The organism is Acinetobacter sp. WC-743, from assembly GCF_000335555.1.
In the GTDB taxonomy this organism is placed as follows: domain Bacteria; phylum Pseudomonadota; class Gammaproteobacteria; order Pseudomonadales; family Moraxellaceae; genus Acinetobacter; species Acinetobacter bereziniae.
Genome location: NZ_AMFQ01000151.1, coordinates 1 through 57,671, shown reverse-complemented (window position 1 = coordinate 57,671; position 57,671 = coordinate 1). Strand labels below are relative to the sequence as shown.

The following is a 57,671-nucleotide window of genomic DNA, read 5'->3' as shown; positions in this document are numbered from 1 at the left end:
TTGCTCGCAGCATTTTCTCCGCTTGGTCTTGTCCGAGTGCAATGTATTGAATCACCAGTGCCATTGAGGTAATTAACCCCGCAATAAAGCCACCCCCTGGATAATTATGTCCACGTAGAAAAATATACAAACTGACCACCAATGCAACAGGAAGTACCCATGAAGCGGTCATACGGAACATTAAAGGCGAAGGGTTAAAACGATAGCTTAATCCTTTTGTCATGGTTGTACCGTGTGTACGCATCCCATCCATCATGCAGAGTGCACCAATCGCTGCGATACCTAATACGGCAATTTCTCCAAAGGTATCGAAACCACGGAAATCGACCAAAATGACATTGACGATATTTGAACCACCACCCAATGGAAGCGACTGTTGTACAAAGAACCATGAAATTGAATTGTGATCACGTGTCATGATCAACCATGCGATCCAACCGATTCCAATACCTCCACCAATGGCAAGCACAGCATCACGCCAACGACGTGTACGGCTTGATTCATAAGGTGTCAATTGAGGAAGAAGGGACAAACTCATCAACAACAGTACGGTGGTGACCACATCTACAGTAATTTGTGTCAGTGCAAGATCAGGTGCTGAGAGTGTCACAAAAATCATGGTGACGACCAGACCAATTGCACCACTAATTAAAACTGCCTTGATCCGTTCATGATGGAACCACAACATCATCCAACATGCAGAGAACAGCAACAACCAAAGGACGATTGCTGTGAATGGTGCATGTGTCAGTTCCCGTGTTCCTGTAGTGAGGTTTTGATTGAGTAGCGGGGCAGCAACTAAAGCAATACTTAAGGCTAGAATCAGCAACAAATAATTTTGTAATGAACCTGTTTCAGTATTTTTCTTTACTTTGCGGGATAGCGATAACAGATTTTTCAGGAAGTCTTCAAATAATAATTTCCCTTGTAAACGCCCTAAACTTGGGTCAAGGTCAATTTCACGAATTCGTCCACCTTTGGCTAAAGCAAAGTAGAAAATCACACCACCGATGAGGGCAATCGCACTCATCAGTAAAGGCAGATTAAAACCATGCCAAATGGCTAAATGAACACCTTCAAAGTTTGACAACTGTGTAGAGGCACGTGTTCCTGCATTGACGATATTTTCCACCAAAAGTGCAGGAAGAATACCGACAAGAATACATAACGTTGCCAAGATAATTGCCGGTAAGCGCATGCCAAGCGGAGGTTCATGCGCATTTTTGTTGGGCACATCACGTCCTACATCACCATCAAAAAATACACCATGTACAAGACGTACCGAATAGGCTACTGCAAAGAGACCTGCCAATGTTGCAACGATTGCAGCTAAAACAACATAGCCACCAGATAAGTTCGCCAGTAATTCTGTAAAGAACATTTCTTTAGAAATAAAACCATTGGTGAGTGGTACACCTGCCATACTGGCAGCAGTAATCATGGTCAATGTTGCAGTAAAAGGAAGCAGTTGCCACAGTCCACTGAGCTTTCTTAAGTCACGTGTACCTGATTCATGATCAATGATGCCTGCAATCATGAACAAAGCAGCTTTAAACGTTGCATGGTTAATAATATGGAAAATTGCAGCTGCAACAGCTAATGGTGAGCCAATACCCAATAGGCACATGATCAGACCTAAATGACTAATCGTTGAGTAGGCCAGTAACCCTTTTAAATCTTCTTTAAAAATGGCAAAAAATGCTGCCATACATAAGGTAAATAATCCAATAGTGGTCACGAGATTATGAAACAACGCTGAACCCACAAAAATTGGAAGCAAGCGAGCAACAAGGAAAATCCCTGCTTTGACCATAGTTGCTGAATGTAAATACGCCGATACAGGCGTTGGGGCTGCCATTGCATTTGGAAGCCAAAAGTGAAACGGAAATTGTGCACTTTTGGTAAATGCACCCAATAAAATCAATAATAAGGCAGGAACAAATAAACCACTATTTTGAATTGTTGTTGTCATTGTGGTGAGTTGGTCAATTTGATAGGTTCCTGCAATATGACCAATTAAAATAAAACCACCCAGCATGGCTAAGCCACCCATCCCGGTGATGGTCATTGCCATACGTGCGCCACGTTGCGCTGCTTCGTAATTACTCCAATAACCCACAAGCAAGAATGATGAAATACTGGTCAGCTCCCAGAACACCAATAATATGATGAGGTTGTTTGATAGAGAAATACCCAGCATCGCTGCCATGAATAGCATCAATAATGAATAAAGTTTGCTGAGAGAGTTTTTAGGATTTAAATAATAGTAAGCATAGATATAAATCAGGGTGCCAATACCCGTGATCAGCAAAGAAAAAATTAAACTTAATGCATCTAAACGAAAGCTAAAATCAATCCCAATTTGGGGTAACCATTGCCATTGTTCTAAAATGGCATTGCCGCTCAATACTGTTTTTGCCTGAGTCAGTAGCAGTACGAAACTGCTTAAACTGACCCCGATTGCCCCTAAAGCTGTTACCCCTCGAGAGAATTGCTTCAGCCACAGGACAAGGGTAGTGCCAAGTATTAACGGTAATAGAATAATAATCGGAAGCACACGCGTATCCATTATCGTGAATAGGTCGTGAAACCTATGTGAATCTTATCTTTCAAGGATTTGAGGAATGCAAGGAACAGTCCAATAACTTAAATCTTGAAAGCCGAGTTAAATTAATGAGTAAAAATCAGTTGTGTTGCGCAACATGAGAAAACGATTAGAAAATCAATTAAGATTGAAAAATCTAATTTGAATTGATTTTTTCATAGTATTACATGCGCAGAATAACATCAATTTATTTTGTCAGTTTTTGCGCAAACATTTGTAATTATACGCTTATGATCGCATTTGGCTGTCTAATCTTTAAGCCATGCGTCACAATCTATAGGTTTTATCGTCCTTGCTAAAAAATCAGTTAAAAGTAAAGAACGTCATGATTTGAGAATGATGAAAAAAATAGAGATTGAAAATTTCTCAACATTCATTCATGTCTGTAAGTTAACGCTCAGATCAAACCCAGTTTAGAGCAATGATTTATGTGAAGACTGATCATCACCTGATTGGATTAAACGTTTCAATTCGGCTTGCTGTTGTTCATTGAGTTGTTGAAATTGTTGAAACAATTGTTGAGCATTTAGGCTCTGCATACTGGGTTCAAGTAAAGGTTGTTCGGTATCTTTGGGAATTTCTTTTAATAAATTTTCATAGATGTGTTGATATTCATCCCATACATCATTGCTTTTAATTTCATGAAGTTGTTTGTTTTCAAGCTTAAAGCACTGATATTCATCCGCTTGCTCTAACAAGGCTTCATGACTTGCGGTTGCAATAATTTGGAGGCGTGGAAATGCCATATTTAAGCGATCCAGAATGAACTGTAATCCGAGTTGATCTAAGTCAACATCAATTTGATCGATCAGCAAGATTCCTTCGCCTTCTTCACATGGATAAAGGCTCAGTGGGTTAAGTAAACACAGTCGACGTACAATATCACCCACCAACGCCAGCCAATTTTTAACGGTATTGGATAATTGCTGATAACTAAAATTCTGGTCTTTATAGGTGACCATAAGTTGTAGTTTTGGTTGGTACTCAAGATAGATATCGGTGATATCCGGAATAATCGTATTTAGGCTCTTTTTTAATGCCTGTAAGCTAGGCGCGTGTAACTGTGAATGCGCTTGAAATAAAAGATGTTGAAAGTCTTGATCAGAGTGATCAGCAGGCTGTTTTTTTTCTAAAATATTTTGAAATAATTGTGCGAGTTGAGCATTTTCAATATCGCTCATTTCCCTGAACCATTCAAAAAAACGTGCAAATGTGGTGTAAGGAATTGGCACCAGTTCATAGGCGTTATGTGCCTGTAAAACGATTGGATTGTTTTTATTGAGAATATTAACTTCATTGACAAAACGTTCAGCAGGGTAATACGCAAGCATGGGTAATCCTTGTACGGGATCATTTTTAATGACTTGGTTATAACGTTCGACCAACTGTTCGAGTTGCTGTAAATCAACTTTGCTAATGCCTATCCCTGCGCTATTTATAGTTTTATAAAGTTGCCAACGACAGCTTTGAGGATCATTTTCAGTCGTTGCACTACTTTCTGCCAATTGTCCCATTTCGGCTGGAAAGTGGATATTCACATCGATTTTAGATTGAACACGATCTTGCATAATATCCTGATCAAGCATCACGATCCCAGGTGTTCTTAAATCTTTCAGGCGAGCGGGAAACCAGCTCAGCGCTTGATAAATATTCTTAATAATGGCGGTTTTACCGCTGGCTTGATCGCCTACAATGAGCGTAGTCGATTTATTATTTTTATCATTAAAATTTATTTTTAAATCAGCAAAATGGTATGTATGCCGAAAATGAATTGATTCTAGTTTCATAAGATACCTGACATTTAACGGGCAGCGTGAAAATCTATGACGATTCATCTTTTGACTATATGATTTTACATCTTGATGAAAGGACCAAAACCTTATGCTGTCGCCTTATTTTTAAATGGAGTTTTTACTTTCAGTTGTTGAACCAGATCATAAATGTGATGAATATTTAAACTGACTTTTGCTCGGGTACAAGCGACATATAAAAGTCTCAGTTCTTCATCACTGATTTTATGTTCCAAACCGTTTATTTTAAATTGGTAATCATCTTCGATATGAACGCGATTCCACTCAAGTCCCTTGGCTTTATGTGCGGTAGAAATCACATAATCAGCTTGCTCTATTGGGGTAATTTTAGCAAGTGCTTTTTTGAGTGGATCTGTACCATGATCATCAACCAATTTAACTAAAGGCTTGATATCGCTGCCATCATTGGTTTCACAATATTCATGTACATCATGCCAAGAATTAAACCATGCCAATTCAGGAACATCGATCACACGTTTGCCTTGTTTTAATAAACTTGCTGCATCGACAAAACGGTTTAGTTTGGCATGATCGGCTTGTAAGCTGACTTTATCTCCCTGAACCAAGCCTGAAAGAAGTAATTCCATTGCACGCGCGTTAGTACGACATAAAATTGCATCACGCATTTTGGTATGTGGTTTATTGACCACAGCGGATTTCATTTCTGAATTCCCCAAGAGAGGAACCGTTTCGTCCAAGGCACCAAGCAGATGATTTGCGACATCTGCGATTGCATCACCAAAACGAAATGAAGTGGTTAAACGTGATTCAGGAAGTGGCATTTGTTGCATGGCATTAACGGCACCACGCCAAGCGTAAATTTGTTGATGTGCATCACCCACATATATAACTTGGGTGTTGCGTTGGCGCAACAGGATGCCCAGCATCAAGGGGTCAGCATCTTGTGCCTCATCAAATAGCACATAATCTGCGGGAATAAATGGATCTGACAGTGCCCAGAGTTTGAGATAAATATCATGACCAATCCCTGCTTGATGGTTTGGATCAATAGACTCTAACCAACGACGCTCTACGGCTTTATAGAGGTGGGTTTGTAAAGATTCAACATCATCAGGATGTAACCAGCTGGGTGCTTGTATATGACGTGGTGCAGGATATTGAGAACTTGTTGAGCAGAAATAACTGACTGCGTTGGCAACCAGACTGGCTAAACGGCTCGGCATCAACACATATTTTTCATAACGACCGCCCATCAAGCGTCTCAATGTAATCGGCTCAAGTCGATATTCTTTTGCAATAAAACTTGGACTTAGGCGAGGTAGACGTAATTTATCGGTTATTCCACGAGGCACACTACGAAATGCAAGTGAATGGAAGGTTCTGCAGTCTACATTTTGATGAAATTTATTTTGTGCTTCAGTTGCGATGGCTTTATTAAACGCCAAATACATCCCACGTCGATCAGTCATCGCATCGCTGATTAACTGTAAAGTCGTGGTTTTACCTGTGCCAGCATAGGCAATCACTTTAAAGGATTGTCCTTTTTTTGCTTCTGCAATTGCAAAACTTTGCTCGGAGGTTGGGCTAAAAGAATAAGGCACAGTCGTTATGAAATCTTATTGGGTTGAAATTCAGTATGCATTGAGTATAGCAAAGAATAATCCGGGCTAGGGTGAAATCTATTGTCTTGTTGTTCAATGAGGATGAACAGAAGAATGAAGATAGATATAAAAAAACTCAAAACAACAAACCTGATCATTTTTATCATCATACGAATTTTTATATATGTTTGTCTTTAAAATGACTTAAAAGTGAAACTAGATTGTCATAACTGATTCTTAAACTGGGCTCGGGAAAATTCTATAACATATTCGGATAAAGTTATGACAAATTCAGCCAACCAACACACACGCCGTGAAGTGCTTACATGGTTAGCCAGCATTCCGTTTCTTCCACTTGGGGCAATGGCAACTTCTGCTACTCTTGCAGGTTGTAATGATGATGACAAAGATACAGTTCAACCCATCAACCCAGCTAAATTAAAAACTGCAACATTTACACCAATGGATGCACCAACGTTGGCAAACCCAGCAGCGATGGCGACAACAACAGTTGCTTCTAGCCTAGCCGTAACATGGGATGACAATACTAAAACTGACTACAAACTTGCTTATAAAACCTTCTTCCAAACAGGTGATTTGGTCAGTGATGGAAAGGGTAGCAAAATCTTGGCAGGTGGCTATTATGATATTAACAATAAGCCAATCATGGATAACTCTACAGGTTCACCACGTCAATTCTTCTCAGATTGTCCAGATGGAACATCTTTGCTCACTGTTAAAGATGCCAAAATTGATGGTGTAAAAGGCAATCCGGTATTTGCTGTGGTGCAATTTGAATATACCACACGTGATTTGGCGGGTAATGACATGTATGGCAAGTTGCCATCGCCAATTGGGGTGATTTCACTTGACCAAGATCCTAAAACGGGTCATTTGTCTTTTGTGAAATATCACAATGTAGATATGTCAAAAGCGCATGGCTTATGGATTACTTGTGGTGCAAGTTTGTCACCATGGGGCACACATCTTTCAAGTGAAGAGTATGAGCCAGATGCATTTGGTCAAGGCTTAGGTACAGATATGACTACCATGAAAGCTTATAGTAAAAATGTCTATGGTGATGAAACCTCTGCAAAACCTTATAACTACGGTCACTTACCTGAAGTCACTGTAAATAAAGATGGTACAGGCACAGTGAAAAAACACTATTGCTTGGGTCGTATCTCACATGAGTTGATTCAAGTGATGCCTGATAATCGCACTGCATTGATGGGTGATGATTATACCAATGGCGGTTTGTTTATGTTCGTTGCGGATAAAGAGAAAGATTTATCTGCTGGAACATTATATGTGGCGAAGTATTTAAATGAGTTGAATGAAACCTCAACTGCACAAATCCAGTGGATTAACTTGGGTCATGCAACCAGTCAAGAAATTGAAGATTTGGTGAATGTTCAAAATATTCAACCAAGTCAAATCATGGAAAGCTTAGATAAAGATCCACAAGATGCAAGCTATACCAAGATCATTCTGCAAAAGAAAACAGTTTGGGTAAAAGTTAAACCAGGTATGGAAAAAGCAGCTGCATTCTTGGAAACGCATCGCTACGCAGCGTTGATGGGCGGTAGTATGGCGTTTACCAAAATGGAAGGAACAACAGTCAATGCTAAAGACAAAGTCGCTTATTCAGCCCTTGCTAATATTCAAGATTCAATGATTAAAGGCAATGCTGCTTGGTTAGAGTCACATAATGTAGCATTTGCGAAAAAGATTTCTGCTGGTGGTATTGTTGCACATGATATGGCAGGCTCTAAGAGTGATAAATCTGGAAAAGCTATTCAAAGTGACTGGGTACCCTACCAATCACACATGCTTTTAATTGGAAAGGATATTGATGCTTCTGCTGACCCGTTAAATATCGGCAATACTTCTGATCCAAATACGATTGCAAGTGCGGATAACTTAAAATTCTCTGAAGCGTTACGTACATTATTCATCGGTGAAGACAGTGGTAATCATGTGAATAACTACTTATGGGCATATAATGTGGATACAAAGAAATTAGACCGCATTCTTTCATGCCCAGCAGGCGCAGAGTCCACAGGTTTGCATGCCGTAGACTCAATTAATGGCTGGACCTACATCATGAGCAACTTCCAGCATGCTGGAGACTGGGGCTCTTTGCACAGTAAAGTTCAAGCAACTTTAGATCCATTGATTCGTAGTAACTATAAAGATCGTTACGCGGCTGCAGTGGGTTATTTGACTGCTGATCCAATCGCGCCTTCTGTTGAGAAGAAATCTTCTTAATTTAAGATTTGAATAAAAAAGCAGCGAATATTCGCTGCTTTTTTATGACTCAATTTTATTGCAGCAAGATTGAAACACAGACATCAAAAACGCGCTTAAAATTGCGCGTTTTTCTGAATTAAAATGCCGATATTACATCTGCCAATTAATGCTCACGATTGGCTTTTTCAACTAAACCCGAAAGCCCTTGACGACGTGCAAGCTCGTTTAAGACCAGTTGTACATCCAAATCAAAATAACCCAGCATCACAATGGTATGGAACCATAGGTCTGCAACTTCATAGATTAAATCATTTTTATGATTTTCATTGGCTTCGGCTTTAAAGTCTTTTGCCGCAATGATGGTTTCAATGCTTTCTTCACCGATTTTTTCTAAGATTTTATTCAAACCTTTATGATAAAGCTTGGCAACATAAGATGATTCAGGATCAGTCGCTTTACGCTCAGCCATCATTTTGCCTAGATAACCTAAGACTTCAACTTGTTCAGCTTGAGCATTCGATGCATTCATCACAATTGTATGTGCATTCGCTGAAGTATTTTCACCATAAATTGCTTGTGGATCTTTGAGTTGTGCGTCAACAATTTCCCAGCCATGTGCTGTCAATTTGCGATAAAAACAAGACTCACGACCTGTATGGCAGGCAATACCACCATGCTGTTCGATTTGTAAAACAATGACGTCAGCATCACAGTCTAAACGAATTTCATAAACAGTTTGGAAATGCCCTGATTCCTCGCCTTTGAACCACAATTTATTGCGTGAGCGTGAGAAGTACACACCACGCATTTTTTCAGCGGTCAGTTGCAGTGCTTCACGGTTCATCCATGCCACCATCAAAATACGCCCAGTTTGATGATGTTGTGCAATAGCAGGAATAAGTCCTTGTTCGTTAAATTTTACTTCATCGAGCCATTGCAGATTGTTCATAGGATTTCACCAGATTAATCAATATAAGATAATTACTTTAAACGCACGTGATAGATAGCGTAGCGCTTGTATAGTGTACGTTATTTCCAACATTTTAGGAAAATATTGATCATGGATTTCGTTGAGATCAAAAATCTTGCTCGCACATTTAAAGCCGAAGATGAAGGCATTGATTCAGCAAGTATTTAAATTAAAACAGCAGGGTGTGGGTTTATTGGGGCTCATTCATTTTGTGCAGATGAATCAACGATTGCCATTAAGCGAAGCAAAAACAAAGACTCTCAATTTTAGCTTTTGGCGAGCAGAAGAACGATTGGGCGTCGAAGAAAGTTATCAGACCATAATGTACGATTTTAAAGGGCATAGTTTTAACGAGCGTGGTTTTAATGAGCATAATTTCATCGAGCACAATTTTATCAAACAAGATGAGTTACAGCACTATCGCACTGTTTTGTATTACAGTGAGCATCATTTTTTTCGGTTCAGTGACGAGTGTGCAATGTCTTGATACTTCATTTGACTGAACATACCTGATTTTAAACCTGTCACGGTGATTGCCATCTCCTTTCGAAAATAGGGTATTCGATACATCCATGAAAAACTAATATCTCGCAAAGTACCTGCCCACCATAGATCAGATTGATAAAGAGGGGTAAGCAAGCGACTTAAAAATTGATAAAAATCAGTCGAGCTTTTCCGATGCTGATGGTAATTTTGCCAAAGCTTTACATGATCAATAGTTTGATTGTCTTTTGCATGCCGAACAGCTTGACCTAAAGCCCACGCATCTAACAACGCCATATTTGCACCTTGACCCAGTTGTGGGCTCATTGCATGTGCAGCATCACCTATAATTCCAATACGCCCTTCACCAAATTTGGAGAGCACCACATCACGATAATTGGCTGAAAGCCATTGTTGTTTTTCCTCTGGATTGGCGATGACCTGCTCTAACCAATCTGCTGCAGGCTTCCAACGTTGAGAAATTTCTTTGAGCCATTCGGAACGCGCGTGCTGATCGGGTAAAAAACCTCCTAGTTGGTTGCTGGGAAGGCTCCAAAAAATACTAGAAAGTCGTTGTTGTGGTTGGTTTGGAATAGCACCTGTGGGTAGAATGCCCATCATTATTTTAGCGCGGTCATAAAATTGATGCAGGATCTGCGTATCCAGTGTTAAACATTCAGGCACTATGGTCCATTTGGCTCCCCATGGGTAAGCTTGATCAACTTTAACCCATTGACGAGGTCTCAGCTGACTTCGTGCACCATTGGCAATAATCACATGATCAAATACGTCTTCAAAATATTCTTGATGTTGTGTACCGATGACTCGGATTTCATGTGAGGATTCATCAAGTCTTTCAATATCAGTATTCATGTGCCATGTGATCAATTCAGCATATTCATGACATTTTTTTTCTAATACATGGCATAAGGTCGCTCGATGGATTCCTAGACCATAAAAATCTGGGTGGGCTTGTACGTAATGACTGTCGACCAACTTAAATCCATTGGCGAGTTGACCTTCTAAACCTGTCACCAATGCACCCAGTTTCAAGGCATCTTCTAAAACTCCTAGATGCTCAAAAACAGCCAAACCAGAGGGTTGTAGTAATAAACCCGCACCAACAGGTTCAAGTGCATGCGCTTTTTCAAAAATGGTGACATGAATATGTTGTTGTGCAAGTAAAATTGCAGCGGCAAGCCCAGCTGTTCCTGCCCCAACGATGGCAAATTTTGGGGTGTTATTTTGATTCATTATTGGCATAAGCATTTTGAATGGTTTAAATTTAGCAAAAAAAATCAGTGATCAACACACTTTATTTTGTGCAACATCCTTGTTGTTTTGACTTTATATCAATCAATATTATTAACTGAATAAAAATGAAATAGTCTTTGCTTTTTTCATCAGCGAATTTTACCTAATGTCGCTATCACAGTTGACGGCATGGATGCCGCCGTCGGTCAAGGGCGATATGAGCAAAAACAAAGCACTGCTTTTTTTTTTGCAGCGCAAGATCCCTGTTAAACGCAAGATTTTTGTTATTTTTTCATCTCTGAAAAGTAAGGTATCGCTTACGCAAATCTATTTAAACTTTAGAGGAAAAGTGTGGCATTGCAAGCTTTATATCATCAAACAATATATCTATCGCCTTGATTTTATTTACTGTATGCGTTTTTAACAAATTGGCTATACTATGCGAGTTCTCTTGAATAGCATTAAATAAAAATCAGTGGCTATAAGTCCTGTATATGTTCAGCCCAGTTCTGCTTTTCGATCAATTCTAAAAACTCATCTCCCAGTCGCTGGCTTTCTGCGACGGATTGTTTCCACAGTGTGATCCGTTTTTGATCATCTAAACCTTTCATCACAAAGTCTTTACGGTCAGGTAAACGCCCTAGAGCTAATGATTCTAAATAGGCTTGAGAGGGCGAGATCAGTAATGTTCTCGCTTGGTTTTGAGGATTTGCAGTTCGAGATTTAAACATTTTATCAAACCAACCTGGAATAATTCGGTCGGTAAAATGTGGGTATAAAACAATGCCGTTACTTTCAAAAGGCAAGTCGATGTGATAGTCAATCAAACCACCATCACGATATGCACCTTGAGGTGCATTGGTGATATTTTTGACTGCTGGCGTAACTGCCGGAATTGAACCTGAAGCCATGAGCCAATCGGCAACATTGTCTTGGTCAAAATTTAGATAATGTGTTTTAAAAGCATCATCTTGAATTTTAAATTGTGGAAATTGTGCTGGCTGACAAATTACGCGTTGCATAAACTTACTGAGATGTTGTCTAGAAACAGCATTACTGCCGATAATGCCCAATAAAGAACCATAAAGTGCAAGCTTCTGATCACTTTGAAATAAATGTTCTGCTTTGGCTGAAATAATGGTGAGGTGATAATCAGGATGCTCGACCAGTTTTTGGGTTTGGTGGTCTAAAATACTGTACAACATCTCCCGAGATATTTTTTCAATCTCTGCGATCTTCATCTTTTTATGAAAAGGTAAATGGATATATAACTCAGCCAAGCGCTCAGGTCCGAGTTGTTCTCCTTGTGCCAAAATTCCTGCAAAACGCCATGCACCAACGGATGAACCGATGAGAAAGCGGCGTTGCTTGGCACGTTGTAGAAAATCACCAAAAATCGCTTGATCAAGACCCATCAGCCCAATGCCTTTTGGACCTCCTGCTGCGCCGGGGATCATATCCACGTGTTGTGACTGCAATCCTTCTTTTGCGATGAGTTGTTTGGCGAGTGAGCCTGCACGAAGGGTTAAAGCAAAAGGGCGTTTCTGTAAAATCTGAATCATTGCGACACTCACTCAAACGAATTTTTTCATTTTAAGTTGAGCGGCATTTTCAACAATGGCGAGAGGTGTCAGTAGATGACTTTGCAGTCACTCAAATAAAAAAGCCTATTCATTGAATAGGCTTACTCATATTATTTGGCAATCCGCCAAATGGCTAAGATACTGGTCAAAATAATTAAAATAATCGAAATATACCAAGGCGCAATGATGGCTATTGATAGCAAAATCGCCATGAGGCTGCCAAAAATCCAACTTCGTTTTTGTTGATGCTCGACTTCTAAGCGCATCATTTGCAATTCATGTAGTTGTTTGGCGTGCCAAGCAGATTGGTTTTTTAAACCATTTAAACTATCAACCATTAATGTTGGAAAATCCTGAGCACCTAAAAGTAAATCAGGAATTTTTTGCCCTAATTCTTTTAAGTTTTTCTGCGGATTCATTTGCGCTTTAACCCATTCAGTCAGAATAGGCTTCGCCAATTTCCAAATATCTAACTCAGGATATAAGTCCGTCCCTAAACCTTCAACATGTACCAAGGTTTTCAATAACAACATCAATTGGGGAGGGATTTCTAAATGAAAACGGCGAGCAATATCCATGACCTGAATTAAAATCCCGGCAAAGTCTAATTCATGCATCGGTTTGGACACCATCGGTCCAACAGTGCGACGCATTTCACGAGCCAGCGCATCTTGATCCGTGCCTGGTGGAATCCAACCCGCTTGATGCACAATTTGAATTAACTGCATAAAGTCGCTGTTCATGACCGCCAATAGCATGCGGGCAACAGTCATTTGGTCTTGCTTAGACAACTCGCCCATAATTGCACAATCCAGCGCGATATAGCGAGGATGACTTGGGTTTAAAGTCTCAACAAAGACATTTCCAGGGTGCATATCTGCATGGAAAAAATTATCTCGGAACACCTGAGTAAAAAAGATGGTTAAACCTTTTTCGGCAAGATCCTTACGATCCATACCCAAGCGTTCAAATGTTTCTATATCTGAAATCGGAACACCAGTGATGCGTTCAGCCACCATAACATCTTTGCTGTCCATATAGACTTCAGGCACGTACATCATGCTTGAGCCTGTGAAGTAATGGCGCATACGGCGAGTGTTGTCTGCTTCGAGTGTCAGATCGAGCTCATTTAAGATGACTTGACGATAATTTTGAATAATTTCAGATAAATGTACTGCCCGTGCCGCTTCAAGGCGTTTTTCCAAGCTTGCACCGAGCCATTGTAAAATCTCAAAGTCTTGTAAAATCTGACTGCGAATATCTGGACGAGTCACTTTTACCACGACTTCACGACCATCATGTAAAGCAGCCGTATGGACTTGTGCAATTGAAGCCGCAGCTAATGGCTGTTCATCAAAACATGCAAAAATGCTTGAAATATTGGCTTTCAGCGATTGCTCAATACGTGTCTTAGCCACATCCGAGCCAAATGGTTTTACCCGGTCTTGTAATAAAACCAATTGCTGCAATATTTCAGGTGGAATTAAATCCCGTCGAGTTGACAACAACTGTCCCAATTTAATTGCAAGCGGTCCCATTTCCTCTAAAGCTTCTTTGAGTTTAAGCGGATTTTTACGTTCTTTACTTGACCATGCAGCAGGGTGTAAGCGAATTAAAGACAATGCATGACGGGCTTTTTCAGGTAACTCTTCCGCAGGAACCAGTGTGTCGAGTCTATAGTGCGCTGCGATACGCCAAAGTTCGAATAAACGGGCAATGTGCGGAATCATAAATTAAATTACCTGATCTTGGTGGGAATTAAGTAAAGCTTGGAGTTGTTGGATTTTTGCTTCAATGCGATCAATATTTTGATTAAGCAGACGCGTATCGTGTTGCAGATCATCCATTTGCCAACGTGGAGCAAAAATGCCACTGTCTTCTTTTAAAAAATCTTCAGCAAAAAATAAATGGCTTTGTAAAGAGCGCTTTAGATGTTGAGGCGCAAATTGAATCTTTGCAATTTCATGGGCAAGTGCAGGACCAATCCATGGGCTTAATTGTGATGCTAAATCAGGTTCAGCCTGTTGGATAATCTTTTGAATATCCTGCAAAAGATGATAATCGCCCTGTAGAGGAATATTGCCAATCTCATCGGCAATAAATAACTTGACCAGTTCAACCACATTTTTAACGTGTAATGTCGCCGTCGCTTCTGAAATAGTACGGCTTTGATCAAAAGGACGCTGTTCAAAAACAGAAGGCGTTTCACTTTTGCCCGTTACGGTCGGTTCAAGACGAACTTTATGTTCATCAAAAAAAACATCGACAGAAAGCTGAGGCGCATCCATCACGACACGTAACAGTTTACCTTGTAACTGATTGAATTGAATGCGAGTAATCGCATCCAAATTAATCCCATGATTGATGAACCGTTCAACTGCACCGAGTGCCAGAATTGACCACATAACCCAACCTTGCTTGTGCTATCTTGGAAAATTACAGTTTGAAACCACGGTGTACCGCAACGATACCACCCGTTAAATTGTGATAATCACAGTTTTGGAAGCCCGCATTTTCCATCATACCTTTTAATGTACGTTGATCTGGATGCATACGGATTGATTCTGCTAAATATTTATAGCTTTCAGAATCATTCGCCACAATTTTACCCATGATCGGCAATGCGGTAAATGAATAGAGGTCGTATAGTTTTGAAAATGGTTCAAACACAGGTTTAGAAAACTCAAGGATCAGTAAGCGACCACCTGGTTTTAAAACACGATACATAGCTTGTAATGCAGCATCTTTATCGGTGACATTACGTAAGCCAAAGCTGATGGTAAGCAAGTCAAAACTGTTGTCAGCAAAAGGTTCCAATGTTTCAGCATTTGCCAAAACAAAGTCAACATTGGTACAGCCAGCATCGATCAAACGATCACGACCAACATTCAACATTGACTCATTAATATCTGACAAGACCACATGACCCGTAGGACCGACCTCACGACTGAAAACTTTGGCTAAGTCACCCGTTCCACCTGCAATATCAAGTACATGTTGCCCACGGCGCACGCCAGACATGTTAATTGCAAAGCGTTTCCATAAACGATGAATACCAAATGACATCAGGTCGTTCATGATGTCATATTTGCTTGCCACAGAATGGAATACTTCGGCAACTTTTTGTGCCTTTTCTTCACTGTTTACAGTGGAATAACCGAAGTGGGTTGTTGCACCGACATTGCCTGTATTTGCACCACGTGGCAGATTATATTTAGGCACTTGACCTGACACAGGTGTATCCGTCATCTGCTGTTGTAATGATTGCTGTTGCCCCTGAGGCGCACCTTGCGGTAATGGTTCACTTAGAAATGGACTCACTTTGTCTGTATTTGTTGCCGTTTCAGCTGATGCTGTTGGCTTTTGGTTTTCATTCGACATTTGAGTCACTCCTGAACACAAAAATAAGAAATTTTATATTGCACTGCATAATGACAGATTCTGCAAAATTTTGCAGTCCTCATGATGCAATTGTTATGAATAATATACAAAAACCGATCTGAAAGATCGGTTTGATGATGGCGTAAATCCGATTAGATTTGGAAAGGATTGGGATCGCCACGATGGACTTTTTCAACAATCTCTCGTTCTTTGAGCGTAAATTCATGGATAAATTGAGCAGCAGATTTCATGGGTTTCATGGCAACAAAGCCTTCACCAATAAAGTCATACATCAATTCAAATTTATATTTTGTTGCCGCACCTTTACACATTTTAAAAGCGGTATGCATAATAAATGAACGCATATACTTATCGAGTGCACTCCCTAAATCATCCAGTAAGCTCAACTGTTGTTGGCGAGCTTCAGCTTGATCGAGTTTTAACAAAGTCAGTCGCATCATTTCATCATCAATGATTTGATGTGCAGGATAGTCTTTGAGTAATTGAGCTGCGACTTGCTCATCCAGCTGCATGGCAAGTACAGCCAAACCAACAGATTTTAGTCCGGTTTTGATGGCATTTTCAGGAATGATTTTTTCAGCCTTATGAGCATATTTCAGCAAACGTTCAATCTGTATCGCCAAATCATCAAATTCAGGTCCACCGTATAAACGATTGATGAAATACTTCGCCATCAATTGATTCTCTTTTTGATTAAACAAATCATGATGAGTATTTTGGATACGGGCTTTTAACCAATCCTGTGCTTCATGCAGACGTTGTTTTAAAACCGGGTCAGTGTGATAGCTGAATTGTTGGTATTGTTCTAAAAGCTGATCAAGCGCAGCAAGTTTTGACATACAAAAACTCTAAATTTCGTTTATTTACAGGATAAAGCTAGTTTAGGGATAGCACTATGACAAAAGTGAAAAAACAATAGAGAAATATGGTCAGTGGATTTTTAAATCGGCAAAAATGCAATGTTTTGTACAGAAAATATATAACTCTGTTTTTTGCGAATGGGTATACTCGATAAAACCTTCAGATAAGTAGAGAAGCAGATGATTGAAGAACAATTACCGTTTGCGTTGCGTGATGAAGAAGAATTATCCGTTGATTTGATTGAGGCGCAATATGCGTTAAAGAATTCCAAAGACAAAAACAATGCCAAAAGTTTAGTCATTTTAGTCAGTGGAATTGAGCTGGCAGGTAAAGGGGAAGCCGTTAAACAGTTACGTGAATGGGTTGATCCACGTTATTTACGTGTCAAAGCAGATCCACCGAGCTTATTTAGCAACAAACAAAGTTTTTGGCAGCCTTATGCACGGCATATTCCATCTGAAGGTCAAATTCAGATTTTTTTTGGGAATTGGTACAGTGATTTGTTGTCAACCGCCATGCATGTTTCTAAGCCCTTAGATGAAACCATGTTCGATGCTTATATCGAAAACATGCGTGCTTTTGAACAAGACCTTAAAAATAACCATGTCGATGTAATTAAAGTGTGGTTTGACTTACCATGGAAAAGTTTGCAAAAACGTTTAGATTCAATGGATTCATCTGAACAACGTTGGCATAAGCTCATGGGGCTGGATTGGCGCAATAAGAAACAATACGACACCGTACAAAAGTTGCGACAACGTTTTACTGATGATTGGTATGTGATTGACTGTGATGATTGTATTTCAAGAGATCAGCAATTTGCGCAGTATATTTTACAAGCATTGAAAAAGTTACCCAAGCATAAAACCACGGTCAGAACCAAATGGAAACAAACGGCTGTTCCAGAAGCATTATTACAACCAGCGACGGATGAATTAGATAAAGATCAGTATAAGGATGAATTAAAAAAGCTCACTAAAAAAGTTTCAGAAGCGTTGCGAAACGATTCTCGAAATGTTGTGGTGACATTTGAAGGTATGGATGCGGCAGGCAAAGGTGGAGCAATCAAACGTATTGTCAAAAATCTTGACCCTCGCGAATACGAAATTTATACCATCGCAGCACCTGAACAATATGAGTTGCGTCGACCTTATTTATGGCGTTTTTGGACCAAGATTCAACCAGAGGAAAAAATCAGTATTTTTGATCGAACTTGGTATGGACGGGTCTTGGTTGAACGTATAGAAGGCTTTGCCAAACCTGCTGAGTGGCAACGTGCTTATGATGAAATCAATCGTTTTGAAAAGGACTTGGTAGACAACCAAACGGTATTGGTTAAATTCTGGCTAGCGATCAGTAAAGAAGAGCAAGAAGCCCGTTTTAAAGCCCGTGAACAAACACCGCATAAACGCTTTAAGATTACACCTGAAGATTGGCGTAATCGTGGACATTGGGATGAGTATTTAAATGCAGCGGCGGATATGTTTGAACGAACCAATACTGAATACGCGCCTTGGCATATAGTGGCAACCAACGACAAATATTCAGCGCGTATTCAAGTGTTGAAAGCCATTCTCAAACAGCTAAAAGCAGATTGAAAATTCTTAGGCGTTGGTAGGTATGAGAACATTACAAAAGATTTTGCTTGATCATAAACAGCATTTAACTCTGCCGAGTGAAAAATTAATTCAGCAGTTGCTTCGAAAACTAGATAATGATTCATACTTACCTGATCGTAAAAATGCACAGAAATTGCACCTGCTTTCTACGAATGAGGTCGATAATTTTTTACTCAATTGTTTGGCTAAATATCAACTGTGCAATGAGCTCTATGATTTAAGCAATCATGATATCGGCAGTTTAAGAGCGGTCTGGGTTGTATTGAGTTTCTCGAAAAATCCTGAGGTCATTCAATATTTTGATGATCTAAAGCTTGCACTGCCACGCTTTAGTGCTAAAGTTTAAATTGTTTTGCGTAGGCGATGCCTCACTTTTCAGAGATGAAAAGTGACAAAAATCTTTCGTTGAGCGAGGGGTACATCCTATATACCCCCGCTCAACATGGCGACATCCATGTCGCTTCACGATAGCAAGACCATCTATAGATTCAAAAGGGCGAAATAAATGAATCATCTAAATCACTTGTATGAATAATCAGGCGGTTTGCCTATATAATTCAACGTAAAAAAGTTGAGGCGTGGATCAAAAATCGGTTTGTGCTTGAATGACAAATTTTCTTTTTCTATGTTCATTTTTTTATGTTGATTTTGTCTCATAAAGCGGACTAAGTCGCGCTTTATGAGTGTATAAATAGAGATTATGAATATTTAACAACGCTGGCTTGTTGTTTTTGCTGAATGCCTTTGGCAAGCTTATAACATTCATCTACATGCGTTTCAGCCACTTTTTTCATGACAATATAGCCTAAACTTGCAGCAATAATTGAACCACCAAGCGGAATGAATTTGGTCACTTGTTTGGTGATGATTTTTGCAGCCATATTGTTAAAGGATGCTTTAACAGCAGTACGTGCCACCACTAAACCTGAAAATTCGAAACCACGTTTGCGCAGTTCATTCCAGTGGATTTTTTTGGTGGCAGGATCATAAACACTGATTTGATCTGGTGCTAAACCAAAGCGAGCATTGATTTCAGGAATCAGGAAAGACAACATACCAACATCAATGACCACATCAAAAAATGGCACTGGTACAACTGCTGCACCCGCAGAGACATAGGAACGCTTTTTGACAAGTTCTAAGCATTCTTCACGAACCTGTTCTAGATTCAAGGTGGGATCAATCGAGTCTGGAATTTTATCAATTTTCATAAATCAAATACCTATGTTTCAAGCTTTTTGTCATATTTCTGGAAACTCATGTTTGAGCTTGAAATTGTGAAGTTATTTCCAAATAATGTTTTAAAAATGCCATAGTATATTGTTGTTGTATAGTGGCGAATGTTTATGTTTTGTGCATGAACATAGACAATAGAATATTGAAAGTTGAGGAATTATGGCAATACATGTGATTCAAAGCCAACGCATTGATGTCTTGGTGCAAGGGCTTTTGCAAAATACCATTCGGCCATCCAAAAATCCTTTTGCAGTTTTGCAAACGCAACATTTTATTGTACCTAGTCCTGCAGTGCAGGAGTGGTTAAGTCAACGTATCGCAGAACAACAGGGCATTAGCGCCAATAGCCAATTTCATCAGCGTATCCGTGGATTTCAATGGTTTGCTTATCAACAAGTACTTGATGATAAAGACAAAGTACGTAAAGCCAATATTCCACGTCTGATTATGAAGTGGCGGATTTATCAGACTTTAAAAAGCTTTATTGAACATGATGAAAATAGTCTGGCTGAAGACCATCCGTTGCATTCTATTATTCAACGGATCTATGACGCCGCTTCACAGTTACAACAAGGTTTAGATAAACAACTGAAAAAGCAAAGTATGTTGTATTGGGTGTCTGAGCAGGTTTCAAAACTGTTTAGTCACTATATGTTGTACCGTGCTGATTGTGTACGTGGCTGTCCGCAGAATCAAGCTTGTCAGTGCCCAAGTAATTGGTTGGCGCAATGGGGGCGTGGAGAAGCACTGAATTTAGAACAGCAATTTTTTAAGACCAATCAGCAGATTTCAGCATTTACGCTGAATCAGGCACAAGAACTGGAAAACTGGCAACGTTGGTTATGGCAACATACATTTCATGATGATTTTATTGAAATGCAGAGTATTGATGCTGATTTTTGGCATGTGATGGAGGATGTTCAACAACGACCACAGGCTCTAAAAAAATTACCAAGTCAACTGATTGTCTTTACCTTGTTGGATTTGCCACCCAGTCAATTACAGTTTTTGAGACGACTAGGACAGTACTTGGATGTGGTGATTTTACATTACAATCCATCACAAGAATACTGGGCAGACAGTGTCGATCCCAATTGGAAAAAACAATACGATTTAAGGGTTAAAGAACGCTTTATTGGCAAAAATCCCAATGCAACAGATGCGGATATTCAAAAATTTTTCGATGAATTTACCTTAAATTTTAATGCTGAAATTCGAGAATCTCGTCATCCTTTATTGACACGTTTTGGCAAACAAGCGCGTGATCATTTTTCGATTCTTTCCAATCTATCTTCTGGAGAAGAAGGACAGTGGGTAGATGCTTTTGTCGATGAAGAACCGATTAATTTATTGACTAAACTCCAGTCCGATATTCTTTATTTAGTTGAGCCAGAGGCACATGCTTATCCAATCGCAAAAGAGGATGATTCGATTCAGATTCATGTATGTCATTCTGCATTAAGACAACTTGAAGTACTGAGAGATCAATTGATTGCTTGGTTAGCCAAAAGCTCGTTAGATCAGCCTCGCCGTCCAAATGATATTTTAGTTTTAGTGCCAGACTTAAAACAGATTGAGCCTCTGATTCGCAGTGTATTCCCTCATACACCGAATCAGGACAGTGTTTATTTGCCTGTGAAAATTGCAGGAGTGACGGCATTGGATGCTCATAATGCTTGGCGTGCTGTGCTAGGACGTATTCAATTGATTGAAAGTCGTTTTAGCATTGAGGATTTTGCAGATTGGTTAAGTTTAACTGCGACTCAATTACGTTATGATTTAGATATTGCTAATACAGAACGCATGATTGAATTGCTGATCAACGCTGGATTTAAACGTGGTTTAGATGCGCAACACTTAAAGCGCTCGTTGAGTCAAGATGACGATGATTTTCGTTTTAGTTTTAAATTTGCATTGGATCGTCTGGTATTGGGCATTGCAATTCCAGAACATCGATTATTTGAAAATGTGTTGAGTTATGCACAAGTCTTTACAGCTGATTTTGAGCTGATCACGACCTTGGTACAGATTTATCAAGACTTTGATCATCGTAGAGATTGGATGATTGCACATGAGCTCGGCAAGCAAACCACATTAAAATGTAATGTGGAAGCGTGGTTAAAATTGCTAATGCAGGATATTGTTGAATTTGAACAAGCAGGTGTCGAATCTTTAAAAACGGTACGTGAGATCGTAAAAAAACAAGAACGTATGCTGACTTTGGCGAGTTTCTATGACGAGCAAGAACAGTCTATTCTCCAAGATATTGATTTGCCTTTGGCATATTTACTCAATGAAATTCAAAACTTATTAGAGGGGCAAATTGATCAGGCTTTACCGACAGGGCAGATTACGTTTAGTCAGATCGGACAAATTCGCCCGCTGCCTTATAAGCTGATCGTACTGTTAAATTTGGATGGCGGTAAATTCCCAGATCGTGATGTTCATGTCCCTTTCGACTTAATGCAAATCCTTAAACCACAGTTGGGTGATCGTTCACGTTTGGATGATGATCAAGGTGCATTTTTAGATGCTTTACTGTTGGCACAAGAAAATCTATGGTTATTTTACAATGGCTTTGATGTCAGTGATGGTGAGGTTCGAGATCCATCGAGTGTCTTACAAGAGTTGATCAATCATATTGCATTTATTAGTCAAGCCGATCATTTGCAATCAACATCCACATCAAATACATGCCCTGAGAATTTGACTGCTGTAGCACAAATCGTGTCCTTAGATGGAATTGAAGTACCAGAACAGATTCAAACTTTATACCATGTCCATACTTTACAGCCCTTTGAGCCTTCTGGTTTTGAATCCCAACAGTCCATCCGTTATCAGGACCAATGGTTCCAAGTCGCACAACAGATTCGTCAAACAGAGGCATTGGCTCAACGTGATGCTTGGGTGAATACCCCTTATCCATCAGCTCAAGACGATATTATGGTATTGGATGCAGGGCAGTGGATTCAAGATATGACCTTCCCTGCACGATTATATTTAAAAACCTTGGGTGTTGAAAATCTAAGCGCAGATGATATGCCTGCATTGAATGAACCTTTGATTTTGGATGGCTTGGCACGTTATCAAATCCGAGATTTTTTACAAAAGGCGACGCTTCATTCTGTAGATGATGCGACGGTAAATGATATGCGGTTATTGCAGAATCAACTTCCAATAGGCAAGGTCCAGCTCAGCGCTTGGCAAATCGGCTTGGCTGAACAAGACAGTTTAAAAGCACGCTTAAAGCATTATGCGCCTGAAGTGACATTGACCACACAGCGTCAGTGGCGGATTGAATCTGGTTTGGTTATGAACATTACCTTGCCTCAACAGCAGCGCGCAGATTGGGTCAGTTTAGATGCCTCAAGTGGTCGTGCTAAACGTCGTACTAAAGTTTGGTTAGAGTATTTGTTGTGGCTGAGTTATTTAAATCTGGATGCCGAACAGTCGAAAGGTCTACAACGGATTGCGGTATTTAGTGATGTGACGATCATCAATACAGGATTAAGTTCAGCACAAGCAAAACAATATTTATTGGCATGGTTTAAAGCCTTTGCTTATGGACAGTCTGAGCCTTTGGTATTGCCCGCTGCATTGTTATTGAAGCTCAGTGAAAATAATAAAACATTGACCTGGATAGCTGAAGACTCTGGTCGTTCAGTGATTGAGGATTTCACAGTAATACTCAATGAGTGGAATAAAAGTGATGCATTTTTACCTTATGATTTGACGGAAATGGAGTGGAGTAAAAAGCATCGGGATTGGCAATTTATTTTGCAGGAACAAGATGCGACTGCACTGCTCAAGCATGCTTGTGATCAATTTGCGTATGATCTTTACCAACCTATTTATCAGTATCAAACTGTTGCGGAGGAATCATGATGACTTCCGTAAATTTATCGCTTAGTAACACAGCCAGTAGCAAAAAAAAGCAGGTTTCGATTCAACCGATTGAAGATATGCACTTTGCAGGTTTACATTGGATTGAAGCTTCCGCAGGCACAGGGAAAACATATACCTTGTCCAGTTTGATGGTGCGGATTTTTTTAGAAAAATACTTACCAAGCCAAGTGATTGCAACTACATTTACTCGAAAAGCTGCTGCAGAGTTGAAAAGTCGGATTCGTTCACGTTTACAAGATACGTTTCACTATTTTGAATCCTGTCGAGAGTTGACTGAATCACAGGTTTTAAACAAAGCCCAGCAGGAAACCGATCCTTTATTTTCTAAGTTGTTGAAAACATTTGCATCACAAGTGGCTTATGCCTGTGAACGTCTAAAACTGGTGATTGATCAACTTGATGAATTGTTTGTGGGGACCTTAGATAGCTTTAGTCAAAAACTATTACGTGAATTTGCTTTTGAAAGTGGCAAGATTGAGCGTGCAGAAATTACTGATGATGAAAAAAGCTATACTTATCAATTGATTCACGATGTTTTAAGGGCATGGATTCAAAAACAACCGCAAGATATTGTCGATAGTTTGATGTTTGCAGGAGAGTTACATGGCGTCGACTACTATGCATCGACAGTTGAGCAAAGTTTAAATTTCGCATCGGCAAAATTTGTTGAGCCACAATTTTCTACTGTGGATGCTCAATCATTTCAACAGGCAATAGAACAATTGTCGCAAATCCAATTGCAACAGTTACAAACACTTGAAGCTTATTATTTATTGGACGGTGATTATTATAAGTTTTGTAATGGGACAAAATTTAGGAGTGATCGTTTTCATCGTATTTTTACCAAGAGTCTGCCGCAAATTATTCAAACCATCCAACAACAGGGCTATAAACATTATTTGAGTTCTGGGTTGGCAGTGGAAAAGTCTGATTTTTCCACTTTGATCAAAGTGCTTCGTGAACAACAGATCTTTAAGAAAGCAGCCCCTGAACATGTACAGCTGGGATTTTATCAACATCCGATTGTTCAACAGCTGTTGAGTATCTATGCGCAAATCGAAGTATTTGAAAATCAGTTGCTCGGAACCAATACTTTTCTTAAATATTATTTGGCGCAAGAAGTGAAACAGCGCTTGCCACAAGTATTACAACAAAAGGGCGAAACCACCTTTGCCCAGCAAATTCGAACGCTTGCGGAAGCTTTACAAGGTGAACAAGGACAACGGTTTGCTACTTTTGTCCATGCACGTTATCCCTTAATTTTGGTTGATGAGTTTCAGGATACCAACCAAGATCAAGACGATATGTTAGCGCAAATTTGGCGTCATCCAAGTCGAGTTAAGAATGGCTGTATGATCATGGTGGGTGATCGTAAACAAGCGATTTATGGTTTCCGTGGTGGGGACATGCTGACTTTTTTAAAAGCACATCAGGATGTGTTTGGTAAAGATGGCAACGAATATAACTTGATCTATAACCATCGTTCAGTAAAACCCTTGGTTGAGGTGGTCGATGCCTTATTTCAAAGACAAATGGATTTTGGCGAGCAGGTGATCTATACCCCTGTGCAAGCAGGTAGTCGCCCCCATCCAGATCTGTTGGATCAGGGACAGATAAATCCTCAACCTTTAAGATGGCTCAAATTAGCAGATAAACAGCTTGAAGCAGAACAAGTGGCATGGAAAATCCGTGATTTGCTCAATCAAGGTATTCAAGGCAGTTTATTGTTTAAGGAGAAATCCGCGCAGCGTCCGTTAGATGAAAATGACATTGCTATTTTATCGAAAAACCACGATGGGCTGGACAAGGCACAAGCTGCGTTAGAGTTTCTGGGGATTCGCACCAATCGACCTTCGAAAAAAAGTGTTTTTGAAAGTCAGATTGCCCATGATGTTGGTGCTGTACTGACAGCAATTTTGCACCCTTACCATGAAGCGAAAGTAAAACGTGCTGTATTAAGTCGTATGATGGGTTTGAGCTTAAAAGATTTGATTGCCTTAGAACAGCATGCAGATGGCTTAAGTGAATACATCGAGTTGTTTGATCAGGTCCGTGAAATATGGCTGAATCAAGGTTTCTTAACTGCTTGGCAATATCTACTCAATCAGTGTGCGGTCTGGAAAAAACTGGTGGAAAAGCGTAGTCGTGATAATGAGCGTGTGGTGGTGAATTTACGTCATTTAACTGAACTGCTCAGCCAACACAGTGAAACATATCAAGGTGCGCAAAATCTTTATCATTGGTATTTAAAACAGCTGACTGCACCAATGGAACGAGAGTGGGAAATGGAGCGTAAACTGTCCAATGAGGCAGGGGTCCAGTTGATGACCATTCACCAATCGAAGGGTTTAGAGTTTAAATTTGTTTTTTTACTGGGTGCAGACAAAGACTTTAAAGAAATCAATAAGACCTTGAACTTTTCGACAGCAGTCCAATTAAATAGCCAGACAGGGCAGACTGAACAACAGCGTGTGGTGGCTATTAATGACAGTAATTTACTGGATAAAAAAGATATCGAACAACATAATGAGCGTGCTTTAGCAGAACATCATCGTTTGTGGTATGTGGCGTTGACCCGTGCCAGTTATCGTGTTTATGCCATGTTGAGTGATACCAAAGAAAAGTCGACAACAGGTTTGGCATTTTGGCGGGGTCAAGGTGCTGATGTTTTTCAGCATATCGGTAGCTGTATGGAAGACTTACTGACTGAGCGTCCTAAAGCACTGGAAAAACCTAACTCTGAAGATCCTTTACCATTAATTGCGCAAGCATTTCCAACACAGCGTTTTTATCCGCGGGGAAAAACCAGTTTTAGTGCTTTGGCCCAACATTTAACACGACAACAAATTCAAGATGCCTTGGCAGTTTCTGAACAAAAGCAAGACCGTGCAGAAGATGAAATTCAACAGCCGATGATTGAAATTATTCAGCAAACACAGCCTGAGCAACCGATTGCATGGATCAAAGCCAATTTTCCAATGGGCACCATTGCAGGAAATTTCTTGCATGAAATCTTCGAACATATTGATTTTCAGGATACACGATATTGGCATCTTGAAATTCGTCGACGTTTTAAAAATGACTACTCCAGTTTGTGGACAGAATTGCTTGAAAAATACCGACTGGCTTTTTTAAACCAAACTGTCGAGGAGAATGCTTTAGCTCAATCCAATGCTGAAGAAACTTTGCTGACTTGGGTTGCTGAGTGGCTGGCTGAGGTCTTATCCACACCAATTCTCAAAAATTTCCAATTAAAACAGCTTGAACCTCATCAACATTTGGCTGAGTTCCCATTCTATTTATCGCTTTCAGATCGAGTTTTGGCAATTCAACGGATTTATCAGTTATTTGATGAGTACGGAATAAAAATGCCTGAGTTTAATGATGCTCGTTCAGCCCGTTATCTCAACGGCTCAATTGATTTGGTTTTCTTTGATGGGCAGCAATATCATATTGCCGATTATAAAAGTAATTTTCTGGGTGCGGATCAACACAACTATACCTCTGAAGCCGTTCAAGAGAGTATGTCACATGCCAGTTATTGGTTGCAGGCAGCGTTATATTTGGTGGCTTTACATCGCTATTTAAAAATCCAACTTGAAGACTACCAAATTGAACGGGATTTAGGTGGTGCAACTTATTTGTATTTACGTGGTATGAATGCTCAAGTCGGTCAAGGCTATTATTTCTGGCGCCCCACCACAGAGTTTATTTTGAGATTAGATGCGATACTGGGCTATTTTGTTGAGGATAAATCTAGTGAAATTGTGTGAATAGTTGTTTGAAAAACTGTATAAACAATAGGTTATCATGTGGATAACTGTGTTGAAAACCTTGTAGATAACTCTGAGGATAACTGTGTGGAAAATCAACAGGATTTAGAAAGTCAAGTCCCACAATGGATTGAGACATGGAGTAAATATGTTTTAACACAGTATTCCACAAGCCCTAAATTAGATGAACATGCACTTGAACTGGCACAAGAAATACTTTTGGCAAGCACTCAGGGTGATAGTTGTATTCCCGTAAAGGATAAAAATACAACAGGGTTAAAGTCCTTGATGATTCACGCAGACAATCCAGAAAGCGCAGTTGCGCCGTTTGTACAAGATCATGAATATCTTTATCTCTATCGTTATTGGCAACTTGAGAGACGCTTGGCACAACAAATTAAACGTCTGAGTGTGCAATCTACTACTCAGGTGGATGTTTCGGAATTTGATGAACTATTGACTGATGCTTATCAAAAAGCGGCTTTGGCTATGGTCGCGAAATCGGCTTTGAGCATGATTACGGGGGGACCGGGTACAGGTAAAACCTATACTTTGGCAAGAATCATTGCCGTATTATATCAAGCAACTCCAGATATTCGAATCGCGATGGCAGCACCTACAGGAAAAGCTGCACAACGTATGGGGGAAGCTTTGCAGAAGTCCTTGTCTGATCCTAAATTACAACATTTTGGTTTAAGTCAAAATCTATTTAATCCGATGACCTTGCATCGTTTGTTGGGATTAGGTCATCAACAGACCCCGCGCTTTAACCAACGCCAACCACTGCCTTATGACGTTGTGGTTGTAGATGAAGCTTCAATGCTGGATTTAAATTTAGCAACCATGCTGTTTGAGGCGATTCCTGAACATGGACGTTTAATCCTGTTGGGCGATGCAAATCAATTGGCTTCAGTGGATGTCGGTGCAGTCCTTGCTGATCTGCAACAGATGGAAACTTTGTCTGATCATCGGGTCAATTTAATGACCAGTCAACGCTTTAAAGAAGGTGCATTGATTGGGAAAATGGCAAAGTTTATTCAAATGCAAAAAACGCTGGATACTGCTCCATCGCAACTTTTAGCACACTTTGAACAAGAGGTGGTTGTTGCAGGAGAACTTAAACCAGTTGATTTATTATCAGACATGCAAGATGTCATTCAACTTGAGTATCTTCCTGAAAAAATTGCGCAAACTGATTTAGCGGGCTACTACAAGAAATTAAGTTTAGGTTTCCATACTTATTTTGAAAGCCTTCAGGTTTATTTGAATACCGACACAGCACATGATCAAGCCAAGATGGTCGTACACGCGTTTGACAGTTACCGGATTCTCACCGCGATACGTCATGGGGTAATGGGTTTAAACAGTTTAAATACAGAAATGGAAAAAGCTTTATTTGAATATATTCCGACCCTATCCAAACGAGGAGATTGGTATGTGGGGCGTCCTGTGATGATGATCTACAATGATTACCAATTAGGACTCTCTAACGGAGATATTGGGATTTGTCTGAAACACCGTCAACAGCAGGGACAATTCGAAGTCTATTTCCCTAGCTTGGATAAATGGTTTCCTGCAACTCGTTTGCCTAAAGCAATGCAGACGGCTTTTGCACTGACGATTCATAAATCACAAGGCTCAGAATTTACTCATACCGCAGTAGTTTTAGATTCGGCAGCAACTCGGCTATTAAGTCAAGAGTTGATTTATACCGCAATTACACGAGCCAAATCTGTGGTCAGTCTCTTGGTGGATCAAAGCGCATTTGTACAATCTCTGAATATAGCAACCACACGTACTAGTGGATTGGTTAGGATGGTTAATGCGGTATAATTATTTTGAAGTTTAAATTGATAATTTGAACATTGTACGAAATTGCTTACATGAATTCGAGAGATTTGCGCATAGAGCTTCATGTTAGTTTTTGAGATGATGAAGCCATAAAGAGCTCGGCAAGGATCGTTGAGTAAAATCGCAAAATAAGAACAACTTGAAGTCGTGAGACTGCGAACTTACAAGAAAGTAAGTAATAAAGAGGAAACTTACAGCCGCTAAGCCTTGTAGTTTTGGGAGAGACTACAGGGCTTTTTTATTGCCAAGGGATTGTCACTCTAGTTTTCAAATTATGATAGGTTCATCTTTTATTTTTGTTAGTTTAGATTAAAAATTATACTTGAAATCTACATTTATTATGTCATCTATCACATTTTAAAAGGCTTTTTATGAAACTCACCACGGTCATTTTTCTGTACGCAATTTCTCACATAAAGATGAGTTAAATACGACTTTTGTCTTACATATTTGACATGCATAATAAGTCATATATGGACATAATTGGTCACATGGTCGTGAAAATGAATGTCAGTGATAAAACAATAAGTGTCGAGAGCACAATAAAGATAATAAATAAGATACCGACAATAACTAAACAAGAAACTACAGCGCAACGGAAAAGCCCTAAGAGTAATCTTAGGGCTTTTTCATATCTTACTTTCTGATTTAAACCAACTCTGTTTCAGTACGATCTGTACCAAATACAGCACGACGTTGTGCTTTCGGGATTTTAGGGCAGTTATTGGAAATTTGATAAAGTGTTTGTGCCAATGCAGGAATATGTGTACCCATGACGGCTTTTCCTGTATTTAAAATACTGACACTAATATCACGTTGAGGATCAGCCCAGCATAAGATATTGGAAAATCCAAGATGACCAAACGCTTGTCCTGTCATTGGACCAAAAATACCCAAAGGATTGCTGCCTAACATTGGACCTAATGCATAGCGCATAGGGGCAAGTAGTGTTCGATCAATATTGGTGGTGGATGTTGGTAGCGTTGCACGGAAAACCGTTTCTGGGCTCATAATACGTTTGCCCTGATATTCTCCACCATTCAACAACATTTCAAAAAAACGGTTGGCTTGTTCTGCACTGGTATAAATGTTGCCAGCAGGGCAGACAGTATCCATAAAGCGTGGATCATTGGTTACATCTACCGCAAGTTGTAATCCCCCACCTAAAACATGATTTAAATATAAATCAGTTCCAAGTTTTGGATGTACACCAGTCGGATAATTCAGCGCGACTTGATCGCGATATTCAGGTTTTAAACCATAATTGAAAAACGGCATATTCATGGGTTTTTCAATTTTTTCATGGAGGAATTGACGGAGATCTTGTCCAGTCACGCGCTCGATCAATTCACCTAGAATATAACCTGCTGTGACTGCATGGTAAGCTAAATGTGAGCCTGCAGGGGAAATCGGCTGTGCAGCATAGAGATATTGTAAAATTTGATCTTTATCAAATAATAGCTCGGGGGTGACTTGCATTTCTATACGTGGAATGCCACCACGATGCGACAGTAAATGAAAGATTGTGGCACGGCGTTTGCCATTTTGTGCATATTCAGGAATGTAATGACTGATCGGGTCCAATAAGTTGATTTCACCTGTTTCATCTAACATGTGAATCAAGATGGCGGTAATCATTTTGGATGCTGAAAATAAGCAAATGGGGGTATCTGGATTTGCAATCACGGCATTTTTGGCTAAACCATCCGCAGAGTTTCCTGAGGCATGCCCCAAACTGCGGTTCAATATGATTTGACCTTTACGTCTTAAACACACACTGATCAGGGGGTGATTACCTGTTTGATAAAGGTGCTCAATACTCTGCCAGATTTTATCTACTTGTTTTACGGTCATTCCCCCGAGTTCAGGATGAACTTCATTTTTATTACTGGTGATGCTGCCCAAATCCTTGGGTACAAAACAGGTGTTGGTCGAAAATAACTTCACAATCGTTGTCCATGCTTATTTTTATTCAGAACAAGTGTGAACTGAGTCGAGATAAATGTCTGTGTCCGAATTGCCATGCACTGTGTAAAAAAAGTGCAATATTGATGTGCTTTTATCATCAAGTGAAACTTGCTAGAACTGAGATGTACAATATTTTTGCAATCTCAACATACTTCCTTTAAAATAAGCCTCTGCTGTAGTGATGCACGGCAGTTAAATTGGTTTTGAAGAATCAATTTGATTTGTATCAAGTATTTAAATTAAGCATCTCGGAGAAATCGAATGGCTTTAACAAACGCAGATCGCGCAGAGATCGTTGCAAAATTCGCTCGTGCTGAAAATGACACTGGTTCACCAGAAGTACAAGTTGCTTTATTGACTGCTCAAATCAATGATTTGCAAGGTCACTTCAAAGAACACAAACACGACCATCATAGCCGTCGTGGTTTGATCCGTATGGTTAACCAACGTCGTAAGCTTCTTGACTACCTTAAAGGTAAAGATGCTACTCGTTATAGCGATTTGATTGCTGCTTTAGGTTTACGTCGTTAATTCGATTTAAACTTTTATTTTCGGATTATTGCATGCAGAATGCTGTATTGATGAAAACTAAAGTCTATCCAGTATTTACTGGATAAAAGGGAAGGGGCGAATATTCGCTCCTTCTTCGTGTTTAAAATTAGTCTAAATAAAGATTTATTGTCTAGTGAGGTCGGCTTCTAAGCTTTGTCATTTATGTAACAGATATGAATGCCAAACCTTAGGGGTCTCCACTAGAATAAAATTAGGAAACAAAAATACATGTCAATGTTTAATGTTATTCGTAAAGAATTTCAATATGGTCAACATCAAGTTGTATTAGAAACAGGTCGCGTTGCTCGTCAAGCAAACACTGTATTGATCACTATGGGTGGTGTAACTGTTCTTGTAGCTGTCGTTGCACAACCTACTGCTAAAGCAGGACAAGACTTTTTCCCACTTACAGTAAACTATCAAGAAAAACAATATGCTGCAGGTCGTATCCCAGGTGGATATGGTAAGCGTGAAGGTCGTGCTTCAGAGTCAGAAACTTTAATTTCTCGTCTTATTGACCGCCCAATTCGTCCATTGTTCCCTGAAGGTTACTATAACGAAATCCAAGTGACTGCTACAGTTGTTTCTTCTGATAAAACAATGGAAGCGGATATCGCTGCAATGTTGGGTACTTCAGCAGCTTTAGCTATCGCTGGCACACCTTTCCGTGGTCCAATCGGTGGTGCGCGTGTTGGTTTAATCAACGGTGAATATGTTCTTAACCCAAATTTAGAACAGCTTGCTCAATCTGATCTTGATCTTGTTGTTGCAGGTACAGAATCTGCGGTATTGATGGTTGAGTCTGAAGCGAAAGAGCTTTCAGAAGACCAAATGTTGGGTGCTGTGCTTTTCGGTCATGATGAAATGCAAATTGCGATCCAAGCGATTAAAGAATTTGCTGCTGCCGCTGGTGCAACAGAATCTACTTGGACTGCTCCAGTTAAAAACGAAGACCTTCGTGCAAAATTAAAAGACGCATTTGAAGCGAAAATCTCTGAAGCATATACCATTGCGGTTAAGCATGACCGTTATGCTGCATTAGATGCTTTACAAGCTGAGGCTGTTGCGCAGTTTGTTCCAGAAGAAGATGTTGATGGTATCGCTGACGACTTAAATGAACTCTTTGAAGATTTAAAATACCGTACAGTGCGTGACAATATCCTTTCAGGTAAACCACGTATTGACGGTCGTGATACCAAAACTGTTCGCGCATTAGACGTACAAGTGGGTGTATTGGATCGTGCTCATGGTTCAGCATTGTTTACGCGTGGTGAAACTCAGGCGTTGGTTACAACGACTTTAGGTAATACACGTGATGCGTTGATGGTTGATACTTTAGCGGGTACAAAAACCGACAACTTCATGTTGCACTATAACTTCCCAGCATACTCTGTGGGTGAGACAGGTCGTGAATCTGGTCCTAAACGCCGTGAAATTGGTCATGGTCGTTTGGCTCGCCGTGGTGTTCAAGCGGTACTTCCACCAGCTGATCGCTTCCCGTATGTGATTCGTATCGTGTCTGACATTACTGAATCAAATGGTTCATCTTCAATGGCTTCTGTATGTGGTGCATCATTGTCACTTATGGATGCAGGTGTTCCACTTAAAGCGCCAGTTGCAGGTATTGCAATGGGTCTCGTAAAAGAAGGTGAGCGTTTTGCTGTGCTTTCTGACATCTTAGGTGATGAAGACCACTTAGGTGATATGGACTTTAAAGTCGCAGGTTCTGCAAACGGTATTACTGCACTTCAAATGGACATCAAAATCGAAGGAATCACAGAAGAAATTATGGAAGTTGCGTTGAATCAAGCATATGCAGGTCGTATGCATATTCTTAACGCAATGAACCAAGTGATTTCACGTGCTCGCCCTGAAATTTCAATGCATGCGCCAACATTCCAAGTGATCAACATCAACCCTGATAAGATCCGTGATGTGATTGGTAAAGGTGGTGCGACAATTCGTCAAATCACTGAAGAAACTAAAGCGGCAATTGATATCGAAGACAACGGCACAGTACGTGTATTTGGTGAAACTAAAGCAGCAGCTCAAGCAGCGATTGCAAAAATCCAAGCACTTACAGCAGAAGTTGAACCAGGTAAAATCTACCCAGGTAAAGTGATTCGTATTGTTGAATTCGGTGCATTTGTAAACATTATGCCGGGTACAGATGGTTTACTTCACATCTCACAAATTTCAAATGAACGTGTTGCAAACGTGACAGATATTTTGGCTGAAGGTCAAGATGTTAAAGTTCAAGTTGCTGATGTAGACAACCGTGGTCGTATTAAATTAACGATGAAAGATGTAGACCAAGCATAAGCTTGCTAGGCTTTAGACCCTTTTAGTTTGTTTAAAGTCTAATAAAAAAAGCCCGCCTTGAGTTTTGCCAAAGTAACAACTTTGGCTTGCTCAGGGCTTTTTTTATGGCATGATGCATAGCAAGAAAGATCAATAATTACTGTGAATATGCAAAGTTTCTATTTTTTTCAGCATCCTGATGAACCTTATACTTGTATACAGAAACAACCTGTGCTCGATGCAGAACAACAGTTTGTTTGGGTGGATTGTACGCGTGAAGATGTAGTTAATCGTGCGGAGCAATGGCAAAAAGAAATTCATAATGATACGGACGTTCATCTCAATGAATATCATATTCGAGATATTTTAAACATCGAACACCCATGTGCCTTTGATACGATGGAAGATTATGATTTATTAATTTTTCGGAAACTGATTACTCCAGATGATCAGATCAGTAGTGGTGACACGGCATTAGAACAACATGATCGTGTTTTTGGTTTAGCGACATCTCCAGTCAGTTTTATTATTACCCCTCAAGCTTTAATCACCGTACGTGAGCAGGGCAACCATGCCTTTGAAAGCTATTTAGCTCGTATCCTGAATATCATGAATAAGGATTTAGAAGAGCAAAACAAACCACGCAAGCTCCCGAGAACACCCTTAGATTTAGCATTACGTTTATTAAATAGCATGATTGATGGCTATCTGGATTTGCGCAATCCGCTTTCACGCCGTGTCGAGTTTTGGCAACAAGAACTTTTGCAAGGCAATCGTCGCTTTTCAAAATGGCATCAACTATTCCAAGAGAATATGGTGTTTCAGCAAATTGAAAACCTATGTGAAGAACAAATTGATTCTTTACAGGAACTTCGAGATGAAATTGTTGAAAACTATGCCCATTTAAAAGGTAAAAAGCATAGTGAAAAGCAAGATATTATTTTGGTTCGAGTCGATGATTTGGTGAGCCATGTCGAACGTATCCAAAAGTATACGGTGAGATTGAGCACAGCCATCCAAACAGCAATTGATTTACATTTTTCAGCGATCGCCAATCAAACCAATGAAAACATGCGAATACTTGCCATTATTACTGCGGTATTTGCACCACTCACCTTATTAACGGGTGTTTATGGAATGAATTTTGAATTTATTCCCGGTTTGCGTAGTCCAATGGGATTCTGGATTATGATTGGGGTGATGCTGGCATGTACGATCGGCTTATTAATCTACTTTTACCGCCGTCATTTGGTTGGACGTGGTGAAAGAAGTGTGATTGATATGTTGGCACAACAACATAAAAATCAGCACGTGAATTTATTATGGTTTTTGGATTATGAGCCGATCAAACAAACCATGAAAGAAGTTGAAAAAATCACAAAACTGAAATAATTAAATATTATTCTGGTTGAGGATTGATATGAGCTGTTTTTTGTAAAATCAAATAGAGTTGATCTTTTAATCTCAATTTTTTACGTTTAAGTTGCTCAATATTTTCATGAATATGATTGAGGGGATCAAGTTCAAGATGACTGATTTCACGATCCAGTTCATCATGATCAATTAAAAGCTTGGCAAAATGTGGATCTTCTTGTTTTAGCATACACATGAGATCACGATATTCTGGGAACATGTGTTTCAACTTTTTATTCATTACTTTCGAATTCATTAGCGCCTATAACCTCTTGCATAAAAATTCTAACAATCAAACAAAAACGGAAAGACAAGTTCTGCATCATGACAGGTTAAATATTAACCTGTCACTAGGCATTAACATTTTGAAATGAATTAATGAGCATGGAGGTGAAGGTGTTTGACTTGTTTGCGTAATTGTTGAACCTCGTCAAGTAAATCCATCATCATCGCGACAGCAGATAGACTGGCTTCAAAGTCACGTTGCAAGCGGTAGGCTCGACGTGCTCGTGAAATATCTTCTCCAAAAAATTGATGGATACGATTTTCTGGGCGTGCAGGTAAAATCTCATATTCCAATAATTGCAAAATCCATTCAGGGCTTTGACCGCATGCTTCAGCAAAATGTTTGAGATCTAAATTTATGTTTTCATCTACGATTTCCGCATCATGGAAACCGTCATAGACAATTTCACGATATTGAATGGTTGTCATGATTGCTCTCCTTTAGCATCGTTATATGCATCTATAAAAATTATGAACGTGGGTGAAAGTCATTAAAAGCATCTGCAAAATCTTGATATGCTTTTTGCTGTTGGTCTGTGGTGACTTTGGGATAAACAATATTGATCACCAAATAAAGATGCCCGGGTGTCTTATTGGGTATGCCTTTGTCTTTTAGGCGTAACTGTTGATCATTTTTGGCATTTTTTGGAACAGTGACTTTGACTTTACCAGCAGGGGTGTCGATTTCAATACTTTGACCAAGCGCTGCTTCCCAAGGTGTGACATCAACTGTGTAGTAAACGTCAGCGCCTTCAACGCGAATGCGGTCAGTGTCTTGATATTGGATTTCAATATACAGATCACCATTTTCACCCCCATTGATACCCGCTTGACCTTGTTTGGACAGACGAATTTGCTGTCCTTCTTTCATGCCTTTTGGGATTTTAACTTGCAAGGTTTTTCGCTGTACTTCAGGCTCACCATAAGCATTGTAAGTTGGAATTTGCAAGGTAATGCTTTGTGTTGCACCTTCATAACCAATATTTACAGGAATTTGAATACTGGCATGTTGATCCTCACCTCGATAACTACGTTGCTGTTGAGAGCCTCTTTGTCCAAAATCTTGTGAGCGCCCACCACCAAAACCACTGCCAAAGCGACCAAATAGGTCTTCAAAGCCACTAAAGTCTTCGCCACCACCTTGACTATAACTGCGATGGAACTGACTACCATCAAAACCACCTTGCCCTGAAGATTGCCCACCGAAGCCACTTGCATTTGCGTAAGGATTGTCTAACTCAAAATCATATTGTTTTTTCTTTTCTTCATTGCTTAATGTGTCGTAAGCCACATTGATTGCTTGCATTTTGGCTTCGGCATCTGCCTCTTTACTCACGTCAGGGTGGTATTTGCGCGCTAATTTTCGATATGCCTTTTTTATCTCATCTGGTGTCGCAGTTCGAGAAACACCTAAATCTTCGTAATAGTTTTTTGCCATAGTTCAGGTCATTATTTTGTTTAACTTTATTCTATTTTTATGCCTTTTTTTAGGCAGATGGAAGAGTAACTTAGTGTGGTTATTGTTTCAAAACTTATTTTTGAGTCATATTGGCATCATCGTGAGTCAAAATGCATTAATATAAAAAAGGGTATAAGCCATGATGACAGCTTTGTATCATGTAATATTCATTGAAAAATAAATGTATCCAAAAAGATTAATCCTGTGAACTCACATCAAAAATATTATAAAAAAAGCGCCGAAGCGCTTTTTTTATAATTAACCACAATTATTCAATTCTGACCCAAGTTTGAGATCGACCCAATAAGGAAATTCCAATATATCCACGGAGTGTTAATCGGTTGCCTTTAGGATTAATTTTAATTTTACCCGAATAGACATTGCCAGATAATGGGTCTAAAACATGTCCTGCAACATATTCACTAGGATTATCTGGACTTTGTTTAAAGTCATCAATAATTTTCAAGCCAACGATTGGGGCGTCTTTTAGATTGCCTTTGCATTTATGGCAATATCCCACTAAAGGGCTATTGGGCAGGGGGCGGGTATTATAAATTTTACCGCTATAAGTCCCATTTGGATTTTTACTGATTTCAACATCTGCTCTGGAATAGCCAGTTTTGTCATCAATCGCCTTCCATTTACCTGCAAGATCTGCTGCTTGTGTCAAGCCTGTAAACAACAGGCAACTGAACATAACAAGTGCTTTTATTTTCATTGGATATCCTTGTGATGAATTGAAATAGAATAAAAAAAGAGCAAATTAGTTTGCTCTTTTTTAAATTAAAATCAATATGTTAAAGGGTTGGAAACTTAAATATAAATCACTAAAATGTCGATCAATTAACTTAAATGTTCGCCAAAGAGATTTAATGCTTCTTTTGCTGTGAACTGGTATTTCTTATTGCAGAATTGGCAATCCATTTCGATTGGATTTTGGATTTCCAAAGTTTCCTTCACTGCATCTAAGCCAATTTGAATCAATGCATTTTTACATTTATCACGTGAACAAGTGCAGTTAAATTGAAGTTGTTCAACATCAGGCAAGCGAACTTCTTCTTCGTTGTATAAACGATACAGAATTTCTTGCGCAGTCAAGTCAGTTAACTCTTCAGGTTTGAGAGTTTGGGTCAACATAATTAAACGTGGCCACAAATCTTCATCTACACGCTGTTGTTCTTCTTCATTATTACGTGGTAATAACTGAATCAGTAGTCCCCCCGCATTGTGGTGGGTGCTCGCTAAAACAATGCGTGTTGGAATTTGTGCAGAAAGGTCATAGTACTGCATTAAGCAACCCGCAAGGGTAGGTTGATCAAGTGGTACAATTCCTTGATAACGTTCACCCATTTCAGGTTCAATGTTAATAAATAAAACAGGTTGTTGTAGCGTGCTGAGTACAGTGCTGCTGTCTTCACTCAACATGAAGTGTGGATCTTCTTCATAATCTGCAAGCGCACGTACATCACCTAAATGATTGCACTCAGCCATCGCCCACTTAAATGTACCTTGGGCTTGAATTTGTAAGCTAATACGTCCTTTTATTTTTAATGTACTTGCCAATAATGCGGTAGCACTCAACATTTCACCAAGTAAGATACGCACAGCAGGCGCATAATTACGTTGTGACAAAATAGTTTGTAGTGCCGTATCTAAATGCACAATCTCACCACGCACAGGGTTATCTTCAATATAAAAACGTTGACGTAAATCAGACATAAAATTCTCCAAATCCCTGTTTAGATGGTGACGATATTATAAATCACAAGTTCATTTCACCCTAAAAACGATGCTTCTTAAAGTTAATTTTCGTCATCACGGGCAATATTGATACGATCATATTGGATAGATGCATTTTCGGGTTGAGCTACAGGACGTTCTAGACCTGATTCATCCAGATCTGGCATGTCTTTGTATTTCTCCAGATTTTGATGTTCTACTTGGGCATCACTTTCAAATAGATGCTCAAGTTCAGAAATAAAATCACGGTAACTTTCAAAAACTTTTTGCTCATCCGTATAAATACGCTGTTGGCGTGCTAACAATTCTTCATCATAGTTTCTAAACAACTCGACACTTTTATAAGCTTCTTCTTTGCTCATGCCCAGTTCACAGAGTGTTCGATAACCCATACCCAATGAGGTTAAGTAGGTTTCGCGCCATATATGTTTTACCCCCACATCACGTAGTAAATGCATATGATAGCGATCACGAGCACGTACCAATAATGTCAGGTTGGGGTAATTAAGTAAAATATGGCGAGAAACATTCATGGAGTCCTCAACATCGTCAATCGCCAAAACAAAAACTTTGGCTTGTTCTATTCCTGCTGAACGTAATAAATCGGGTTGTGTGACATCACCATAATATAAAGTACCGCCATAACGGCGAACAAAGTCAATTTGCTGCAGATTGTTGTCAATTGCAGTAAATGGAAAATGGCGAATGCGTGCTAAACGTGCAACGATTTGTCCGACACGACCAAATCCAGCAATAATTAAAGCAGGATGTTCATTGGGAATGTCATCGTATTTAGGTGCTGTATTTTTATTGATTAAGGGTAAAAGCCAACTGCTGACCAACCAAAATACAACAGGGGTGAAGATCATGGACAAGGTCACAATCAAGGTGATCGGTTCCAAAATTGCTTCAGTCAACACTTTTTCACTCTTGGCGACATTCAAAACCACAAATGCAAATTCACCACCTTGAGCCAAACAGCTTGCAACCATCAAGCTGTTGGTCCAAGTCATTTTTTTATAGCGTGCAATCGCTAGCATGGTCAGCAGTTTAATCAGGACTAAACCAATCGCTCCACCAACGATCAGGAGCGGCATGTCTATGACTAATGAGATTTGTGTGGTCATACCCACAGTCATAAAGAAGAGACCGAGTAATAATCCTTTAAATGGCGCAATGCTGGCTTCTAGTTCATGACGAAACTCTGAGTCTGCAAGCAATACACCTGTTAAAAATGCACCTAATGTCGTGCTGATGCCCAGTGTATCCATCAATAAAACTACACCCAGAACGATAAATAATCCCACTGCGGTGATGAGTTCTGTAGCACCACTTTTTGCCACAAAGCGGAAAAAGGGACGCATGACATAACGACTAAAAAGAAATAAACCTGTAAATGTCGCGACAATCGCAGCAAAGTAAGCTACACCGTGATGGCTAGATTCACTGCCTGCTAAAAGCGGAATAATTGCCAGTAAGGGAATTGCGGCAATATCCTGAAAAAGTAAAATAGAAAAAGACTGTTGACCATGTGTGGTGTTGAGTTGTTGTTTTTCTTCCAAAAGCTGTAAAACGAAAGCAGTTGATGACAATGCTAAGGCAAAGCCGATGACAAAGCTTGCGGGCAGTGATTGTTGGAAAAGCAAAAAGAGCGTACCCATCAGTACCACACCGGTCACAACGACTTGTAAACTCCCCATGACAAAAATCGACTGACGCATTTCCCACAAACGTTGTGGGCGAAGTTCCAAGCCAATCAGAAACATTAACAGAATCACGCCAAACTCAGCGAGATGCATAATTTCATCTGGATCATTGGCAATATTCAGCGCACTTGGACCGAGCAATATTCCTGTAAATAGATAACCGAGCACAGTCGCAATGCCCAGTTTTTTCCCGAGGGGAACAAGGATTAAAGCTGCACCAAGAAAAATGGTGATTTGGAGTAACAATGACATTCACGTGCCTTACATTCTTTTCTTTCTCAGGAAATTGTAGCTTGATTTTGTGACTGACTTGGAGATATTTATTGAGAAATTGCTTGTGAGTAGAATAAAAGTGAATAATTTCTTTAAATTTAAAGCCTTAAAATAATGGATTTTTTTAACGTACTTTTTAAAGCAAAAATCATCTAAACCTAGCCTTTTATCAATGTCTGATGTCGCTATCAAGATCAATACTAATAAAGGCATATGAAGCATTTTTGACTTTTAAAAGATGTCTGCGATAAGGTGGATTATTAGGGATGAATTTTAATTTTTTTACTTTATTTTTATAAATTTTGGCTTTTAATACTTGGATTTTTAATAAGAATTTTCAACCAACCGTTATTTAGAAAGACTTAATAAAATCAGAAAGTCATTAAAAAATACAATTGATAATGATTATTGTTTTCATTAAATCTTAATCTTTACAATGCTTAGAATTTGATATGAAAGAAATGACAAAAAAATTATTCTGTGGGTTCTTCTTATTGTTGATCACACAACTTTCATATTCATATTATGGTAGTTGTGAAGATATTCTAATGGATTTAAAACTTTTTTGCGGTAATGGCGCATCAGGAGATTCTGAGTGCCAAGCGCTAGCTAAAGCAGCTAGTTCTTGTCCATCCAATAATTTAGGTCAATTACCAACGATAAAAGTAGAGGCTATAAGACCGAGTCCATTTCCTAATTTTCCTGAGGGAGGTGGTAGTTCTCCTGGTGGAAGTGGGGGAAATTCGGGTTCTGGTGATCGTGAGGTTATTTTTCCCAATTCAACACAAACAGAGTGTTCTACAGACACCACTGCTAATCCTATCGTGATTGCAAATGGAAAAAAGATCCAACAAGAGCAGGACTTTCTAGGCTCTGGTGAAATGCCATTAGCCTTTGTTCGATATTATGATTCTTTTGCGAGTGGTTCTGCGAACTTCTCAGCCAATGGGAAGTGGCGCCACAATTTTGACTATCGTTTAGCCAATGATGCGCAAGGAAGAAAAATTCGAAAATTACCAAACGGTGAAAATTACTACTTCAATGAGTTGATGCTGCTTCAGGGAACTCGTACAGAAATCAATGTTATTTTACCCGATGGTGGTGTTGAAACCTATACATTAGATGGACGGCTACTTCGTAAAAAGAATGCTCATAATGTTGGCTGGGTACTTTCTTATGATGAAAAGCAAAGATTAATTAAAGTGACACATACCAATGGGAAAACGGTGGTTTTAACATGGAATCAAGATGGTATGTTGGGCTCAGTGACAGATCCATCAGGGAATATTTATCTTTATAATTACGATTATAAATATGTATCTAGCTCTAGAAGATCTGGTAGGGTTGTATTACCTAAAAGAAAAATCACATATTTAGTTTCTGTCACTTATCCAAATAGTTTAGGTTCGCGAGCATACCATTATGGAGAGAATGGTGCAGGTGATCAGGTACTGAGTGGGATCTCTGTAAACGGTATCCGTTACAATAGTTATTCTTTTAATGGAAATAAAGCGATTCAAAGTGGTCGTAGTGATGGTACACAAGTTGATAACTTGGTTTTTGCCGATAATTATACAACAGTGACAAATCCTTTAGGTGCTGTGTTTAAGTATATTTATACCAATAATCAAAAAAATAAACTCGCTAGGATAGAAAGAAGTGGCGTCAATAATTGTCCAAATAGCAGTGCAACCACCACCTATGATAACAATGGGTATGTGATTTCCAAAAAAGACTGGAAGGGTATAGAAACACGCTATCAGCGTGATGGTTTTGGACGAATTACACAAGAAATATCAGGTATCCAGAACAATAACCTTGCCAATGCTCAAATCAGAAATTATAGCTATCTTGAACGAACAAATTTAATTACTCAAATCCAAATATTGGATGGTTCTAATCGTTTAATTCGGGATGAAGTATATAGCTACTATGGTGTGAATGAATCTGCGAGTTATCGACTTAAAAGTCAGAACATCTGTAATAAAACAGGGACAGTCAATTGTCGTGCAACGGGCTATGGCTATAGTTTACACAGCAATGGAATGTTGAGTGCTGTTGTGATCAACAGTAATGGTAAAAATACAATTTATCAATATGATTCTGAAGGGAATTTGAGTCAAAACACCAATGCATTAGGGCATGTAACATATTATTCAAATTATAATGGCTTAGGATTGGTCGGTAAAATTACCTATCCAAATGGTTTAATCGAAGATTATTTTTACAATGCTCGTGGTCAAACGACTCAAATCAGACAAACTCTTGATCAGAACCAGACTCGGACTCAAACATTTGAATATGGAGCATTTGGTGTCACGCAGATTGACCGTAATGGCGTGAGAGAATCTATCTATTACAATAATAATGGCACAGTTTCTCAAATTACTCATGGTCGAGGACGAGAGATTCTAAGTAGCCAAGAGTACCAATATTCTAATCTTGGACAACTGTTGAGTGTTCGCTATAAAGAAAGCGGTTCGCTTCGTTACTCCAAAGCCAATCAACATAATCAACTTGGTTGGACCACTGCGGATCTCGGTAACAATGGGCAAAACCAACGTTATGAATATGATGCAAATGGAAATGTCATCAAACAAACAGACTCTTTGGGCAATATAACCTCATATTCTTATGATTCACAAGGCAATATTAGTCGAGAATCTCGTAGTGATGGCTCATCTGTTACTTATTCCTATGATGCTTTTGGACAATTGCTCCGTGTGAACGATGCAAACAGTAATACGACGACATATGCTTATGATGGGTTTGGTCAGTTGTTATCAACAAACAGCCCTGATACAGGGTTAACCCAATATCAATATGATAATGAGGGTAACCTCATTTATTTAACACGTGGCAATTATGACAGGACAGTATATAGCTATGATGCTTTAAATCGTCGTATAAAAGCACAATCAGGCACTCATGTTCAAACTTGGGTTTATGACAATTGTAGTAATGGTATTGGACAATTGTGTGCAACAGCAGATGGGGTGACTTCCACAGGTTATGGATATACCAAAGACGGTCAGCTTGCGGTAGAAATCAAAACAATCGCTGGCGTTACTTATTCAACCTATTGGAGCTATGACAATCTCGGTAATTTGATTGGTGAAAGCCGTGAGAATGACAATAATAAGGTCATTTATGAATATGATGGATTAAATCGAGTTCGCGCTGTTAAATTTAAGACAGGTTCGACCATACAAACTATTGTCAACAATGTCACTTATGAGCCCTATGGTGGCATTAAAAGCTGGACTTATGGCAATGGTTTGTCACGACAAACCAGCTATGATCTAGACTACCGTTTAACAAGTATATATTCACCACGAGTTCAAAATCTAAAGCATGATTATAACGCCAATAATTGGATGACAAAAATTGATGATAGATTGAATAGAGGTCAATCAATTGACTATTGGTACGATACGCTTGGACAACTCAAGATAGCTTCATCTCGTTACAATGATGAACGTTGGCAAAATGATAGTAACTATAACCGAACCTACCGTTGGGGTAACAGTAATGCTGCGGCAAGTTATGTTCTTGGTCGAGGTAATCGTTTAAACAGTGCCACAGGTGCTGAAGCAAAAAGTTTTAGCTATGATAGTGTTGGTAATCTGATCCAGAAAACTGGTTATGGCGGAACAGTTAACTATACTTATGATGGCTTTAACCGTCTAAAAAGTGTCAATACAGGTGCAACAGTAAGTTATGACTATGATGTTTTTAATCTCCGTAGTCGTAAATCTGGCAGTGGCGGAACGATTAATTATATTTATTCTGCTGATGGTCGCTTATTGGCTGAAAGCCCACTTTCTAGTTCACAAAATGGCAGTTTGTCTAAGATTTATATTTGGTTGGGTGATCAACCGATTGGATTGGTTACAAACAATCAATTTTACTATATCCATAATGATCATTTAGGTCGTCCAGAGATTATTACAGATGCAAATCAAGCCATAGTATGGAAAGCACAACTCAGTAGTTATGACAGTGCTGTGATTCACAGTAGTATTGGGGACTTTAACTTAGGTTTTCCTGGACAGTATTTTGATGTTGAAAGTGCGCTTTGGTATAACTGGAATCGTTACTATGATGCCAGTATAGGGCGTTATACTCAGAGTGATCCGATTGGCTTGGCGGGTGGTTTAAATACCTATGCTTATGTAGAAAATAATCCGATTAATTTTTATGACTCTATGGGGCTTGCTGAAGAACATACGAATAATGCTCGACCATCAACTCTAGAAAAGCATGAAAAAGGTCAGTCTAGAAAACAAGCAGATCGAGGGGGAGAAAAAGGTGACCAAAATAGGCGGCCAAATAATAAGCGTCCACCTAACCATAAAGGACCTTGGCCACCGAAATCAATTGGCATAATTCCAGTATTATTAGCTTGCGATATTGATCCATGTAATCCAATTTGTGGAGCAATAGGTATGGGGGATAAGTGCAATAATAAGTGTAATTAAAAGGAGAAAATTTTGACAAATGATGAACTGATACAAAAAGGCCGTGAGCTAGTAAAACAAGCTGTTCCAGATTACGAACAAGCTTATAAACTATTAGACCTTGCATATAAACGAGGATCTCCAGAGGCAACTTACGCAATTGCAACATGGTATTTACATGGTGGTCATTTTTTGGAACAAGATTATGTCAAAGGAACCGAATATCTAAAAAAAGCGGCAGAAATGAAATGGCCTGATGCAATGTATGATTTGGCTGTTAGTTATGAAAGAGGAGTATATGTTTCTAAAAATAAAAAAAAAGCGTTTTTATTATATTTACAATCAGCTTTAAGAGGCTCATCTGAAGCGGTTTATGAAGTTTCTAGATGCTATTATTTTGGTATCGGTACTAGGAAAAATAAAATTCTTGGAACTATTTGGTATGATCGAGCTGAAGAGTTAGGAAGCGTACGGAATGATAGTTAGCTCTTAATGTTGAAATTAATATAATTTAACCCAAAATAGAATGTTAATATTATGAAAAAGAAATCAAATTTTTTATTTGGATTTATTATTGTAATAGTATTCACATATATTATATATGAGTTTCTGAGTGAGGTTAATCAAAAAAAAGAGTGGGCTATCATGCAAACCGTGGAAAGCGATAATAATCATAATGATTGGAGGATTGTTCGTGAACCTATGGGGATTTCATTAATCTTATTAGGTGTGAAAGCTAAAAGCGACAAAACACCAATTGTATGGATATCATTGAATAAAAAAGAAATAAAAGTATTTCCAAAAGGTGTTAATTTTATATTGTCTTGTAAAGAAATTGATAAAATAAATGAGCAATATAAAATGGAAGAGATCGCCTATAAATTTTTGCAAAAAAAATGTATTAACTAGATTTTAGGGAAATTATTATAAATTCTATGATGTTAGTCATCATTGAATAATTGGAGCTAACCGATCGGGAATATTTGAAGTACCGATTGAAAGAGTTGAATTACCATACGGTTATTACAGAACACCAGCAGATCCTATGTACACACCAGGAGGATATTAATGGATATTATTTATTCTATTCGCGCAAACATAATCTCTTGTAGAAATGTTTTGTTAAATGGAAATCCAAAAGAGCATATTGTTGATTGTCTTCAATATGTTATTGATAATTCCTCATTCGTTCCTGTAGAGAGTACGCGTAGAATACTTGATTTCTGTTTAAAAGAGGTATTATTACAAGTTCATTCTTCGGATTTTCGTAGTGCTGGAATGATTTTGAATTTAATACACAATCTACCGCTAGATAAAGAAAAAGAAGAGGTATGGGATGTTGACTATTTTTTGTCTTCAGAATTAATTACCTTTTTGCGAAATTATAAAACTATTATATCGGCAAGAAAAATAGCTTTTTTTGTCTGTAAAGAGCTAAGTTCAAAGTATGTTGAATGAAGAGGACTGGGGTAAAATAAATTATTAAATTTTTATTAGCGCGGTAATCCTTAAATAAAGAGATGACTTGTAATGGAGAAATAGAAATTGTTGACTAAAAACATATTATTCTTATTTTCTTTAATTATAGGTATTCTTTTAATAGGATGTATTTATTTGATTTCTACATTTCATAAATTAAATTTTGTGGAGTCTAATCTATTAAAATCTAGAGTTATCAATGTATGCATGAGGATGCCAAATGAGAAAATTCCTAGTTATTTTTGGACTTCGATGGATTATGAAATTAAAAAAATTAAATTTATAGATCGTAATCAAAGAGTAAAATTTTATACTGTTATTTTAGTTGTCTGTGGTGATAAAATTTCAAGAAATCATGAGCAAAGCTTAATTTTTTACGAAAATGTAAAAATTGAAGATACTGAATTATTAATAAATAGCTTAAAAGAATTTATAAATAGGCATAAATATAAAAAGGTATCTGGAGGTGAAATTCAAATGTTAGAGAAATGGGTGGAATATTTTAATGTGAAGTTAAAAGAGAAAAGCTATGAAAATATCCATAATTAGCTTTATTTGTCTGATGATTACTGGGTGCAACTTTATGAAGGTAGACCGCTGTTTGGATAAAGGTGGTCGTTGGGATAAAGAAAAACAAGAATGTATCTACCTTGATGAGTTAAACAAAATTGCTCTGAGGGGTGGTTTTGAAATACCAGAAAAATTTAAATGATATTGAATACTTACACCACTTCTAAAATACCGAACACAAACAACAGCGACTCAACTTAACTCTTGTGGATCAACATCAATCGTTACTTTCATTGTAGATGGTTTTTGCTGTAACAATAGTGGCCACCATTGATGGACATAAAAGTGCATTTTTGCCCGATCTTGTGAAAGCAATACCACATGTGCTTGGTAACGACCCGCTTTACGCTCCATTGGGGCTGGAATAGGTCCCCAAATATCAATTAAGTGTGGTTCCGACATTTGACGAAGTAATTGCGTCATTTCAGTCAAAAACTTTAGATTTTCTTCCTGATGTTTAGATTCACAGCGTATCAAACTGGCATAGCGAAAAGGGGGAAGCAAAGCGGCTTGACGATCTTTTAAGGTTTGCTTGGCAAAGGTTCGATAGTCATTGTGAATCAAAGTATTTAATAAAGGATGATCAGGTCGAAGTGTTTGCAAATAGACTTCTCCTTTGTTCTCTCCACGACCTGCCCGACCTGCAACTTGAATAATCAATTGGGCTGTACGCTCTGTTGCTCGAAAGTCGACACTGAGTAAACCTGCATCTATATCTAAGATTGCAACCAAAGTGACATATGGGAAATGATGCCCTTTGGCGAGCATTTGCGTCCCAAGCAAAATCGTGGGTTCACTTTTTTGAATCTGATCATAGATTTTCTGCCAACTGCCGACACGGCTAGTTGAATCCCGATCGACGCGAAGTACAGGAAAGTTGGGGAATAATTCAGTTAAGGTTTCTTCAACCTTTGCAGTTCCCATGCCGATTGGTTTTAATTGTTGTTGATTGCATTGTGGGCAGGCATCAGGCAAACGATTAATCGTCCCACAATGATGACAGTGTAAATGCTGATAAGGTTTTAAGTGTAAGGTAAAGTGTGCATCACAATTTGGGCAATTGGCTTGCCATCCACAACTTTCACAAATTAATACAGGTGCATAACCGCGACGATTTAAAAAGATTAAGACCTGTTCTTTTTTATCTAAACGCTTTTTAATTTCCCCGATTAAAACATCACTTAAGCCATGTTGCTTCTTAGCAACTTTTAAATCAATCAAATGCATTTTCGGCATCAATGCGACGCCTGCACGTTGATTTAATTCAATACGTGTCAGCTTTTCTTGACGAGCCAAATAATAGCTTTCAATACTTGGTGTGGCAGAACCTAAGATAATTGGACAATTTTCTAAATGCGCACGGTATAAAGCAACATCACGGGCATGATAACGGAAACCTTCTTGTTGTTTAAATGAAAGATCATGCTCTTCATCCAGAATAATTAAACCGAGATTAGGTAAAGGTGTATAAATTGCAGAGCGAGTCCCTAAAATAATAGAGGCTTTACCTGTTTGTGCATGTTGCCATGCTTGTAAACGTTTGCTGTCATTTAAACCAGAGTGAAGCAATGCAATATTGCAATGAAAGCGTGACTGAAAACGGCTGATGGTTTGTGGTGTTAAGCCAATTTCAGGGACTAAAACAAGCACTTGTTTGCCTTGTTTCAGTACCTCATGCATCACTTGTAAATAAACCTCAGTTTTACCACTTCCCGTTAGACCATCTAACAAAAATGCTTGATATTTCTTTAGTGCCTTTAAAATCGTTTGGATGGCTTTCTTTTGATCTTCATTGGGAGTGAGTGGCAACTGAGCCAATTGAACTGGTTCAGGTTGAGTATTTTGAGGTTCAAGTGCAAATTGGATAATTGCTTTTTTCTCAAGCACTTTTAGTGTTGCTGTTTCAATACCACTCAGATTTAGGATATTTTCCTGCGTTCCTTTTGGATGTAATTTTAGAATTTTATAAGCATCTTGTTGTTTTTCAGAACGCTTTACTTTGTCTTCAGCATGTAAATCTATCACTTTCCAAACACGAGCCAATAAATCATAAGGTTTACCTTGGCGGAGTAATGTAGGAAGGGCAGTTTGAATCACCTCACCAATTGGGAATTGGTAATATTGCGATGACCATGTCAATAAATTTAAAACTTTACTGTCTAGAATAGCGTGATCATCTAATAGTTTAGTAATTGCTTTGAGTTTAAAATGAGAGTCTATAGGTTCATCAATCGGAATTTTTTTTACAATCACCCCAACAAGATTTTGTCGTCCGAAAGACACAGCAACACGTGCACCGATTTCTGCCTGTGCGTACTGTTCAGCACTCACTTGATAGTCAAAACAGTCATTCAAATACACTGGAACAGCAACTTGAACACGATAAATAGTTTGTGGTGTAACAATGGTATTCGGCATTTTAAATTCAGTGGCTCATTAATTTAGTGAGGCTGTGATGAAATTGTTTCATGTCCATATTCGGCTTGTGTTAGAGTGTAACCGTCATTGATAGACATGAATATGAATGATTTATAGGGTATGACGCAACAGCGTAATCAAAAAATTTGGGAAAATTAGAGCATAACAATGCCAGCATATCAATTTACTGCGCTTGATGCTTCAGGAAAGCAGCACAAAGGCGTGTTAGAAGGTGATTCAGCTCGCCAGATTCGTCAACAATTACGGGATAAAGAATGGATTCCTGTAAGCGTAGATGCTGTTGAACAAAAAGACAAAAATAAAAGTTCGGGTTTGTTTCAACGTAAATTTTCAGCCTATGATTTGGCACTCATGACACGTCAGCTTTCCGTTTTGGTTGCTGCTGCAATTCCACTTGAGGAGGCTTTACGTGCCGTTGCCAAACAAAGTGAAAAAGTCTACGTGCAAAATCTTTTGCTTTCTGTACGTTCCAAAGTTTTAGAAGGACATTCTCTAGCACAAGCGATGCAACAAATAGGGCGTTTCCCTGATTTATATATTGCGACAATTGCTGCGGGTGAGCGTTCAGGGCATTTAGATTTAATTTTAGACCAACTTACAGACTACACGGAAAACCGTTTTGCGATGCAAAAGAAAATTCAAGGTGCAATGATCTATCCGATTATTCTCATGTTTATGTCTTTTGCAATCGTTATGGGCTTGATGACTTATGTTGTTCCAGACATCGTCAAAACGTTTGACCAAAGCAAACAGGCTTTACCTTGGATTACGGTGGCTTTGATGAAAGCCAGTGAAATTATTCGGCAAGCTTGGCCATTTATTTTGGTTGCCAGTGTGGTGGGAATCTTCTTACTGATTCGTTTTTTACGAACATCGGCAGGGCATTATGCTTTTGATCGTTTAACGCTCAAACTGCCATTAATTGGTAAATTATCTCGTGGTATAAATGCTGCACGTTTTGCCAGTACCTTGTCCATTCTCACTCAATCAGGTGTGCCTTTGGTCGATGCTTTAAAAATTGGTGCAGCCGTGAGTAGTAATTGGGTCATTCGTGATGCAGTCAATGTTGCTGCAGAAAAAGTGACAGAAGGTGGGAATTTGGCAACGCAATTGGAGCGCTGTGGTTATTTCCCACCAATGATGGTACAAATGATTAAAAGCGGTGAAGCTTCTGGTGAGTTAGATCGAATGCTAAGTCGTGCATCAGATATGCAGGATCGAGAAGTATCTTCATTTATTTCAACTTTATTGGCATTATTGGAACCGTTAATGTTGGTATTTATGGCGGGTATTGTTTTAGTGATTGTGATTGCTGTCATGTTGCCAATCGTCAATATGAACAATATGATTTAAGCCAATTATTTTTATAAAGAATAGAGAGTAAGTAGATGCTACGTAAGATGAATAGGACTCGTCAGTCAGGTTTTACCTTAATTGAAGTGATGGTTGTGATTGTGATTTTAGGTGTACTTGCCGCTTTGATCGTGCCGAATGTGATGGGACGTGGAGAAAAAGCCAAAGTTGATACCACTAAGATTACTTTAAAAGGTGTGGCAGGTGCACTTGATCAATATAAGTTGGACAATGGTCATTATCCGAATAGCCAAGAAGGTGGTTTAGATGCCTTGGTCAACCAACCTGCAACAGCGAAAAACTGGTTACCAGGTGGTTATGTTAAAGGTGGCTATCCAAAAGACAGTTGGGAAAATGATATTCAATATGTCATTCCGGGTTCAGAAGGTCGTAAGTTTGATTTATATTCTTTTGGCGCAGATGGTAAACAGGGCGGAGAAGGAAACGATGCTGATATTTATTACCAGCCATAATTAAAAGTATTTTTTGCAGTACTTTATGGAATTAATCACTTCACTTTATCGAGATAATAAATGTGGAGTGAAGTGATAATATTTCTTATTTGATAAATATATTGTAAGCCATTGAAATTTATCAGCTATGTTAAACAATTCATGTTTGAGAGTTATAATAAGAATTATTCCCATGTTTGATAGTTACAAGAATGTTAAATTGTGAATAAAAATAGACTTTTTATTTATTAAAAAGCTTGCATAATAGTTCTCAAGGCAATTTAAATTGCTTGGAGGATGAGATGAAAGCATTATTATTATCAGATGAAATTAGCCAATTTCATTGGACGATGCTCAAATCTGTTCTTTTAATTTTGAGCTTATTGCCGATTAGCCAGTTTTTTTTAAACCTTTGGCAAAATGCCGATGCCAGTAGTCAAATCGTAATTGGGTTTATGGCGATTAGCGTATTTAGTGCATTATCTATTATCAGTTTTTATAATGCTTTAAATTTAACGGTGATTCAGTTAAAAACTGAATTCTCATCATTATTAGAACAATATTTAGTACGTTCATACCGTTATGTTCCTATGCTGTTTCTAGCAGGCATGTTGTCATATTTAGTGACTCAAATTTAATTGGCGCGTTAAAACCGAGGAAATGTCCTCGGTTTTTCGTTTCTGTGTTTTAACTGTTTTGATTAAAAACTGAAATTTAATCCAATTAACTCGGTTGAACAATAAGCATCGTTATTTTACGCACAATCGGTAAAACCAGAAGCAATACTGGAAATGCGATCAGCCATGAAATTCCCCATGCTGAAACCCACGTATTGACGGAAAAATTGTCGAAACCCATACTTCTTAACGTACTAATGCATGACACAATAAAGGTCATAATAATTGATAAAAAGAAAGGCATTACAATTGCAGCATAACGATTTGGAATTTTTCTTAAATATAAAGAAGAAGATTGAGACTTTTGCATTTTTTACTCCGTAAACCAACAAACGCCAGTGCCACATCAAAATATTCAAATTTTGATAAAAAATAGCTCCAAGCCTTGTTGGAGATATGTTGGCACGTTGATTGACGTAAACGTTTACGGCTTTATGATCAGCACAGCTACTGTAGCATAAAGCGAGAAACAATTGAAAGAAAAAATCAGTGAATGGCAGATAAAGTATAGCGACATATAATTGAATTAGATTCGTTTTTTAAAAATTTGGTATGTTGAATAAATGTCCTTTTTAAATGATTCATTGTCCATTTCATATAAGGTCGATGGGGCTAAATTTATTTAAGATGTTAGGGCTGTTGACATTTCATAAATGGCTTGCGTTGTAGGTTAAAATTGAGCAGGCATGAGGAATATCCTTCGCAAGGAAAGGAAGAGAATAGCGAGACTATTTTTAAGTTTCATAACACGGGCTGAGATAATTTCAACCACAACCCTGAGCAAAAAAAAGCATGACTTTGTTTGTAACGCAAGTTGCAGCGGGGGACTTGTGTGTTTTTTATCGCTTCGTCGTTCCCCTGTGAAACAGTGTTTCTCATCATTTAGAATGGCTAAATTTCGTATTTTTTGCCTAGTGTCGGCTAAAAACACACATAGTCTCAAACATAGGTGAATTGTCAGCAGATCCTAGATATTTATGGTGATCAATAGAAAGAGGGAAACCAAATGCAACAAATTGAATGGAATGACTTTCTTAAAGTGGAATTACGTGTAGGAAAAATTATTCAAGCTGAAGTATTTGAGAAGGCGCGTAATCCTGCCTATATTTTACATGTCGATTTTGGAGAGGAGATTGGTATTAAAAAATCCAGTGCGCAGATTACCCAACTCTATCAGCCTGAAAACTTAATTGGAAAGTTGGTCGTTGCTGTGATTAATTTCCCAAAGAAACAAATTGGTCCGATTCAATCTGAGTGTTTAGTGACAGGCTTTCATAATCAAGACGGGCATGTTGCCTTGTGTGTCCCTGATTTGGATGTGCCTTTAGGGACCAAGTTACTTTAACGTTATGATATATCCGTATCAAAAACACCTCCTTTATGATGCATAGAGAAGGTGCTTTTGATGCGATTGGGGGACTGCTTTAGCGTCGTGCTTTAAAACTGATGTCGACTGTTTTAGGGCGATAAAACCAACCTAAAATTAACAATAAAAGCGATAAAATTAAAATCGGATAATCGCTAAAACGGGTATACCACGTCTCACCTTGCATTGCAGGTAAATCCCCACGCAGAACCGCTTTCTGATCTACAGGCGCTTGTTTTACGATATGTCCATTGTGGTCAATAAAAGCAGTTACGCCTGTGTTGGTAGCACGGATAAACCAACGCCCATTCTCTTTGGCACGCATTTGAACCATTTGCAAATGTTGTAATGGACCTGCAGTTCCCGTAAACCATGCATCATTCGAAACAGTCACTAAAAAATCACTGTTGATCGCATTGCGTCGGGTAAGATTTGGATAAGCAACTTCATAGCAAATCGCAGCAGCTAAATCATGTCCTTTAATATTAAAAGGCTTTTGATTCGATGCACCTTGAGAAAAGCCACTCATCGATGGATCATTTTGCAAAGCGGGTAAGACCCAAGATAACAATCCAGAAAGTGGAATGTACTCACCAAAAGGGACTAAACGTTGTTTTTTATACAAACCTGAAGAATCTGCACCAGAAGCCATCATGCTGTTGTAATACATTGGATAGCCATTCTTTTTTGATTCTTTTAAATCCCAATAAGGAATGCCTGTCACCCATGCAGTACCCGAGCTTTTGGCTTGCTGATCCATCATCTCCAAAAATTGTTCAATATCTGTTTGAAATAGGGGAATGGATGATTCAGGCCAAACAATGAGATCTCTACCCCATTCAGTACGACTTAAGTTGACATAAATTTCTAAAGTCTTGACTTGGTATTCGGTTAGCCATTTTAAATCTTGAGGAATATTACCTTGAATGAGCGATACAGAGAGCGGTTTTTCAGCTTTCGGTTGTACAAAAGTGATAAAAGAAGCTCCCCAGGCGCCAAGTAAAACAACAAGCGCAGGAACAACCCAAAACACTTTCCTATTCAGGATTTCCACCACGGCACAGGCAAGAAGAATAACGGCAAAAGACACCGCAAATACACCAAATAAAGGCGCATAACTATCTAAGAATCGTTCAGTGAACGCATATCCTGCAAACAACCACGGAAAACCGGTGAACACCCATGTTTTAGACCATTCAAAGATGATCCAAAGCGGTGTAAACGTTAATGGGGTTTCAGGGAAAAAACGACGATAAACCCATGTCTGGACTGCCGTAAATAGCCCCATCACAAATGCCATAACTGCAATCATCAATACGCTGAGGACTGCATTGGTATCACCATAAACGTGGATGGAGGTATAAAGCCAAAATGCCCCAACAAACCACAGTCCAAAGCCATAGCTAAGACCTATGGCAAAGGCTTGACGAGGACTACGACCTTTTAAGCAAGCATAAAGTAAGGCTGGTGATAAGATTGCCAGCCACCACCAATAATAAGGTGCGAGTGCTAAACTAAACACTGCACCTGAGATTAATGCGATGACTAAAGGGAAAATGAGGGGTAATTGTTTTTGTTGTTGTGATGAATTTAACAGCTTGTCAAAATAGGCTCTCATTTACGTACAGCTCGAATCAGATGAATAGTGCGGGCATCTGCTTCAACAATGGTAAATTGCCAATCTTCAAGTTCAACCACTTGACCTTGAAGATCACTGACTAAACCAATTTCCTGAAGCAGTAATCCGCCCATAGTTTCTACTTCATCATCGGAAAATTCAGCATCTAAAACATTGTTAAAATGTTCAATTGGTGTAAGTGCTTGCACAATCCATGCATTGGCTATGTTATGAGTGGTATCAGGAATGATAAATTGAGCTTCTTCATCGGCATTGTCATGCTCATCTTCAATTTCGCCAACAATTTCTTCAAGAATATCTTCCAAAGTCACCAAACCAGCAGTTGAACCATATTCATCAATGACAACGGCAATATGAGTCTGGGTATTTTTTAACATTCTCAAAACTTGATCTGATCGCGCACTTTCAGGGACAAATAAAGGCTGGCGCATTAATGCATGAACATCTACACCAGAGCTACGATTGGTTAAAAATGGCAATAGATCTTTAGCCAATAAAATCCCTACCACGTTTTCAGGTTGGTCAGATGAGAAAACTGGAAAACGTGAATGTGCGGATTCAATCAGCACATCTAAAATATCAAGAAGTTGGTCGTCTTCTTGCAAGCTCACCATCGCTGTGCGAGGGGTCATCACTTCACGAATTTTTGTGGCAGGAAGGTCTAACACGCCCTCTAACATTGCCACAGTATCGGGTTCTAAAAAACGACGTGAATCTTGTACTAATTTTAGCAGTTCATCGCGGGTTTCTGGTGCTGTACCTAACCATTTGCGTAAGCCACGCATTCCCCACGACGGGCCTGATTCCTCGTGCATGATCTTTCCTAAAGACTCTTAATATCTAGTAAATGTTTTTTTATCATACCGAAGAAAATACAGATGTCTATCTATTAAATAAGGTAAATAGATGAATGCATGCGTCATTTTTACACAGAGATAACAAGCCTTATTGATTATTTGAGTTTGTGTTAAAATCTTGGACTGATTTAGCTTTTTTGAGATGAGATATGTCTGAACCATTGCCTACAGCAAACATTCAATTAAATACACGTGGCTTGCGTTGTCCTGAGCCTGTAATGATGTTGCATCAAGCAATTCGGAAATCTAAATCTGGCGATGTTGTTGAAATCTTTGCAACAGACAATTCAACCTCTTGGGATATTCCTAAGTTTTGTATGCATTTGGGACATGAACTCGTTTTACAAGAAGAAATTTTGGATGATGCGGGCAATAAAGAATTTCATTATCTCGTCAAAAAAGGTTAATTCTTAAACAATAGCAAAATCATAGAATATTCGTTGAGGCAGATGCATAAACATAATTTTATTGTTTTTATCAAGTGCATCTGGCTAGCGATATTCAATAGCTCATCAAGGTTTAAAAGCCAATTAACAAGTAAACATTTTTATAAAGTTGAATACAAAAATGAGAGATAAAGCTTTTAAAAATAATTGATAATTGTGATACAGATTTTGAATAAATTCTTTCTAAAATCAATTGCAAATGAGAGTGTCTAGAAAGTTGGATAATCTTTGTATTTGGTTTTAGTTACTTTATGTTTTTGATAAATATAAGAAAATATTAAATTTTACAAATTTTCAATGACAGTTTTTTGACTTTTGAGTATAATCTAAACACATTTGTTAATAATAATTAAATCATTCTAATGAATAGTTTAGTCAATAGTATTTATAAAGTATTGGATCAGTTAGGATTAACCGCTCAAAAAAGAGCTTTGCATATTCAGTTTAGCAATCCTGATTTGACTACCCAAGTGTTCTTGCAACGCATTGATGGACAACATGCCATCAATCAAGGCGTGTCTGCGGAACTGATCTGTCTTGCAACATCTGCAAATATTCCACTCAAACAGTTTATCGGTTGCCAAGCTGCAATCGACCAAGTCACCGACCGCGGACAACTGTTCCGTACCACAGGCATCATTACCGAAGCTGCACAGGGACAAAGTGATGGTGCACTGACGGTCTATAAGCTCAAACTTGAGGATGCGACGTCACTGTGGCATAAACGCCGTAATAGTAGAGTGTTTCTGAATAAGTCAGTGATACAAGTCATTGAAATATTGCATAAAGAATGGCAGCAAAGAAGTCCGCTGTTTGCTGCTAGTTTGAGTTTAGATAAAACTGGGCTGACCAAAGACTACGATGTTCGTCCATTGATTATACAGATGAACGAAAGCGACCACGATCTACTTACTCGTTTGATGAGAAGTGAAAATTTAAGCTGGTTGATTGATGAAGCCGAACTGAACGTTGCTAACATTTCAGCACCGATCCAAGCCCAAAAACTACGTTTAATTGATGACAACAGCCAATACACTGCGTTAGAACGCAGAAGCATCCGCTTTCAC

At 38.8% G+C, this 57,671-nt stretch carries 44 protein-coding genes (1 of these 44 running past the window's edge); 22 read left to right on the top strand and 22 right to left on the bottom strand.

Going from position 1 to position 57,671, the window contains the following annotated elements:
- The 3 genes from ACINWC743_RS22845 to ACINWC743_RS22835 form a co-directional block, all read right to left on the bottom strand.
- Positions 1-2,569, bottom strand: the 5' portion of a protein-coding gene (locus tag ACINWC743_RS22845; RefSeq protein ID WP_009587193.1) for a monovalent cation/H+ antiporter subunit A. It extends 269 nt beyond the left edge of the window; only the first 2,569 of its 2,838 coding nucleotides appear in the window; the start codon lies at positions 2,567-2,569; its stop codon lies beyond the left edge, outside the window.
- 449 nt (positions 2,570-3,018) lie between these two features.
- Positions 3,019-4,392: an AAA family ATPase gene (locus tag ACINWC743_RS22840; protein ID WP_009587207.1), complete on the bottom strand. Its 1,374-nt coding sequence runs from the start codon at positions 4,390-4,392 to the stop codon at positions 3,019-3,021.
- Positions 4,393-4,484: 92 nt separating this feature from the next.
- Positions 4,485-5,978, bottom strand: a complete 1,494-nt coding sequence (locus tag ACINWC743_RS22835) for a UvrD-helicase domain-containing protein (RefSeq protein WP_009587184.1) — start codon at positions 5,976-5,978, stop codon at positions 4,485-4,487.
- 282 nt (positions 5,979-6,260) lie between these two features.
- Between ACINWC743_RS22835 and ACINWC743_RS22830 the strand changes: the two genes are divergently transcribed.
- Positions 6,261-8,249: a PhoX family protein gene (locus ACINWC743_RS22830; protein WP_005034316.1), complete on the top strand. Its 1,989-nt coding sequence runs from the start codon at positions 6,261-6,263 to the stop codon at positions 8,247-8,249.
- Positions 8,250-8,394: 145 nt separating this feature from the next.
- Here the strand turns inward: ACINWC743_RS22830 and hisIE are convergent, their stop codons facing one another.
- Positions 8,395-9,180, bottom strand: coding sequence for a bifunctional phosphoribosyl-AMP cyclohydrolase/phosphoribosyl-ATP diphosphatase HisIE (gene hisIE / locus ACINWC743_RS22825; protein WP_009587200.1), 786 nt, complete (start codon positions 9,178-9,180; stop codon positions 8,395-8,397).
- 136 nt (positions 9,181-9,316) lie between these two features.
- On the opposite strand from hisIE, the gene ACINWC743_RS22820 reads away from it, so the two are divergent.
- Positions 9,317-9,688, top strand: a complete 372-nt coding sequence (locus ACINWC743_RS22820) for a hypothetical protein (protein ID WP_228129123.1) — start codon at positions 9,317-9,319, stop codon at positions 9,686-9,688.
- Here ACINWC743_RS22820 and ACINWC743_RS22815 read toward each other — a convergent pair.
- From ACINWC743_RS22815 to ACINWC743_RS22790, 6 genes are all read right to left on the bottom strand, one after another.
- Entirely contained in the window at positions 9,649-10,938 is a 1,290-nt protein-coding gene (locus ACINWC743_RS22815) for an FAD-dependent oxidoreductase (RefSeq protein WP_009587212.1), read from the bottom strand. The genes ACINWC743_RS22820 and ACINWC743_RS22815 overlap by 40 nt on opposite strands.
- A 479-nt stretch (positions 10,939-11,417) precedes the next feature.
- Entirely contained in the window at positions 11,418-12,500 is a 1,083-nt protein-coding gene (locus ACINWC743_RS22810) for a patatin-like phospholipase family protein (protein WP_009587197.1), read from the bottom strand.
- 131 nt (positions 12,501-12,631) lie between these two features.
- A complete protein-coding gene (locus ACINWC743_RS22805; protein WP_009587173.1) occupies positions 12,632-14,251 on the bottom strand; it encodes an ABC1 kinase family protein in 1,620 nt (539 codons plus the stop codon).
- Positions 14,252-14,254: 3 nt separating this feature from the next.
- The gene (locus ACINWC743_RS22800) at positions 14,255-14,926 is read right to left on the bottom strand and encodes a ubiquinone biosynthesis accessory factor UbiJ (protein WP_005034282.1); all 672 of its coding nucleotides are present in this window, start codon (positions 14,924-14,926) and stop codon (positions 14,255-14,257) included.
- 31 nt (positions 14,927-14,957) lie between these two features.
- The gene (ubiE, locus tag ACINWC743_RS22795; RefSeq protein WP_005034279.1) at positions 14,958-15,902 is read right to left on the bottom strand and encodes a bifunctional demethylmenaquinone methyltransferase/2-methoxy-6-polyprenyl-1,4-benzoquinol methylase UbiE; all 945 of its coding nucleotides are present in this window, start codon (positions 15,900-15,902) and stop codon (positions 14,958-14,960) included.
- A gap of 152 nt (positions 15,903-16,054) precedes the next feature.
- Complete coding sequence (locus ACINWC743_RS22790) at positions 16,055-16,762, bottom strand: FFLEELY motif protein (RefSeq protein WP_004825341.1); 708 nt, start codon at positions 16,760-16,762, stop codon at positions 16,055-16,057.
- Positions 16,763-16,963: 201 nt separating this feature from the next.
- On the opposite strand from ACINWC743_RS22790, the gene ACINWC743_RS22785 reads away from it, so the two are divergent.
- Together ACINWC743_RS22785 and ACINWC743_RS22780 are read left to right on the top strand one after the other, a co-directional pair.
- Positions 16,964-18,382 carry a polyphosphate--AMP phosphotransferase gene (locus tag ACINWC743_RS22785; protein WP_005034278.1) on the top strand — a complete coding sequence of 473 codons (1,419 nt, stop codon included), beginning with the start codon at positions 16,964-16,966 and terminating at the stop codon, positions 18,380-18,382.
- A gap of 22 nt (positions 18,383-18,404) precedes the next feature.
- Positions 18,405-18,749: a hypothetical protein gene (locus ACINWC743_RS22780; protein ID WP_009587189.1), complete on the top strand. Its 345-nt coding sequence runs from the start codon at positions 18,405-18,407 to the stop codon at positions 18,747-18,749.
- A gap of 352 nt (positions 18,750-19,101) precedes the next feature.
- Here ACINWC743_RS22780 and ACINWC743_RS22775 read toward each other — a convergent pair whose 3' ends face one another.
- A complete protein-coding gene (locus ACINWC743_RS22775) occupies positions 19,102-19,614 on the bottom strand; it encodes a hypothetical protein (RefSeq protein ID WP_009587201.1) in 513 nt (170 codons plus the stop codon).
- A gap of 184 nt (positions 19,615-19,798) precedes the next feature.
- Here ACINWC743_RS22775 and ACINWC743_RS22770 point away from each other — a divergent pair, with 184 nt between their 5' ends.
- The 3 genes from ACINWC743_RS22770 (at position 19,799) to recD (ending at position 29,151) form a co-directional block, all read left to right on the top strand.
- Entirely contained in the window at positions 19,799-23,524 is a 3,726-nt protein-coding gene (locus tag ACINWC743_RS22770) for an exodeoxyribonuclease V subunit gamma (RefSeq protein WP_009587185.1), read from the top strand.
- On the top strand, positions 23,524-27,318 hold the full coding sequence (locus ACINWC743_RS22765) for a UvrD-helicase domain-containing protein (RefSeq protein WP_009587208.1): 3,795 nt from the start codon (positions 23,524-23,526) through the stop codon (positions 27,316-27,318). The genes ACINWC743_RS22770 and ACINWC743_RS22765 overlap by 1 nt, the downstream gene beginning before the upstream one ends.
- Positions 27,319-27,405: 87 nt before the next feature.
- Positions 27,406-29,151, top strand: coding sequence for an exodeoxyribonuclease V subunit alpha (gene recD / locus ACINWC743_RS22760; protein WP_009587180.1), 1,746 nt, complete (start codon positions 27,406-27,408; stop codon positions 29,149-29,151).
- Positions 29,152-29,817: 666 nt separating this feature from the next.
- Here the strand turns inward: recD and ACINWC743_RS22750 are convergent.
- Positions 29,818-31,116: an EstA family serine hydrolase gene (locus ACINWC743_RS22750; RefSeq protein ID WP_009587187.1), complete on the bottom strand. Its 1,299-nt coding sequence runs from the start codon at positions 31,114-31,116 to the stop codon at positions 29,818-29,820.
- A gap of 282 nt (positions 31,117-31,398) precedes the next feature.
- Between ACINWC743_RS22750 and rpsO the strand changes: the two genes are divergently transcribed.
- From rpsO to ACINWC743_RS22735, 3 genes are all read left to right on the top strand, one after another.
- Positions 31,399-31,668, top strand: a complete 270-nt coding sequence (gene rpsO / locus ACINWC743_RS22745) for a 30S ribosomal protein S15 (RefSeq protein WP_004725514.1) — start codon at positions 31,399-31,401, stop codon at positions 31,666-31,668.
- A gap of 255 nt (positions 31,669-31,923) precedes the next feature.
- Positions 31,924-34,011 (top strand): polyribonucleotide nucleotidyltransferase, encoded by a 2,088-nt coding sequence (gene pnp / locus ACINWC743_RS22740; protein ID WP_171064930.1) that lies wholly within the window; start codon positions 31,924-31,926, stop codon positions 34,009-34,011.
- Between the two features lie 147 nt (positions 34,012-34,158).
- Positions 34,159-35,382: a magnesium transporter CorA family protein gene (locus ACINWC743_RS22735; protein ID WP_009587195.1), complete on the top strand. Its 1,224-nt coding sequence runs from the start codon at positions 34,159-34,161 to the stop codon at positions 35,380-35,382.
- Positions 35,383-35,389: 7 nt separating this feature from the next.
- Here the strand turns inward: ACINWC743_RS22735 and ACINWC743_RS22730 are convergent, their stop codons facing one another.
- From ACINWC743_RS22730 to ACINWC743_RS22705, 6 genes are all read right to left on the bottom strand, one after another.
- Entirely contained in the window at positions 35,390-35,659 is a 270-nt protein-coding gene (locus ACINWC743_RS22730; RefSeq protein WP_004825328.1) for a YdcH family protein, read from the bottom strand.
- A gap of 119 nt (positions 35,660-35,778) precedes the next feature.
- Complete coding sequence (locus ACINWC743_RS22725; protein ID WP_009587211.1) at positions 35,779-36,117, bottom strand: chaperone modulator CbpM; 339 nt, start codon at positions 36,115-36,117, stop codon at positions 35,779-35,781.
- Positions 36,118-36,157: 40 nt separating this feature from the next.
- Entirely contained in the window at positions 36,158-37,126 is a 969-nt protein-coding gene (locus ACINWC743_RS22720; protein ID WP_004825326.1) for a DnaJ C-terminal domain-containing protein, read from the bottom strand.
- A gap of 289 nt (positions 37,127-37,415) precedes the next feature.
- A complete protein-coding gene (locus ACINWC743_RS22715) occupies positions 37,416-37,865 on the bottom strand; it encodes a DUF2147 domain-containing protein (protein WP_009587191.1) in 450 nt (149 codons plus the stop codon).
- A gap of 125 nt (positions 37,866-37,990) precedes the next feature.
- Positions 37,991-38,866 carry an Hsp33 family molecular chaperone HslO gene (locus tag ACINWC743_RS22710; RefSeq protein ID WP_009587205.1) on the bottom strand — a complete coding sequence of 292 codons (876 nt, stop codon included), beginning with the start codon at positions 38,864-38,866 and terminating at the stop codon, positions 37,991-37,993.
- Between the two features lie 83 nt (positions 38,867-38,949).
- Positions 38,950-40,845 (bottom strand): monovalent cation:proton antiporter-2 (CPA2) family protein, encoded by a 1,896-nt coding sequence (locus tag ACINWC743_RS22705; RefSeq protein ID WP_009587206.1) that lies wholly within the window; start codon positions 40,843-40,845, stop codon positions 38,950-38,952.
- A 482-nt stretch (positions 40,846-41,327) separates the two neighbouring features.
- Here ACINWC743_RS22705 and ACINWC743_RS22700 point away from each other — a divergent pair, with 482 nt between their 5' ends.
- The 6 genes from ACINWC743_RS22700 to ACINWC743_RS25150 all read left to right on the top strand — a co-directional run bounded on the left by ACINWC743_RS22700 (position 41,328) and on the right by ACINWC743_RS25150 (position 47,517).
- A complete protein-coding gene (locus ACINWC743_RS22700) occupies positions 41,328-45,347 on the top strand; it encodes an RHS repeat-associated core domain-containing protein (protein WP_009587182.1) in 4,020 nt (1,339 codons plus the stop codon).
- A gap of 12 nt (positions 45,348-45,359) precedes the next feature.
- Positions 45,360-45,812, top strand: coding sequence for a tetratricopeptide repeat protein (locus ACINWC743_RS25040; RefSeq protein ID WP_009587178.1), 453 nt, complete (start codon positions 45,360-45,362; stop codon positions 45,810-45,812).
- Between the two features lie 51 nt (positions 45,813-45,863).
- On the top strand, positions 45,864-46,235 hold the full coding sequence (locus ACINWC743_RS22690) for a hypothetical protein (protein WP_035301598.1): 372 nt from the start codon (positions 45,864-45,866) through the stop codon (positions 46,233-46,235).
- A 159-nt stretch (positions 46,236-46,394) separates the two neighbouring features.
- On the top strand, positions 46,395-46,784 hold the full coding sequence (locus ACINWC743_RS22685) for a hypothetical protein (RefSeq protein ID WP_005034252.1): 390 nt from the start codon (positions 46,395-46,397) through the stop codon (positions 46,782-46,784).
- Between the two features lie 273 nt (positions 46,785-47,057).
- Positions 47,058-47,354 carry a hypothetical protein gene (locus ACINWC743_RS25035; protein ID WP_009587177.1) on the top strand — a complete coding sequence of 99 codons (297 nt, stop codon included), beginning with the start codon at positions 47,058-47,060 and terminating at the stop codon, positions 47,352-47,354.
- Positions 47,355-47,388: 34 nt separating this feature from the next.
- Complete coding sequence (locus ACINWC743_RS25150; protein ID WP_009587170.1) at positions 47,389-47,517, top strand: hypothetical protein; 129 nt, start codon at positions 47,389-47,391, stop codon at positions 47,515-47,517.
- 50 nt (positions 47,518-47,567) lie between these two features.
- On the opposite strand, the gene ACINWC743_RS22670 is transcribed toward ACINWC743_RS25150, so the two are convergent.
- Complete coding sequence (locus ACINWC743_RS22670) at positions 47,568-49,793, bottom strand: primosomal protein N' (RefSeq protein ID WP_009587198.1); 2,226 nt, start codon at positions 49,791-49,793, stop codon at positions 47,568-47,570.
- 168 nt (positions 49,794-49,961) lie between these two features.
- Between ACINWC743_RS22670 and gspF the strand changes: the two genes are divergently transcribed.
- The 3 genes from gspF to ACINWC743_RS22655 all read left to right on the top strand — a co-directional run bounded on the left by gspF (position 49,962) and on the right by ACINWC743_RS22655 (position 52,257).
- On the top strand, positions 49,962-51,167 hold the full coding sequence (gene gspF / locus ACINWC743_RS22665; RefSeq protein WP_009587162.1) for a type II secretion system inner membrane protein GspF: 1,206 nt from the start codon (positions 49,962-49,964) through the stop codon (positions 51,165-51,167).
- Between the two features lie 35 nt (positions 51,168-51,202).
- Positions 51,203-51,640, top strand: a complete 438-nt coding sequence (gspG, locus tag ACINWC743_RS22660; RefSeq protein WP_004825310.1) for a type II secretion system major pseudopilin GspG — start codon at positions 51,203-51,205, stop codon at positions 51,638-51,640.
- Between the two features lie 281 nt (positions 51,641-51,921).
- Positions 51,922-52,257, top strand: coding sequence for a hypothetical protein (locus tag ACINWC743_RS22655; RefSeq protein WP_004825308.1), 336 nt, complete (start codon positions 51,922-51,924; stop codon positions 52,255-52,257).
- Between the two features lie 85 nt (positions 52,258-52,342).
- Here the strand turns inward: ACINWC743_RS22655 and ACINWC743_RS22650 are convergent, their stop codons facing one another.
- The gene (locus ACINWC743_RS22650; protein WP_009587172.1) at positions 52,343-52,606 is read right to left on the bottom strand and encodes a DUF2798 domain-containing protein; all 264 of its coding nucleotides are present in this window, start codon (positions 52,604-52,606) and stop codon (positions 52,343-52,345) included.
- A gap of 696 nt (positions 52,607-53,302) precedes the next feature.
- Here ACINWC743_RS22650 and ACINWC743_RS22640 point away from each other — a divergent pair.
- Positions 53,303-53,641 carry a tRNA-binding protein gene (locus ACINWC743_RS22640; protein WP_009587167.1) on the top strand — a complete coding sequence of 113 codons (339 nt, stop codon included), beginning with the start codon at positions 53,303-53,305 and terminating at the stop codon, positions 53,639-53,641.
- Between the two features lie 79 nt (positions 53,642-53,720).
- Here ACINWC743_RS22640 and lnt read toward each other — a convergent pair whose 3' ends face one another.
- Complete coding sequence (lnt, locus tag ACINWC743_RS22635) at positions 53,721-55,280, bottom strand: apolipoprotein N-acyltransferase (protein ID WP_009587171.1); 1,560 nt, start codon at positions 55,278-55,280, stop codon at positions 53,721-53,723.
- The gene (locus tag ACINWC743_RS22630) at positions 55,277-56,116 is read right to left on the bottom strand and encodes an HlyC/CorC family transporter (RefSeq protein WP_004825299.1); all 840 of its coding nucleotides are present in this window, start codon (positions 56,114-56,116) and stop codon (positions 55,277-55,279) included. Before ACINWC743_RS22630 ends, lnt begins: the two co-directional genes overlap by 4 nt.
- Before the next feature lie 191 nt (positions 56,117-56,307).
- On the opposite strand from ACINWC743_RS22630, the gene tusA reads away from it, so the two are divergent.
- Both tusA and ACINWC743_RS22620 read left to right on the top strand, forming a co-directional pair.
- Positions 56,308-56,565: a sulfurtransferase TusA gene (tusA, locus tag ACINWC743_RS22625; RefSeq protein ID WP_009587192.1), complete on the top strand. Its 258-nt coding sequence runs from the start codon at positions 56,308-56,310 to the stop codon at positions 56,563-56,565.
- 401 nt (positions 56,566-56,966) lie between these two features.
- Positions 56,967-57,671: phage late control D family protein (locus ACINWC743_RS22620; protein ID WP_009587204.1), on the top strand; the 705-nt coding region annotated here is incomplete at its 3' end.

Coding starts and splice junctions, on each gene's coding strand:
- ACINWC743_RS22630 (WP_004825299.1), bottom strand. CDS start 56,116: ATGCACGAGGAATCAGGCCCGTCGTGGGGAATGCGTGGCTTACGCAAA.
- ACINWC743_RS22785 (WP_005034278.1), top strand. CDS start 16,964: ATGATTGAAGAACAATTACCGTTTGCGTTGCGTGATGAAGAAGAATTA.
- ACINWC743_RS22840 (WP_009587207.1), bottom strand. CDS start 4,392: ATGAAACTAGAATCAATTCATTTTCGGCATACATACCATTTTGCTGAT.
- ACINWC743_RS25150 (WP_009587170.1), top strand. CDS start 47,389: ATGAAGGTAGACCGCTGTTTGGATAAAGGTGGTCGTTGGGATAAAGAA.
- ACINWC743_RS22815 (WP_009587212.1), bottom strand. CDS start 10,938: ATGAATCAAAATAACACCCCAAAATTTGCCATCGTTGGGGCAGGAACA.
- rpsO (WP_004725514.1), top strand. CDS start 31,399: ATGGCTTTAACAAACGCAGATCGCGCAGAGATCGTTGCAAAATTCGCT.
- ACINWC743_RS22640 (WP_009587167.1), top strand. CDS start 53,303: ATGCAACAAATTGAATGGAATGACTTTCTTAAAGTGGAATTACGTGTA.
- ACINWC743_RS22705 (WP_009587206.1), bottom strand. CDS start 40,845: ATGTCATTGTTACTCCAAATCACCATTTTTCTTGGTGCAGCTTTAATC.
- ACINWC743_RS22720 (WP_004825326.1), bottom strand. CDS start 37,126: ATGGCAAAAAACTATTACGAAGATTTAGGTGTTTCTCGAACTGCGACA.
- gspG (WP_004825310.1), top strand. CDS start 51,203: ATGCTACGTAAGATGAATAGGACTCGTCAGTCAGGTTTTACCTTAATT.
- lnt (WP_009587171.1), bottom strand. CDS start 55,280: ATGAGAGCCTATTTTGACAAGCTGTTAAATTCATCACAACAACAAAAA.
- ACINWC743_RS22670 (WP_009587198.1), bottom strand. CDS start 49,793: ATGCCGAATACCATTGTTACACCACAAACTATTTATCGTGTTCAAGTT.
- ACINWC743_RS22830 (WP_005034316.1), top strand. CDS start 6,261: ATGACAAATTCAGCCAACCAACACACACGCCGTGAAGTGCTTACATGG.
- ACINWC743_RS22725 (WP_009587211.1), bottom strand. CDS start 36,117: ATGACAACCATTCAATATCGTGAAATTGTCTATGACGGTTTCCATGAT.
- ACINWC743_RS22780 (WP_009587189.1), top strand. CDS start 18,405: ATGAGAACATTACAAAAGATTTTGCTTGATCATAAACAGCATTTAACT.
- ACINWC743_RS22655 (WP_004825308.1), top strand. CDS start 51,922: ATGAAAGCATTATTATTATCAGATGAAATTAGCCAATTTCATTGGACG.
- ACINWC743_RS22805 (WP_009587173.1), bottom strand. CDS start 14,251: ATGATTCCGCACATTGCCCGTTTATTCGAACTTTGGCGTATCGCAGCG.
- ACINWC743_RS25035 (WP_009587177.1), top strand. CDS start 47,058: ATGGATTATGAAATTAAAAAAATTAAATTTATAGATCGTAATCAAAGA.
- ACINWC743_RS22800 (WP_005034282.1), bottom strand. CDS start 14,926: ATGTGGTCAATTCTGGCACTCGGTGCAGTTGAACGGTTCATCAATCAT.
- ACINWC743_RS22810 (WP_009587197.1), bottom strand. CDS start 12,500: ATGATTCAGATTTTACAGAAACGCCCTTTTGCTTTAACCCTTCGTGCA.
- ubiE (WP_005034279.1), bottom strand. CDS start 15,902: ATGTCGAATGAAAACCAAAAGCCAACAGCATCAGCTGAAACGGCAACA.
- ACINWC743_RS22765 (WP_009587208.1), top strand. CDS start 23,524: ATGACTTCCGTAAATTTATCGCTTAGTAACACAGCCAGTAGCAAAAAA.
- hisIE (WP_009587200.1), bottom strand. CDS start 9,180: ATGAACAATCTGCAATGGCTCGATGAAGTAAAATTTAACGAACAAGGA.
- ACINWC743_RS22690 (WP_035301598.1), top strand. CDS start 45,864: ATGAAAAAGAAATCAAATTTTTTATTTGGATTTATTATTGTAATAGTA.
- ACINWC743_RS22710 (WP_009587205.1), bottom strand. CDS start 38,866: ATGTCTGATTTACGTCAACGTTTTTATATTGAAGATAACCCTGTGCGT.
- ACINWC743_RS22685 (WP_005034252.1), top strand. CDS start 46,395: ATGGATATTATTTATTCTATTCGCGCAAACATAATCTCTTGTAGAAAT.
- pnp (WP_171064930.1), top strand. CDS start 31,924: ATGTTTAATGTTATTCGTAAAGAATTTCAATATGGTCAACATCAAGTT.
- tusA (WP_009587192.1), top strand. CDS start 56,308: ATGTCTGAACCATTGCCTACAGCAAACATTCAATTAAATACACGTGGC.
- ACINWC743_RS22650 (WP_009587172.1), bottom strand. CDS start 52,606: ATGCAAAAGTCTCAATCTTCTTCTTTATATTTAAGAAAAATTCCAAAT.
- ACINWC743_RS22790 (WP_004825341.1), bottom strand. CDS start 16,762: ATGTCAAAACTTGCTGCGCTTGATCAGCTTTTAGAACAATACCAACAA.
- ACINWC743_RS22700 (WP_009587182.1), top strand. CDS start 41,328: ATGACAAAAAAATTATTCTGTGGGTTCTTCTTATTGTTGATCACACAA.
- ACINWC743_RS22770 (WP_009587185.1), top strand. CDS start 19,799: ATGGCAATACATGTGATTCAAAGCCAACGCATTGATGTCTTGGTGCAA.
- ACINWC743_RS22730 (WP_004825328.1), bottom strand. CDS start 35,659: ATGAATTCGAAAGTAATGAATAAAAAGTTGAAACACATGTTCCCAGAA.
- ACINWC743_RS22735 (WP_009587195.1), top strand. CDS start 34,159: ATGCAAAGTTTCTATTTTTTTCAGCATCCTGATGAACCTTATACTTGT.
- ACINWC743_RS22775 (WP_009587201.1), bottom strand. CDS start 19,614: ATGAAAATTGATAAAATTCCAGACTCGATTGATCCCACCTTGAATCTA.
- ACINWC743_RS22715 (WP_009587191.1), bottom strand. CDS start 37,865: ATGAAAATAAAAGCACTTGTTATGTTCAGTTGCCTGTTGTTTACAGGC.
- gspF (WP_009587162.1), top strand. CDS start 49,962: ATGCCAGCATATCAATTTACTGCGCTTGATGCTTCAGGAAAGCAGCAC.